Here is a 57,671-nt window from a genome sequence, read left to right as displayed (position 1 = left end):
ACGACGTCCTCGAAGCTGAACCCGGCGTCGGCCAGGACGCCCCCGAGCTTCTGGAGAATGAACTGGGTCTGGGTGTAGAAGTCCTCACCCACGATGCCGTCTTCACCGCTTGCGGCAGTGGCTGAAATGTAAAGCGTGTTGTCCACCTGGACGGCCCGGGAGTAGCCGAGGGTCTGTTCCCAGACGGAGCCGGTGCCGAATGTTTTGCGCATGGTGGGCCTTTCAGTGCTGAAAATGAGTCGGCACCACTTTAGGGCGGCTAGACATCGAGCCGGTAAACCAGCAGTTTTATGTCGGTGCCGGGAATCAGCCAGTCGCGTGCCGGGACGCGGCGGAATCCTGTCTTCCGGTACAGGCCATGGGCGCTCTCCCAGGTCCTGCCGGTGGTCAGCGCCACTCCGTTGATCCCATCCAGCGACTTCGCATGCTCGATGATGGCCTTCACCATGGCCTGCCCTGCACCGCTGCGCTGCACCGCGGGATCGACCACGAGCATCCGGAACTCCAGCTCATCCGCCAGTGCGATGTCGGCGTACGGTTCGCCTGCGAGCGCCAACGTCACAGAACCCACCACCTGCCCGTCCCGCTCGGCAACCCAAATGGTGGCTTTCGCCGCACGCGCCGCGACCTCCTGGATCTGCTGCATGTAGGGGTGGTCGGCGCTGTCAAAATATCCCGCTGCGAGGTAGGAGGCTGCGGTGATCCTGGCGATGGCGTCGAAGTCTGCCTCAACGGCGGGTCGGATGCTAATTTGCGGCTGCACCTGACAATGCTAGTGCCGGAACGGGGTCAGAGCGGAAACTTCCCGGCCAGCTCCAAGGTTCCGGCGCAGGTCCAGGCAGCAAGTCTGTCCGCGTCAGTGGGCCCGCCGTCGAGGGGGCTGTCCAGGCGGGGACGCCGCACCCAGCAGCCCGCTTCCTCCGCGATCAGCGCCCCGGCTGAGTAGTCATGTTCGTTGAGGCCGCGTTCCCCGTAGGCGTCGTGGGTTCCGTCCGCCACGAGGCAAAGGTCCAACGCCGCCGAGCCCAGCCGCCTGACGTCGGCGAACCCGTCCATAAGGTCACCCAGCATCGCAGCCTGCTCAACACGTATTGCGGGATCGTAGCTGAAGCCAGTGGCCAGGATCTGGCCGGCGCGGCCCGTCACCGGACCCTGCAGCGGGGTCAGCCGGCCGCCCTCTTCCAGCCACGCGCCGTGGCCGCGGGCAGCATGATACACGCGGCCCAAGGCAGGTGCGCTGACGACGCCGGCCAGCCAGACGCCGTCGGAATCGGCGACTGCTACGGAGGTGGCGTAGTAGACGATATTCCGGATGAAGTTGGTGGTTCCGTCCAGCGGGTCGATGGACCAGCGATAGCCGCTGGGGGACGCGGGCCGCGTGGTCCCGTGTTCCTCCCCCGTGATGATGTCCCGCGGCCGGGCGGCCGTGATGACGTTCCGGACCGCGTTTTCCGCGGCGACATCGAAGGCGGTGACCCAGTCGCCGGCATCACCTTTGTTGCTAACCCCCAAGGCGTCGCCGTTGCGTGCAGCCAGCACGGCGGCGCCCGCGGCGGCCGCCTGCTTAGCCACCTCAAGGAGTTCAAGAGTGAGGTCTGGCCGGTTCATTCTGATACCTCTTGGGATTCGGAAGTGTTGCCGGGTGCGTCTGTCTCGTCGGATTTGGCAGCGTTTTCCGGTTCGGAAGCGTTACCGGATTCAGCAGTACCGTCCGGCGCCGCGGCAGGACCGTTCGCCAGGAGCTCCCGGAAGCCGTCCTCATCCAGCACGGGTATTCCCAGCTGCTCCGCTTTGTCCAGCTTGGTGCCGGCGTTCTCCCCGGCCACCACATAACTGGTGTTCTTGGAGACGGAACCTGCTGCCTTGCCGCCCCGGGTGAGGATCGCTTCCTTCGCCTCGTCCCGGCTGAAATCAGGCAGGGAGCCGGTGACAACAATGGTCAGCCCTTCCAAGGTCCGGGGTGTTGACTCGTCCCGTTCGTCCTCCATCCGGACGCCGGCGGCAGCCCAACGGTCGAGGATCTCGAGATGCCAGTCCTCGGCAAACCATTCCTTGAGCGCCGCCGCGATGGTGGGCCCCACCCCGTCCACGTGCGCAAGGTCTTCTTCAGAGGCATTCCGGATGCTGTTCATGCTGCCAAACGCTGTAGCCAGGGCGCGGGAAGCCCGGGGACCCACATGACGGATGGACAACGCCACGAGCACACGCCACAGCGGCTGGCTCTTGGCCTTCTCAAGCTCCTTGAACAGCTTCTCCGTGGTGGCCGTGGGCTTCGACGGAGACTTCGCCGTGGCCTTTGTCCAGAAGTACGGGACCAGATCCCAGGTTCCCGTACCTACACCCTTGACGCGCTTCTCCCGCCAGACAGCCACGTCGGCCAGCTTGTTCCGCAGCTCGTCCAGTCCGGAGTCCGCGGCCAGCTCAAACAGTTGGGACTCACTGCTCAGGATGCCATCGCCGGCCGGCTCCACCCTGCCACCGTTGGTGGCGGGATCCGGGCCTGGTCCGGAGGTCAGCGCGATGGCGGCTTCCCCGCCGAGGGCCTCGATATCGAAGCCGCCGCGGCCGGCCAGGTGGAAGACCCGTTCGCGGAGCTGCGCCGGGCAGGACCTGGCGTTGGGGCAGCGGATATCCACGTCCCCTTCTTTGCCGGGCGCGAGGGTGGTTCCGCACGAGGGACATTCGGTGGGCATCACGAAGTCGCGCACCGGCGGCTCCTGCTGATCGCGCAGAGCCAGCACGGGGCCAACAATCTCCGGGATGACATCACCGGCCTTCCGCAGCACAACAATGTCGCCGATTTTCACACCCTTGGCCTTCACGACGTCCTGGTTGTGCAGGGTGGCCATGCCTACCGTTGACCCGGCAACCTTCACCGGCTCCATCACACCGAACGGGGTCACACGGCCGGTGCGTCCCACGTTGACTGCTATATCAAGGAGTTTTGTGTGGACTTCCTCCGGCGGGTACTTGTAGGCCACGGCCCACCGCGGCACCCGGGTGGTGTACCCAAGGGCGCGCTGGGTGGCGAGGTCGTCGACTTTGACCACAATGCCGTCGATTTCGTGCATCAGGCTGTGCCGTTTGTCGCCGTAGCGTTTGATGAACGCAAGCACTTCCTGCAGGCTCCCGAGAACCTCAAAGTACGGGCTGACGGGCAGGCCCCACGTCTCCAGCAGGCCATACGTCCGGGACTGACTGAGGGTCTCCAACCCTTCGCGGGCACCGATTCCGTGAACGAACATCCGCAGCGGCCGCTTGGCCGTTTCCGCAGGATCCTTTTGGCGGAGGGAACCGGCCGCGGCGTTCCTGGGGTTGGCCAGGGGTGCCTTGCCCGCTTCAATCAGCGCCTCATTGAATTCCGCAAATGCCTTGGACGGGATAAAGACCTCGCCGCGTACTTCCATCTCGGACGGGAATCCGCTTCCGGTCAGTTCCTGCGGGATTTCCTTGATGGTCAGCACGTTGTGGGTAATGTCCTCGCCCGTGGTTCCATCACCCCGGGTTGCGGCCCGGACCAGCTTGCCGTCCCGGTACAACAGGTTGACGGCCAGGCCGTCGATCTTGAGTTCTGTCAACCAGGCGGGCCCGGCTGTGTCCCCGAGTTTGGTGATGCTGGCCTCGGCTTTGGTGATCCAGGCCTCCAGTTCCTCGAGGGAAAAGACGTCCTCGAGGCTGTACATGCGTTGCAGATGTTCGACGGCGGCGAACGCGGCTGAGACTTCACCGCCCACTTCCTGCGTCGGGGAATCGTTGGCAATGAGCTCGGGGTGCAGCGCCTCGATCTCCTCCAGCCGCCGGAACAGTTCGTCGAATTCGGCGTCCGAGACCAGGGGTTCGTCCTCCTGGTAATACGCGAAGCGGTACTTCCTGACCGAATCAGCCAGGTTCTCGTATTCTTCGCGGACCGATTCGGAAGGGACGGCTTCCTGTTCGGTCGTGGTCTCATTGCTGGCGGCTGTAGCCTCTGCGGGGCCCGTTGCTGTGCTCACAGACCTATCTTGCCTTACCCCTCTGACACTTAACGCCCGAGGGCCCGGACAATATGTCCGGGCCCTCGGTCAATCAAGGCTGGCCTAGCGTGAAGCCTGGTCCTGCTCGCTGGCGTTCCGCGTGGCCTTCTGGCCGGCATCCTTCAGCGCCTGGATGACCTGGTTCAGGGCACTGGTGTGGGTGCCGGACCATTCGCTGCGGAAGTGCTTCGCGTCCGGGCCCTCCCAGACTGTGCTGTCCAGCAGGCGGCTGAGGTTGCTCCGCTGCTGCTCGATCTCCGAAGCACCGGCCTGCAGCTTCGTGCCAAGAGTCCTGAGCTGCTCTACATCTGCGCCCCAAATAGCCATCAGTTTCTCCTCATAAGTAGTTGGATCCGATCCAGATCGACATCCCCAGCGGCCCCCGGCTCATCCGGAAGATCCATTGCCCCAAACCTATCCCGGCCCCGGAAACCCGTCGATGGGCACCGCTGCCCATGCACCACTGCCCATCAGTCGCCAGTGCGAAAAACGGAAAGAAAAAACGTAGTCAGTGCGAGGAGAGCCGGTTCCTGCCCCACCAGGCGAACGCCAGGCCGGCGACTCCCACCAGCAGCACGCCCGCCATGACGGGCAGCAGCCCGGGGCCGCCAAACAGCCCTGAGCCATCGTTCCGGGACACTGCGCCCGCCTGCGTGGGCTTCGCCGCCCTCGTGACCGGGGTGTTCCAGTTAGATGCAGCCGACGGGCTCGCGGAAGTCGCGGAAGGTGACGCGGCGCTGGTGGTGGGCTCCGGCGTCGGCGTTTCCTCAGCTGCAGAAACCGTGGGGTCAGGGGCCACGGTAGGAACCGGAGCGGGAGCCGGTTCGTCCGGAACGGGCGGGCCTGTGGGCGCCGGAGCGGGCTCCGGCGGAGGTGGTGCAGGAGTAGGAGTGGCCGACGGCGGCTCGGTCGGCTTCCCTGTGCCGGGACCAGTCGGCGGGTTCTTCTGCTCCCCGGGGAGCAGCCCGCAGACAACTCCGCAGCCCGGACCCGTGCCGCCGTCGTCGGCCTGCGCGGGAGCAGCAGCTGAGACGCCGACCGTGAGCGCCAGCACCGCCATGGCAGCCGCGGCGACGCCGCGGGGCGCGGAAGAGGATCGGATCATGGTTACCTTTGCGGAACGGCGCGCGGCACCCCTCCGCGGCGAACTAGTGTTGCCGGTAGTCTTCTACAACGCACCGGGGCCCGCAAATCCTTGGATTTGCGGGCCCCGGTGCTGGCTGGACTCAGTCCCTGTTTTCAGGCGGCAGTGCGATCTGCAGCTTGCGCGCCTTTCCGCGTCCCACAATGTACCCGCGGCCCGGGATGAACTGCGGGCTCACGCGGCCCAGCGACGTGCTCAGCAGGCTGTCCCCTTCGATGTCGCCCGGGTTCATCAGCAGTCCCCGGCGGCCGGACTTGAACGGCTGCGCAAGGGACCAGGCGGAGGACCAGGTTGACGTCTCGGATTCGCCGATCACCCACTGGTCAGCCTTGATGGATGCCGTCACGAGCTGCGAAACGCCCGATTCCGCCACCGTGTCCGTGAACTCGGTCAGGCCTTCGATGAAGATCGCCACCCTGCCCGGGTTTCCGCTGGAATGCTCCATCAGGTCTTCCACAATCTCGGACAGGTCGTCGGCGCCCACCACTGAACGGTTCCAGAGCGGCAGTGACGCCACCGCGGACCGGCGCGAGCCGATGTAGACCAGTTCCGTATCCGGGTTGGACCGGCGCAGCGCATAGGCGAGGCTGACCAGCGCCACGGTACGACCGGCTCCGGGAGGCCCGGCCAGGAGCAGGGGGCCTTTGGCCATGATCTCGGCCGGCTGCAGCGTTTCGTCATCGACGCCGATGACCGGGAGGTCCGGACTGCCGGCGGGCAGCAGGTCCAGGTCCACCTGTTCCGGCAGCCGTTGGATCTTTGGTGCCTGCTCCAGTCCCTGGCGCAGCATCGCCTGGCTGAGTTTGTGGACCTCGCGTGCCTGGAGGGCGAGGTTGGAGTTCCCGCCGAGGACGGCCAACTGCACCTCGAGGCCGCCCAGCAGTCCCCGTCCTGGCGGTGAGGCGGAGCTGAGCACATCCTTCGGGACATCCATGGACAGGTAGTCGTCCTCCGAGGACAGGCGCAGCACCAGGCGTCGCTGGATGGAGGCAAGCAGCGACGCGGGTACGGAGTTGGGCCGGTCGCCGGTAATGACGAGGTGGATTCCGAGGGGGCGGCCGTCAGTAGCCAGTTGAAGGAAGATGTCCCACAGCGCGGACAGTTTGCTGTACTCGTAGGTCTCGCGGAACGCTGACATGCCATCGAGCAGGACGAAGATGCGCTTCTCGTCCGGGCGGTCTGCCAACGACCGGTACTCGACGATGGTGGAGGCCCGGACGTCGGCGTAGCGCGCAGACCGTTCGTCCGCGATGTCGCGCAGCAGTCGCAGCAGCCGGCCAACACGTTCCACGTCGTCGCCGTCGATGATCTCGCCCACGTGCGGAAGTTCGTCGAGCATCTTGAGCCCGGAGGAGCCGCAGTCAATCCCGTAAATGTGCACGGGACCGCCGCGGGGCGTGACGGCGGCCGCGATCGCGATCCCGCGCAGGGCCGCGGACTTACCGGAGCCGCCGGTGCCGAAGATGGCCATGTTGCCGTCTTTGTCCGGTTCGTAGAACACGGTGGGCTGGTCCTGGCGGGTGGGATCGTCCGCCACTCCCAGCAGCAGCCGCTCGTCCGTCCGCGGGTTGGGCAGCTTGGAGAAGTCGTAGGTGGTGGCGAGCTCGTCCAGCCACGGCTTGCGGGGCGGCCGGATGGCCAGCGACTCTGCCGCACGGACGATGTTGGTGGTCATCCTGGCAATGTCGTTGGGACCTGCAGGGGCTTCCTTGACGGGCTTCTCGGGGGCGGGCGCTTCCCAGCTCTGCCCTGACCCGAACGCCATTTCCACGATGTCGATCTGCGGGCGTTGTGGCTTTTCGGTCGTCCAGCCGCCGGCGTAGCCCGTCTGGAAGCCCTGGATGCGGCCGGGCCCGGTTTTAGCCGCGCCACGTCCCGGGATGGAGGGATCGAAGTAGGCTGCATCCGGCACCCCGAGGATGTCTGACGCATCGTCTTCGTCAGCCATGCGCAAGGCCACGCGGAGGTTGGTGTTGGCGCGCAGGCTGTCCTTGATGACGCCCGCGGGACGCTGCGTGGCCAGGATGAGATGCAGGCCCAGCGACCGGCCACGGGCGGCCACATCCACCACGCCGTCCACAAACTCCGGCACTTCGGTGGCCAGCGCAGCGAACTCGTCAACGATGATGATCAGGTACGGCGGGGCCTCGGGATCGGCCTCGCGCTGAAGGGCCAGCAAATCCTTGGCCTTCTTCCGGTTCAGCAGGTGCTCCCGGTAATGCAGCTCGGCCCGCAGCGACGTCAGCGCGCGGCGGACCAGGTGCTGGGAGAGGTCGGTCACCAGGCCCACCGTGTGGGGAAGGTTGAGGCAGTCAGCGAACGCGGCCCCGCCTTTGTAGTCCACAAAGAGGAAGCTCACCCGGTCCGGGCTGTAGGCCGCGGCCATGCCCATGACCCAGGACTGCAGGAATTCGGATTTGCCGGCACCGGTGGTGCCTCCTACCAGGGCGTGCGGGCCCTCGTTCTTCAGGTCCAGGTACAGGGGTTCGATGCCCTTGGAACCCACCAGGGCACGGAGGGTTCCGTTGTCCTTCCGGTTGGGCACGGCCGAAGCATGGACGGAGTTGTTTTCCTCCCAGCGCTCCGCGACGGCCTGCGGGTTGTCCAGGAAGTCCTTGCCGATCAGCGTGGCATAAGAGACCGCGCGCGGCAGGTCGGAATCGTCCGTCACCGGCTTGCCGACGTCGACCACGGGGGCCAGCATCCGGGCCAGCTGGGCGGCCAGTTCGGAGTCGAGGCTTTCGCAGCTGACGGGGTAGGTGTGCCGGCCCAGCCGGACCTGCCCGGTGGTGGTGCCGTTGTCCCCGTCCACCACCATGAAGTCGCGGCAGGCAGCCGGGAGCGCCTGGATGTCGGTGGCCACCCACATGACGTGGACGCCGGAGTCCGGTCCGCGTTCGGCGAGGCGGGTCAGCCTGCCGCGGTCAACCGGGGCGTCGTCTTCAACAATGACCAGGACCGCGGGCAGCACCGGTGCAGGGAGTTCGTGCTTGGCCGGATCGATCACTCCCCTGGCTTCGGGAGCTGAACGCTTGGCCATGGCCTCCCGCGCATCGAGCAGGTCCTCCAGCCGGGCCAGGAGGGAGGAGCCGCTGGCGGAACCAGCGGCCAAGTGGTCACCGGAGAGCGGGCTGTGGCCCGAGCCCACATGGGGCAGCCACTGCAGCCAATCCCAGCGCTGGCGGGACTGGGCGGAGGTGATGGCGGTGACCACCGCTTCAGCAGGCGAGTGCAGCCCCACGAACTGCAGCACCATGCCGCGGGCCACATCGTCGACGAGACCGCGTGCCCCGGCAACACCGAAAGCCCCTGCCGTGCGCAATTGCGAGACCACGGGCACACCTTCGATGTCCCGGAACTGCTTCAGGCAGTCCTGGATCTCGCGCATGTATTCAGCTTCGGTCTCGTTGTTGTTGGGTTCCTCGAACATGATGCGCGACGGACTGGTGCCAAGCCCGAACCGCAGCCCCAGGAAACCGAGGTGCTCCGGGCGGTGGGTCCACAGCAGCGGGCCCAGCTTGTAGATGGAATCCACGGTGTCGCTCACCGAGGGCGCCTCTTGCACACGGACCGCCCGTTCCACACGCTGCAGTTCGGTGATGTCCTGCCGGAAGGCGGCCATGGAACCGCGGAACTGCTTGAGCTGCTCCTTCTGCTGGCGCCTGGTCTGCATCTTGTGGTCCACATAATGGCCCACAATGAACAGCGGCATCATCATCATGAAGATTACCGAGAGCATGTTTTGGGTGACCGCAAACATCACGCCGCCCATCAGGAGCGGCGCCATCAGCATGATGTACGGGAAGGCCTGGTGGTCCGGCCGCTTCGGCCCGGCGGGGGGCACGCGCTTGGGCGCGTCGAAGCGGGGAACAACGCGCGGGGACCGGTTGAAATCGACAAGGGGCGACGTCGGGGCTGCCGCGTGGTTGTGCCCCAGCGGCACCACCGTCACGGTGGTCTCCCCCAGGGTGACGGTGTCCGACGAGTTGAGCGTGGCCCTGGTAACCGGAAGACCGTCCATGAGCAGGCCGTTGGCGGAGTTGGTGTCCACGATCTCCACGCTTTCGCCCACCGTGATGCGGGCGTGGCGTTTGGAGGTCAGCGGGTCCGTGAGCCGGATGTCAACGTCCCGGTCCCGGCCGATGTAGCTGGTGCCGGAGGGCAGCGAAAACTCCTGCCCGACGTCGGGCCCTGAGAGGATCCGCAACGTCGCGGCGGCGGGACCGCGGTTGGCGCCGGGAGCGTTGAAGTGTTCGCTGACTTCAGCCAGCGAGACCACGGAGCCCGGGCGCAGCCCCGACTCCAGCAGGTTGTCCGTGCGCGTCAGCACGTTGCCGCGGATTCCACCGCCCACAAAGGCCTCGTCGATGCGCAGGGAAAGATTGTCCGGCGCCGGGGAGCCCTTCCTGTCGGGGTCCGCGACCCACAACTGGGTGGCGATGTCCGCCACGGTGGCCAGGCCGTCCACCGTGACGGCCAGGTCCTTGGTTTCCGCCGGGTTCCGGCGGAGTGTTAGCCGGATCCTCATACGTCGTCCACGCCCCTCATCTTTTCCAGAAGATGCAAATCTTCGACGGTCACCAGGTGGGTGGTGACCGCATGTTCAACGAGCCGGGCACGCCGGTTGGTGGCCAGCTTTCCGCCGCCGCCGCGGAGGCCCACGACGCCTACGCGGTCAAGTTTGTCGCAGACGTTGTCCAGCTTCCGGTTGAACCGTGTGAGGGCCCAGCCCAGGGTTTTGGCGGCTGCGGCCGACGACGGGATGGCACTGAACCCGGTCCCTTCGCGACGCAGCATGGGTTCGGCCAGCGCCACGATGAGGGCCTTCTGGGAATCGGTGAAGACGACCGGGCCGATGGTGGTGTCGCCGTTGCTGTCGTCTTCACGTGATTGCTGGCGGAAGGACGGCGTTTTGAGATGCACTGCGAACTCATACGTGGTGGGGCCTGCTGTGAAAATGATGTTTGTGTGGCTGAACACCAGCGGTATGCGGGCGCCCGGGGACAGCCACGCCTGCATGCCGCCGGAACCGTCGGCCACAGTGGCGGACAGCATCCTGCCCACGTTACTGAGCCACCAGATCCCGTCATAGCGGGCCACCTGCAGGAACTGGCGGTGAAGGTACGGGTTGTCGTCCACCTCGAGATCGCCTTCCCGGCCGATGTTGAAGATCTCCTCATCGGACGGTTCGTACCATTCACCACAGAAATCTATTGCCAGATCCCCCATGTTTCCGTGCCTCTCCTCGTTGGGCAAAACGCATGTTCTTAGGTCGGGTGCCTGTCTATTTCGTGTAGCAGGTTCCAGAGGGTCCCTCCATTGGGGACGCGGCTCCGTCCGACCTGACGATCATGACGTCAATGCAGGTGATGTTCCTGTCCGGCGGCGGTGCTACCTCGACGCGGGTCTCCTTTGCCACCTGGTAGGGCCCTGGTTCGCGGGTCACGAAATCAGTGAGGCGCCACTTGTAGGTGTCGCCGTCCTTCGGCTGGGGATTCGTCCACGTGAAGACAATCCTGCCGTTGGCGCCCATCACACCATCGAGGCCCGCAACATCCGGGACGGTCCCGTTGTCCAGGGCATCCGCCGGGGGCTTGCTGATCTGGGCGGTCTCGGCCACCTTCGGCCCCGGTGCTGATGACGCCAGCACGATCCCCACAATCATGGCCAGCACCAGCACCGTCCCGCCCGCGAGGGCGAGCCACAGGTTCCGTTTGCCCTGGTCAGGAGCGGTCTCCGGTGCCGTTTCCGGCGCGGCCGCGGGACGGCTGATGGTCGCATCGATTTCCGGTTCCGCGCGGCCAGTCCGGCCGCCGGCATGCTGCGCCGCCTGCTGCGCCGCCTGCTGTCCGGTCTGGTGTGCCGCCTGGCCGGGGAGCAAGCCAGGGCGCTGGACAGTTGCGTCGGGTACCGTGCCATAGTCGGCGGCCGGCGCGCTGCCGCGGAGCATCGTGGCATGGGCCCACTCCCCCGCCGGATCTCCAACCGCCTGGCCGGCCGGGCTGCTGCCTGCCGGGCCGCCCACCCGAGTGCCGGCACCCTGGCCGTCCTGCGGGCCGGTGAAAAGACTGCCCGGAACCTGTGGCCGGGGCACTGACGCGGCCGCAGGTGCCGGGGCAAATCCTCCTGCGGAAAAGCCCGACGGCGGGGCGCCGGCGCCGGGGCCCTGAGGCCGGGTGCGGGCCGGGAAAGTGGGGGCGCTGCCGGTCCGCTCGGGATCGATCGCCGCAATGCTCCGGACGCGGGTCTCCTCGAATCCGTCGTCGGGGTGACTGTCATCGTGGTTGGCCTCTTCGAGCACTTCAAAGGGCGTGACCGAGAGGTTCAGTTCGGCCTGGATCCGCTGCAGGGCGAGGGCAAAGGCGTGGGCCGAGGAGTACCTGGAGGCAGCAGGCTTGGCCATGGCGGTGGCAAGCGCGCGTTCCAACGACTCGGGCACGTCAGCCCGGCCCAGACGGGGCAGCGGCGAGTTGGTGATACGGGAGATCAGCTCACGCTGGGAATTGTCGGTGCCCGGCATCACGAACGGCGACCTGCCGGCAAGCAGGGTGTAGAGGGTGGCGCCCAGCGCCCAAACGTCCACCATCACTCCGTCAACGGGGCCGTCGGTGAACTGTTCCGGCGGCGACCACGGGATGGACATCCCCGCGTCTTCATCGGCGTCGCCACCCAGGGTGCCCGAGATTCCGAAGTCCGTCAGGGCGGGCCGGTTGTAGTCCGTGACCAGGATGTTGGCGGGTTTGATGTCCCGGTGGGCGATGCCGGCGCGGTGGGCTGTCTCGACGGCGGAGGCCACCTGGATGCCGACGGCAAGGACTTCGTCAACGCTGAAACGCTGGCGGCGGTAGCGGACATCCAGGCTGGGCCTGGAACAGTACTCCATGGCCAGGTAGGAGTGCCCGGCCTCGGTCACCTCTGCCTCGTAAATCGTCACGATGTACGGGTGGGACGAGAGCTGGGCCATCAGGTTGGCCTCGGACTCGAACCGGCGCCGGGCACCCTCGGTCTTCAGGTCCGAGAGGAGTACCTTGACGGCCACCTTGCGCCGGGGTCGGTCCTGTTCATAAAGGTAGACGTCGGAGAACCCGCCGGAGCCGAGCAGGCTGATGTAAGTGAACCCCGGAATAGGGGGCGGCGGCGCAATCGGCCGTTTGGAACTCAAAGAATCTCCTCAAAACGCAATGAGATATCGTCACCCAGTTCCGCGATATCGCCGTCGAGCAGGATGGCCATCTCGTTCTGTGCCAGGCGGCGCGGCTGCTGACCCTCACGGACCAGGACCGTGCCGTTGGTGGCTTTCAGATCGCACAGCATCACATGCCAGCCCTCGAGCCGGACCTCAACGTGCGAACGTGAAATGTCGCCGCCGGGGCTGGATACCTGGACGAGCCGGGGCATCACGCCGCCCTGGACCCGGGAAACGGAAGGCTGACGACCGATGACCAGCGACTGGTCAAGGTCCACCAGTTCACCGGTAGAGACACGCATCCTACCGAGCCGCGGCCGGGCAACCTGGACGGCGTCCGGTGGAAGCGGCGAACCGCATGTGGCGCACTGGGCGTGGGTGGGCGGGTTGGCGTGGCCGCTGCCGCAGACCAGGGCCAGGACCAGGGGCCCGGTGCCGGATGCCGGTTCGTGTACGGGTTCCGGGTGTGCGCCCAGGCCGGCAAGGTCGCTCTTCATGATGGTTTGGCCGTCATGGTCTCCGTCAAACTCCTCGGGATCCACAATTGGGCCGCTGGCGGGAACGGGCACCTGGGGCGGGTTGAACGACGGCGGAACCTGTGCGGCCGGAACGGTGCTCCCACCGGTCCGCCACGGGACCGAGTCAATGAGGCCGCCGCCGGGGCCTGTCGCCGGCACGGAGAGTGGAAGGGGTGTGGCCGGAGCGGGTGTGGCCGGAACGGGTGCGTCCGGCGCTGGTGTGCCCGGAGATGGCGCGTCCGGCGTGGCGTCAGTGTCAGGTGCTGCTGCGTCAGGCGCTGCGTCAGCGTCGGAATCTTCAGGCTCGTCGCGCACGGCCGCGTCCTCGATGCGGCGCATCACAGTCTTTTCCCACAGATGGTCGTACGTGCCGGTCAGCTCGTGTGCGGGCATCTGGTCGGCAGGGGCCGCGGACTCAACCTCCGAGGAAGGTTCGGCCCGGGCCTCCTGCTCAGTCTCAGCTGTCTCCGCGGCATAGTGGGCGTCATCGTCCATGAGCCCCATCACCGTCTCAACCGAGGCCTCGCGGTCCGTGGTTCCTGTGCTGCCGGTGCTTCCGCTGAGCGAACTGTCGGCGTCGGCCTCTGGCGGAACGTCAGCTTCCTGCGCCGCGTCAGTTTCCCGTACGACGGCGGGCTCCGGTGCTGCGTCCGGCTGCGGTTTAGCTTCGGGCTGTGGTGCAACTTCCCGCTGAGGTGCAACCTCGGGCTCGGCTGCGGCGGCGAATTCAGGCGCGTCCGACGGGTCCGGTGCCCCTGCCGGTTCAGGTACCACAGGCGGTCCCGGTGCAACGATTTCCCGTGTCTCAGCCGGGGCACTCGTCACCGCCACGGTCAGCGACTGCAGCAGAACCACGCCCTCGGTGAGCGGCAGGACTGTCCCGGGCCGGGTCCCGCCCGCGACAGTCAGGCGGTACCACTCGGGCAGGTCGAAGCGCCGCTCAGTCCACGTGGTGACGTCCCGTCCATTCAGTTCCACGGGGCCGCCGGGCAGCTGTACGGTCAGGTCCAGGTCACCGCGGAGGAAGACCCGCAGCCCGTCACGGAAATCCACGATGCCGAACGACGGGATCTTTGCCAGCGAAACACCGAAGCTGCTGGTGACCGCATGCAGGACCTCGTGCACTTCAGGAGCGTCCTCGAGCAGGTCCCAGAGCGACTGGACGAGGGCCGGCGAGGTGCCGGGGCCCAGGAACACGGCAGTGCGCGAGCGGAGGACGCCCAGCCAGGCGCCCGCTGTGTAGTTGGCGGTGGCCATCTCAGTGTTTCCCGCTTTCGTCTTCATCCGCAACCGCCCGGCTGGCGTCAACAATTTCTGCTCTGGGCAGCGTGACCTCCACTGCCGCATCCACGGTGGGCCGGGGGGCGGTGGTGGCAATGCCGGCGTCGTTCATCACGTTCTTGGCGTCAACCACAATGACGGTGACGTTGTCGCGGCCCCCGTTGCGGAGGGCGGCCTGGATCAGGGCATCCACGGCGTCCTGGGGATGGGCAACGGTGCTGAGGATGCGGAACAAGTGCTCGTCCGTCAGCTCACCGGTGAGGCCATCCGAGCAGATCAGGATCCGGTCGCCCTCCTCAACGGGCAGCAGCCAGTAATCCGCTTCCGTCTCGTCGCCGGTGCCCAGAGCCCGGGTGACCACGTGGCGGCGGGGGTGGACAGTGGCCTGCTCGGGCGTGATTTCGCCCGCGTCCACGAGTTCCTGGACCTCCGAGTGGTCCACGCTGACCTGGGCAAAATGCCCCTGGCTCAGCCGATACGTCCGGGAATCGCCGATGTTCAGGACCAGCCAGTACGGCATTCCCATCTGCTCCACCACAACAGCGCCTGTCAGCGTGGTTCCGGCCCGGGCGCCGGTGGCTTCGCGGATGGAGCTGTCGGCGCGGAGCAGGTACTGCTGGAGTACGGCGGCGGTGACGCTGCGCTCGCCGGTGGCCAGTTGCGGCATGGCCGCCAACGCACGGACGCACATGCCGCTGGCGATCTCCCCGGCTTCGTGCCCGCCCATGCCGTCGGCCACGGCAAAGACCGGGTCCGAGGCGATGAAGGAGTCTTCATTGAGCTCGCGGCGCAGTCCGCGGTCCGTGCCGTAGCCATAGCTCAGGCTGAGGCCGGGCACGTTTTCTGCGTCGGGGGAAACACTGGCGGGCTGAGGGTTCATGCCTGTCCTAGGTGGAAGGAGCGGTCACCAAAGTGGACGGTGGATCCCGGGCTGACAAAGGCGGGCACGGCCGGCTGAAGGGGCGTCCGGCGGCCATCCGGCGTGGTGACGGCGCTGCCGTTGGTGGAGTTGCGGTCCGTCACCCAGACGCCTGCACCGTCGGTCAGCAGGTGGAGGTGTGTCTTGGAAATAGAGCGGCCGGGATCCGTAACGGGCAGGAGCTGGGCCTGCTGCTCACCCGCTTGGGCCACGGGGTTCCGCCCCACCAGGACGCTGCGGTCCAGCTGGAAGTCCCGGCCGTCGTCGAGCTTGATCCGCAGCACGGCGACTGGGGCGGCAGAGGCCGCACCGCCGCGCATCTGCGTGCGGTCCAGGTCATCGTCGGGGTGTGCTGCGCCCGAGGCGGGAACCGGAAGGGTCGCCGCCGGGGCTATTGGCGGGTGGAACGAATTGGCTGCCGGCGGGGAGAACGACGGCGGCGCATACGTCTGTGCCGCGGCGTAAGGCTGAGCGGGGGCGGACTGCGCGGTTTCCGGCTGAACGGCTGTGGGCTGCGGCGCAGGCTGCGGGGCGTATGGCTGGACCTGCGCAGGCTGCGCGGGTGCGGGCTGCGCGGGTGCAGGGGGTGCAGCATACGACTGGACGGGGGCGTGCTGGACGGAGGCACGCTGGGCGGGGGCGGCCTGCTGGGCCACCGGCGAAGCCACCGGCTGCACGGGCGGCAGGTCCAGGGGCGCGAAACTGTAGGGACCTTGGATCCCGCCCGTGGTGATGGGGTTGCGGCCCGCGTTGACATCGAAAACCAGGGTTTTGGCCGCTGCATCGTGCCAGCCACGGAGCCTGCCATCGGCGTCCCACGTATTGGACACAACCACCAGGACGGCCCACACGGCACCGACCAGAACCAACGGCCCGAGGATGAACAGCGCGATGTCGAACCATTTGAAGATGACGATCAGCACCGCGGCCAAGACTGCCAGGATGATCCCGGCACCGGTGACCAGGCCACGCACGAAAACTCCGCCGGTGCCGGGGGCGTAACCGTCCTTGTCAGCACTGCGGATACCCATGACCCGGCCGCCAATGGTGGCACCGGAACGGCCCTCCATGCCGGCGAGGACCACCAGATACACCAGGGTCAGGCCCAGTCCGATGCTGCCGAACAGGACCAGGGAGGCGGTGTCGTAGATGATAAAACCGCCGCTTTGGGTGCGGGTGATGCCGGCAAAGCCGATGGCAAAGGTCACCACCAACACCGCGACGGGTGCCAGCCAGTCCAGTACTGCGGCGCCTAGCCTTTTGCCGGCCGTGGCTGGAACCAGCTCAAGATTGGCTGCCATTCCCGTTCCTCCCCCTGGAGCCGTTTGTACTACCGGGATAGTACCGGGAATCTGACCCGCGTGCGCCGCAGCGTTTTCCATCAGGGCCCGCTGTGCATGGTCCACGTTGCGTCCGCTGCGGGCAGATCTGTTGGGCAGCGGGGCACCGCAGGCCGTGCAGAACGTGGCGCCGCCGCGGATCAGTTGCTGGCACCGTTGGCAGCGCTCGGGCTCGGTCATCATGATTTAGTGTGGTTCTTCCTGCCAGGGTTCCGCAGAACGGTGGTCTCATCAGCCTCGGACGCAGCCGCCGTGCCGCCGGAGCTGTTGCCCTGCACCGCAGGATCCGTGCTGCCGGGAACGTCCGGACCGGTCTCCACCCTACCGGTGGCGGGCGGTTGTGCCGCTGCAGTCCTGGCGGAACGCGTCGGCAGCAGCAGCCCGAGCCGTGTACTGCGGGATGTCAGGGCAGTGCGGCCATCGGCCAGCAGGGACCGTGGCGAGAACCTGGCCCGCTGGCGCCGCCAGAATCCGACGGTGCCGGTGATCTCCTTCAGTGAACCGTCCACGATGGCCCAGTACTCCCGGACCTCGTCCTCGGTGGGCTGGCCCGCCCCGAAGATGGAGGCGTCCGCGCGGTTCGCCAGCAGAGTGGTGGTCTGTCCCGTGGCCGGGAAGGCCTCGGCGACCACTGCCGCACTTTCGCGCCGCGTTGAACGGGTGTTAATCCCGGCGCCCATGTCCGTAGCCAGGCTCAGGACCTCATTCCATCCCCCGCCGACCCGCTGCGCAGGATGGCCGTCGGTGAAACGCGCCTTCCGGCGTCGTGATTTGAGGAACGCGATCAGCAGCAGCGGCAACGCAAGGATGGCCAGCGGGATCAGCGCCACGCCCAGAGCACCGAGCAGGGCACCCCAGAACAGCCACGGGTTGTTCTTCTTCTCATCCGCGTCAAGCGCGTCGGGCGAGGAATCCGTCGGCAGGTCCACCGGCTCCTGCGGCGGGGGCGGCGGCTGCAGCACCTGCGGCTTCGGCTTGGACTTGTTTTCCGGGTCTGGCGGGATGGGGATGTTGTCCTTGGGCGGCGTGGGGTCGAAGCTGACCCAGCCCACCCGGTCGAAGGCAACTTCCACCCAGGCATGGACGTCCTTGCCCGTAATTTTGACCTCTCCGGCGCCGTTCTCCGGGCTGGTCGGATCAGGGTAGAAACCCATAACGACGCGCGACGGGATGCCAAGGTGGCGCAGCATCAGGGACATGGACACGGCGTACTGTTCGTCGTCGCCGAGCATCTGCTTGGCGGTCAGCAGGTTCCTGATGCGGGACGAACTATGGCCGGACACGCTGGGCAGTTGGCCCTCAGTGACCAGCCCGTTGCTGAAAGCACCGGTCTTCTGGAAATGCGCTTCGATCTGGCGCACGCGGTCGATGGGGGTGGGCGCATCGGACGACAGGTCATTGGCCTGGGAACCAACCACCGGCGGGACCTCAAGCGCATCGGGAAGGGTGATCTTCGCGAAGTCGTACTGGGTCAGCTGGCCGTGCTCAAGCTTGACCGGATCCGAGACCTGGACGCTGTAGGAATCGCCCTGGGACAGGCCCTGGGTGGTGACAGCGGTGTCCGTGCCCGCGTTGAAGTACAGGCCCGAGGCCGCAACGGACGCACTCCGGTCAAAGCTCAGGCCGGTTGTCTTCCGGCCGCCCGGGACAAAATATCCCTGGTAGTCCTCGATGATGATGTCCAGGGAGTAATCGTTGGTGGCCACCACGCTGGCCGTGTCCGCCAAGGTGTTGATGGACGCAGTGTCTCCCACCTTGCTGAAGCTGCCGGAACCGTTGGGGTCCATGTTGTAGTTGGTGCCGTTGAAGGCATCCAGGGCGCCCAGCCGGACCCTGCCGTCCCGGGGAAGTCCCTTGACCACAAAGAGGGTGTCGTCCTTCTGGTCTTTGACGAACGTCCGGAAACTTGCCAGGGGCGTGATGTAGTCCTTGGGGTCGAAGGGCGGGACCACAACGTTGCGCAGGACCTTGCGGTCGCTGCTGGCGGTGACCAGTGGCGCGGCCACGGCCGTGATGGCCACGCTGGCCGCGATGACGGCGGCGGCGGTACCGAGCCTGCGGAGCTTTGCCCGCTTAGCCGTGGCGGCGTCTGCCTGCGGCCGGTTGACCGAGACCTTCCGGGTATCACTGCGCCGCAGCACGTCCCGGCGGAAGGTCGCCCAGGCAATCGCGACCACGGTCAGGCCAATGCCACGCTCAACGGTCAGGAAGGCCGCATTGGTGCTGAACGCAATACCGGTGACAAAGAGCACCAGCACCGGAAGCAGCGGCCAGTACGGGCTCTTCAGACGCCAGATCAGCAGGCCGGCAACCAGGGCTGTGAGCAGCGAACTCAGGAACGGGACAATCAGGACACCGCCGGCGGATCCCACCGGAACGCCCACCGTGAGCATGTCCTTCCAGGCAAACACCACGCCCAGCAGCAGCGTACGCAGGGAGTCGAGGCTCGGGACGAAGCCTGCAATCGCAGCATCCGGCACCGCGAGGAACGTTCCGAAAACCAGATAGGCGCCCAGGGCGAGTGCCGTGGTGATCAGCAGGCCAAGGCGCAGGTGGGCATTGAGGGCGGCGATGCCGAGGCCCAGGATGATGCCGCCGAATCCGGCGATCAGGTAATAGGGGTCGCCGCCGAAGCTGAGGCTGAATCCCAGCACGCCGAGCCCGAGCAATACGGTGAGCGCGCCGGCGTCGAGAATGAAGTGCCAGGCGGGCTGGCCGTCGGCGAAGGCTGACTCACCCTGCCGCCGCGAGGACGCCCGGGGCCGGAGGTCGGATGCGGAGCTCATGCTGCTGCCTTTCTGAGGACGATGGCGAGGTCGGCGAGGTCGCCGAGCGTCAGCACTGTCAGGTCTGCAATGTTGGCGCGGCCGGGGGCTGCCCCGATCTGGAGCCGGACCGCCAGGCTCCGCACACCGGGCGGGACGGACGCCGCCGCCGAACGGAGCTGCGAGGGCGTCACATTGCTGCCCACCACGAAAAACACCACCGAAGCATTAGGGACGGTGTCGGCCAGGGTCCGGGCGAGGTCGACGGCGTTGCGCCGCATGGGTGCCCCGGCGATCCGGGTCATGTCGTCCAGCAGGTTGCGGCCGGTTTCGCAGCGAAGCGGCCCCTTCTGCGTGAGGACATTGAGCTCGCGCTGCTCGCGGATGGCCTGCCGTCCGATCGATGCGGCCGCCGAAATGGCCATTTCGAATTCCTGCTCAGAGGCGTATTCGTCGGTATTGATGGAAAGCGAGATGGCCAGGTGGGCGCGTCTCGTCTCCTCGAACTGGCGCACCATGAGCTTGTTGGTCCGCGCCGTGGTCTTCCAGTGGATATGCCGCCGGTCATCGCCCGGGACATAGTCGCGCAGCGCATGGAAGGAGACGTCGGCACTGGACAGATCCGTGGTGGGCATGCCTTCAAGGTCGCGGATGAAGCCAGCCGCGGAACCGGCCAGGGCCACCGTTTTGGGGTGGACGAAGAGGTCCTCCGGTTCGGTCCACATCACCTGGCGGCGGAGCAGGTGCAGCGGGTCTGCCCTGACAGACCGGACGGGCCCCACCACGATCACAGCGCGGCGGGCCGTCGGGATGGTGAAAAGGTCCTCGTGCACCTGCTGGGGTTTCATCCTGGGCAGGTGGAAGACGGCCGTAGCGTTGCCCACCGGCAGTTCCAGGGCGGCCGGCAGCAGCGGGCGCGTGGAGGTGTTTGAGACGGCGATGCTACCTACCGCACTGTCCCCCACTGCCACCCGCGTCCGGGCGAGGTCCAGGATCACGCCGTACGAGGACCGGCCCAGGATGAACCCGATAGCGATCAGGAAGAGGACGAACGCCGCGATGGCTGCAGCTTTTGCCTCCTGCCAGCCGAAGGCCTGCCCCGCGGTCCACAGCAGGATCGAGGCGGCAAGAACCGACCAGCCCAGGATGCTGACCACCGACAGAACCGGCCACGCGTAGTGCAGCCACAAGCCACGGGCCTTCTCCCACGCCGGGGTGAGGGCAAGGCCTGCCGTGCTGGTGGCCTCGGCCCAAACAGAGGACGGGTGCAGCCTGGTGGGTTTGCCGTTCCGGTGGAAGGGTTGCCGGAGGCGTTCAGCGAGCCGGTTCAGCGGAGTGCTGCTGGACATAGAGGTACCTTTGTTCGCGCTGAAGGGTGATCGTCCGGGGCTTTGGAGAGCGTCAGACGGTGGCGCGCTGCTGCGGTGCGGCGACGTCGGACAGCACCCGGGCCAGGATGGCCTCGGGTGTGGCGCCGGAGAACTCCGCTTCCGGGTCCATCACGAAGCGGTGGGTCCAGACCATGGGGGCCAGTTCCTTGACGTCGTCCGGCAGGACGAAGTTGCGCCCCTGGCTCGCAGCCCAGACCTTCGCAGCCCGGACCATGGCGATGGCACCGCGCACGGAGACGCCCAACCGGCTCTCGGGCGCGTTGCGGGTCTCCTCACAGAGCCGGGAAATGTATTCCAGGACAGCCGTATCAACGTGCACGGTGGCTGCCAGATCGGCCATGTCCGCGACAGCCTGCGTGGTGATGACTGCAGTGAGTTCCTTGGAACGGTCCTTGAGATTGGAGCCACCCAGCAGTTGCACGGTGGAGGCGTGGTCCGGGTAGCCGATGGAGGTCTTGATCAGGAAGCGGTCCAGTTGCGCCTCGGGAAGTCGGTAGGTACCGGCCTGCTCGATGGGGTTCTGGGTGGCCATCACCATAAACGGCCGGCCTGCTTCATAGGTCACGCCGTCCACGGTGACGCGGGATTCCTCCATGACTTCCAGCAGTGCCGACTGGGTCTTGGGTGAGGCACGGTTGATTTCGTCGGCCAGGACGATGTTGTTGAAGATCGGGCCTTTGTGGAACTCGAACTTCTGCGTCTTCTGGTCGTAGATGGTCACACCGGTGACGTCCGAGGGCAGGAGGTCGGGGGTGAACTGGATGCGGTTGTTGGAGCCCTGGACCGTTGCGGCCATCGCCCTGGCCAGCATGGTCTTGCCGGTGCCGGGCGCATCCTCGAACAACACGTGCCCCTCGGCCAGCATCGCCGTGAAGGTCAGCCGGATGACGTGCTCCTTGCCCAGCACCGCCTGGCCCACGTTGGAAACGAGCTTGTCGAAAGTGCCTGCAAACCATTCGGCCTGCTCGGTGGTCATGGTCATGAAAGGGGTTCCTTTGCTTGTGGTGCTGGAGTTGTAGCGGGCGTACCCGGGTGGGGCGTCAGGGTGTCTGGCTTAGCGCTTGGGCATTCCGTTGGGCGGGTTGCCGGGGTGGTTGGTGGTATCGCTGCGGACGTAGTTTCCTGCCGCGGCACCACTGGTCAGGTGGTACCAGATGCCGGAGGGGTTTTCGTTTGTCTTGTACCAGACCACGTAGAAGTCCGAGTCAGCAGGCTGGTTCGCGGGCATCCACTTGCCGCCGCCGACACAGGAGGACGGGTTGCCTTGCCGGAAGCTGTCCGTGCCGTATCCCGGTTCGGTGCAACTGCGAACCGGCGTGGCCGTGATGCTCCACGACGTCGGGACCGGCGGCGGCGGTGCGGCACCGCTGCGTGAGGTGTCACTGCCAATCCTGCCAGGCTGGTTTGCGCTGACCGCGCGGACTTCCAGCTTGTGCGTCTCGCTGAAGCCGACGCTCTTGGAGAACGACCTCTGCCCGGTGTCCTGCCACGTCCCGTTGTCCAGGCTGTACTGGTATCCGGTCACCGCGCGGCCATTGCCGCTGGGCGCGCTCCAGCTCCAGGAAACTGTCTTATCCCCGACGCCGCTGCTGTTGCTGCCCGTCACGGTGGGAGCGAAGGCCAGCCCATAAGGATTGACGCTGTTCGATGCGGGGCTCGCGTCACCCGCCGTTGAACTGCGGGATGAAACAGCCCAGACTACGACGGAAGTGTCGGTGCCGTTGGCGGCCGCCACGGTTCCTCCGCCAGCGACGATATTTCCGGTTCCACCGCCTGACGTCAGCCGGTACCGGTAGGAGATCTCACTTGCCGTCGATCCGTTGCGCTGCGCATCGGTCAGCTGGGTGAACCGGACATCGATCTTCCCGCCGTCACCGTTGGTGCCGACAAGGGTGGCCGACGGAGTTCCCACCATGGCCGGTTTGCCCACCGCACGCACGGCTGCGGATTGCGCGCTCGTCCCGGAGGTGCCCGCCTTGTTGGTGGCTGACACGGTGAAGGTGTAACCCGATTCGGAGTTGTCCACCGTGACGTTCTGCGAAGTGCCCGCGACTTGCTGGGATGACACCGCGGCCCCTCCCCTCAGGGTGGTCAGGGTGTACGAGGACACTGCGTCACCGTTGTTGTTCGGCGCAGTCCAGGACACCTTGAGCTGGCTCTGGGTACCCACCGAAGGGGCCGCCGTCGCCGATGGCGCAGCCGGCGTCGCCGGCACGCCTGCAGGCACCTCAGCCGCCGAGTAGGTGCTCCACTCGGACGGTTCCTTGGCGTCATTCCGTGCCAGGACACGCACCTTGTAGGACACCCCGTTCTGGAGTCCCTTCCACACGTAGCTGACAGCCGTCAGGCCCTGGACCTGGGCGTTCTGGCCTGCCGGTGCCGGTGAAATCTCCAGGTCGTATGACTTGACCGGGGATCCCTTGCTGGCCGGAGCCACCCAGTTCACCGCGAGCTGCCTGTCACCGAACTTGAGGTTGGGCGCCAGCGGAGTGTCCGGCTTGACGTCGGGCCTGACCTCCGCCGAGGCGGGTGAACGGTCGGATTCACCGAACTCGTTGGTGGCCGTGACCTCGAAGGTGTATTTGGTGTTGTTGACCAGTCCGGTCAGTGTGCAGGTGTTCGCCGGGCAGTCCTGCCTGAAACCGGCACCGTACACCGTGTATTTGGTGATCGGTGAGCCGCGGTCGGCCGGCGCGCTCCAGGACAGCAGTGCCGTCTGGTCCCCGACACTCTGCGCCTGCGGTGTGGTGGGTGCCAGTGGCTTGTCCTTGACTGTCAGCCGGATCCGGGCAGTGGCCTGCCTTGAGGCTTCGCCCGTCTTGTCGGCCACCGTGTAGGAGACCACCATTGATCCGCTGAACCCCGGGGCCGGCGTCACGGTGACTGCATCTCCTGAGACCTCCACGTTGCCGCTGCCGGTTTCGGCGGTGGCGGCAATGATCTTCAGGGCCTCTTCGGGGAAGGGGTTGGCGTCGTTGGCGAGGACCTTGACGGTGACAGGCTTTCCGGCGGCGGCGTTGGGTTCGAGATCATCATTGGCTACCGGCTTCGGCCGGTTGGAGGCGATGACGGACAGCTGGTAGGTGGCGGTCGCTTCCAGTCCGCGCGAATCCGTCGCCTTGACCTGAACAGCCCCCGAGGTGCCGGTGGCGGTTGATCCGTCCACCGAGGTCTTGAGGATTTTGCCGTCCATGCGGACGTTGAAGCCGGTAGGGCTGCCGCCCACCAGTTCGTACTTCATGGTGTCCACGTCGTTACGGTCCGGGTCAGAGGTCAGCCGGCTCAGGTCCAGGTCGGCAGACTCCCCCTTTGGCACCTCAATTTTGGCGCCCAGGAGTTCGGGCGGGTTGTTGCGGTTGGGGTCCGGCAACACCTTGGTGCGGATGCTGAGGGTGGACTTCAGGCCTGAAGGATCGTCAACGGCGGTGCCGTCGGTCACTTCAAAGCTCAGCGAGCCGGGCCCCACATAGTCCACGCCGGCGGTGTACTTCAGCGAGGTTCCGTCGCCGGACACGGGATTGCCGCCGTCCGAGCCGATGAGCTTGATGCGGTCTGTCTGGGTCAGCCGGGGTGACCGTCCTTCACGGACCTTCACCCAGTCCTTGAGGTCAACGTTCACGGATTGGCCCGAGATCACCTCGATGACCTCGTCCTTGGCGAGGGTGGGGACCTGCTGCCCCAGACCCGGCACCCAAATGATCGCGGTGGATTTTTGGCCGTCCACGTCTTCGACGTAGTACGGGATCAGCTGCGGCTGTTCGGTGAGTTCCACGATCATGTTGCCCTCGGCCCCGGGGCGTGCCGTGACGGCCTCGGTGCTGATCTTGAGGTTCTCACCCACGCCGTCGGGATCTTCGTCGTTCTTGAGGACGGGCACGTCCACGGCGGTCTTTCCCATGGCCTGGGCGGAGGTCACCCGGTCATCCCGGGCAATGGGAGCCTTCAGGGGAACCTCGTTGTCCACGACCACGCGGATGGTGGCCTGGGCGGATGCGCCCCGGTCGTCGGCGATGGTGTAGCGGACGTTGACCGTCCCGGCAGCGTTGGGGGCAAGCAGGATGATGCGTCCGCTGGTTTTGCTCACGGTGGCCTGGAGGGCAGCGTCAGCCTCGATGCCGTCCGTGAGGATGCGGATGAGGTCACCGTCGGGATCGGTGTCGTTCCCGGTGGCATCGACGGCGATCTGACGTCCGGGACGGACCTTCACCCCGTCATCCACCGGGGTGGGGTTCTGGTTTGTCTCGCCCCGGGGGGCGATGCCCACCGTCACGGTGCCGGTGTTGACGGCGCCCTGGCGGTCCACCACTTTGTAGCGGAAAGTATCTGTTCCGGCGCCGTCGCCGGCCGCGGTGAAGTCGATGAAGTTGCTGCCCACGGTGGCGGTTCCCATGGCAGGGGTGCTGTCGATACCGGTCAGCTGCACGGAGTCACCATCGGGATCGATCCCATCCAGGGGGACCGGAATCCGCACTGTTCCGGCGGCCACCACGCGGGCGGTGAGGTTCCGCGGCTGCGGCCGGGAGTTTTCGGCGCCTTCCAGCGGAAGGATGTGGATGGTGACAGCAGCGGCGCTCTTCTGCCCCTGCGGGTCCACGGCGTTGTAGATGGCCCGGACCGTTTTGGGCTGGGCGCCGGCGATGAACCGGACGGTGTTCTCGGAGATGAAGCTCTTGCCGTCCACTTCGTCGACGGTCTGCGGCAGGACGGGGTCAACGGTCAGTTGCTGGCCCTGCGGGTGGGTGTCGTTTTCGAGGACGGGGATGGTGACGACGTCGTTGATGCGGACGTTCACTTCGTCAGGTTTGGGCTGGGGTGCTTCGACGACGGCGGGAGCCGGGACCGGGACCACGGCGACACTGCCGGTGGCTGACTTCCTGCCGTTGGACATGGTGTATTCGAAGCGGAAGGGCTCCTTGCTGCCCAGCACGTCGGTGATGCGCAGGACGCTGTGGTCGATCACGCTCACCGAGGCCGTGGTGTTCTCCGGAAGCTTCACGGATTGCAGGACCAGCACGCCGCCGGACGGGTCCGAGTCGTTCGCCAGCGGGTCCAGGAGGACGCTGCCGCCGGTTGGCATCAGTGCCACATCGTGGACGGCGACGGGATCGCCGGCGTCGTTGCCGGATTCCACGTCAACGCGGATCAGGCCCTGGCTGCTTTGCGGCCCGTTGCTGGCGATGTAGGTCAGGTAGACCGGGCCCGGGGTGGTGCTGCGGAACGTGAAGGTGCCGCCGTCGGTAACGGGACCCAGTTCGGCGGGACCGTTGGCCTCAACCTGCGCCAGGCGGAGGGCACCGCCGTTGGGATCGACATCGTTTTTCAGGGGTGCGATCACCAGGTCCTGGCCCACCACCGCCGTGACGTGATCGGCGTTGACAACAGGCGCCAAGGCACCGGGGGGCTGGACATTCACCACAACCTTGCCGGTGACGGTGGCGCGGCCGTCCCAGATGGTGACTTCGACGTTTTTCTTGCCGGCGGTGGCGCCGGAGTCCTGGAACGTCAGCAGGCCGTCGCGGCGGACTTTGACCTGGTCTTGGTCGTTGTCGGCCTTCGCGTCCATGAGCACGAGGTCGTCGCCGTCGGGATCTGTCCAGTCGGTGAGGATGTTCTGGCTGACGGACTTGCCCTGTTCCACGAGCATGGTGGTGGAATCGCTGCCGCGTTTGAAGGCGGGCGGACGGTTTTCGTCGTCTCCCACCACGTTGAGCGTGACCTGTCCGCCGGCGGAAAGCCCCCGGCCGTCCGCGGCGTTGTAGCTGAACGTTTCGGTGCCGGGCCGGGCGTCTGCAGGCACGGAGATCTGGAAGGCCGTGCCGCCGTAAATGCTCTGGAGCGTTCCGGCCTTGGGTCCGGAGTCACCGACTGCGGCGGTCAGGACGTCGCCATCGGGATCGGAGTCGTTATCCAAGACGCTGAGGATGGTGGTGCGGCCGGGACGGACACCGACGGCGTCCGGTTTGGTTTCCGGCGGCCGGTTGGGTTTGGTGCGGTCCGGAAGGACGTTAATGGTGTTGTTGTCCGCCGATTCCTGGTCCTGCTCATCGGATTCGTTCTTCGGCGGCACAACGTCGTCCCAGTTGTTCACCAGCTGCATGTTCTGGTTCACCAGCCACACGTTCCCTGAGTTCACATCGTTCAGGACCACCAGGTCCCGGTTCACCCGGAACGCATACGACGGCGACGCACTCGCCTTGGGCACGGCCACGTTCTTATCGTCAGCGTCGTTGGCGCAGTCACGCACGTACTTGTTCGCCCCCGACCACGCCGCGTGCACGCACCCGCCCAACTGAACGGGCGCAGCGGGCACACCCTCGCCGTCGAACGTCACCGTCTTGGCTGTGGAACCGTCGAGGGGCTGCTTCAACAACGCCTTCCGGGTGGAAATAGCCACAAAATCACTCGCAGGACCGCCCTGCTGCAGCTTCGCATCCCGCGCATTGTCCAACTGCAGCCGCTTGCCGCCGGGCAGGAACAGATTCCCCGCCGCAGCGTCCAACACCACCGGCTTATCCCCCACCACCGTGATCTGCAGATCACCCGCACCCTTAAGCTCACCCCAGGTGCTGGTATCCGAGGCCACCACTGCACCGTTGGCGTCCACGGCGGTCACGGTGACCACGCCGGATTTCGGATCCGCCGAGTACACCCGGTCATCGGCACCGACCGCGGACACCAGGCCCTCGGAACCGACCATCACCGGCTCGGACGCCTCTTGGTCGAAACCATTGACCGTGGACGGCGAGAGGGCCCAGACCTTGCCGGCGGCCGGATCCGTCACCGAGATCACGCCGGCACCAAAGCTTACGTCCGCGGAGCCAGGCAGCTGCTTGTCCCCACCCAGGCGCATGTTCGCAGGAGAAACCTGGTTCAACGTTGAACCCGTCTCATCATCAACAAACACATCCCCCGCGTTCTGCAGGATGTCAAAAGTAGTGCTCGCCGGCGTCACCGCACCGTCAAGCACCCGCGACGGATAATTCAGCCGGCCCACGGCGTTATTGGACTTACTGACAACCCACACCCCGCCGTCGTTCAATTCCACCTCAGTGGTCTTAAACCCCGGATAGATGATCGCACCGGCAACCAACACGGCACCGGCGGCAGCAAAAGCCGACCCGGTAACCATCTTGTTGTGGCGTCTCTTGAGACCAAGCTTCCCCAGCAGAGTTCTCACAGCTTTTCTATTCCCCTGAAATTTGTGGCGGCCCCCCGGCCGTACCGTCCAGAGACCCGGTACCGGGCTCTCTGTTCCCGCGTTAGCCTACCGAAGCGCGGCTGGGGCCGCGATGGGTAGCGCTCCCCCATGGCCTGACCCGCGGTAATGTTCGTCATCAGCATTGCGGGATCCCATGGCCCTCAGGCTCACCCAGGGTGGTGTTGCCCACCTGGATGGTGCGGCCCACAAAACGGCCGTCGGGATGGGAGTTGATGCGGTACCACTTGTAAGTGCCGCGGGCGTCAGGGACTGTCCGCCACATGAAGCAATTGACGGTGAAGGACGGACCGGAGCCGTAAATCCAGGGATAGTCGCGGATGACACCGTCACAGGTATGTTCCGCACCCGCCGGCGACCGCCACGACGTTTGGCCCGACGCAGGCGCATCGGTGCACGTGCGGAAGCCAACGATTGAGTTGTCCCAATTTGTCTTGGCAGGCCCGGACCTGGCCGTCGCCGTGGCTACGGATCCGGCGGTCCCGACGGAATTCACGGTCTGCACCTGGATCGAGTGCGGTTCGTCGAACCCGCCGGTGTTCACCGTACGGCTTCCCGCCGCTGCGACCCGTTCCCAACCACGCCCGTCGATGTTGATCTGTGTGTAGGCGACGTCGTTCGTCGTTGGGGACGGTGAGGTCCAGCTGAAGCTGAGCGACTTCTGGTTCTGCCCGCCGTTCTGGCCGGACGCCGAGGGCGTGCCGGGCGCACCGTGTGGCGTAGTGTTTGCTGCTGTGCTGGCGTCCGAACTCGGGGCCACACTGGAGTTGGCCACCACGGTGATGGAGGTGGGCGTACCGTTCGTGAAGCCACTTACAGTCTGCCCGGGCTGGATGGAACCGCTCTGGCCGGTGCTGGCGTTGTAGCTGTAGCTGACCTCGCCATACGCCGAACCGTTGCGTTCGGCCGCAGTCAGCTCCTTGAAGTTGATGGTCACCTGGCGCCCCGCGCCCCCGGTGTCTGCGGCTGCCGCACTCACCCCTGAAACCTGCCCCAGCTTGCCGGTGGCGCGCCGGGGTGCCGAAGCCGGGCTGACGGCCCCTTTGCCTGCCTTGTTTTCGGCCTGGACCGTGAACGTGTAACCGGCTTCGGAGTTGTTCGCCGTGAAGTTCGCCGTACGCACCGTGCCCGCGATGGTCTGGGTTTGCGGCGCCCCGCCGCCACCGGTCATCGTGACGTAGTAGTTCTTAATTGCATCCCCGTTGGTATCGGGTTCAGTCCAGTTCACCCGCAGCTGGTTGGTGGTCCCGACGGATGAGGCCACGGCTGAGGTCGGTGCCGCAGGTGCCGCCGGCACCCCGGCCGGGTTGTCTTCGGAAGAGTAGATCCCCCATTCTGAGGGCCCCTGTTCGTTAACTGCCTGGGCGCGGACCTTGTAGCGGACACCGTTTGTCAGGCCGGGCCAGGTGTAGGTCAGTCCGGTTACGCCGTTTTTCACCGCGATGCCGTTTGCCGGTGGCGGTGAGATCTCCAGGTTGTAGCTCTTGACGGGCGAGCCCTCAGTCTTGGCAGGCGGCCAGTTGATGACCATGTTCTTATCGCCGGCTTTGACCGTGGGTGCCTCGGGCGGGGACGGCTTTTCGTCCGGTCGGATTTCGTTCGACTGCACGGAGGCCTGGGAGTCGCCCACCTCGTTGGTGGCCATGACGGTGAAGACGTACTTCACATCATTGGTCAGCCCGCTCAGCGTGCAGGTGGTGGTGATGCACTTTTGTTCGAAGCCGTTGTTGGACCGGACGGTGTACCCCGTGATCGTTGCGCCATTGTCCGACGGCGGCGCCCACTTGAGCACTGCCGTCCGGCTGCGCACGTCAGTGGCGGTGGGAGCCGAGGGCGCGTCCGGCTTGTCCCGGACAGTGATCCTGACGCGGCCGTTCGCATGGCGGGAGGGGTCGTCGGTTTTGTCGGAGACGGTATAGCGGAGCACCATAACGCCCTTGAATCCCTCCGCGGGCGTCACCGTGACGGAATCCCCGCTGCTGACCGGCTGGCCGGCTGCGGAGCCAGTTTCAAGACTGACCGAGACGATCTTCAGCGGGGTGTCGCTGAAGGGGTTGAAGTCATTGGCGAGGACGTTGATGGTTTCGGCCCGGCCGGCGTTGGCCTTCTCGATGACGTCCTCACTGGCTGTGGGAAGGGGCCTGTTGGAGGCCACTACGGTGGCCGTTACCGACGCCTTCACCGGTTCCGAGCGGCCGTCCGTGGCCTTCAGCGGGATGCTTCCCTTGCGGCCCGCGGACAAGCCTGCTGCGGCGCTGACTCTGAGCGTCTGGCCCTCAATGGTTGCCGTAAAGCCTTCCGGCATGGTGCCGTCGAACTCAAACTTGAGCTTCTCCTGGTCCCCGGAGTCCACGTCCTTGGCCAGGTTGCCCAACTCCAGGCTGGCGGTTTCGGCTTTCGGCACCTCAAGGTCCGTTCCGCTGAAAGTGGGCTCATGGTTTGCGGACGGGTCCGGGATGACCCGGGTGATGATGGTCAGGGTGGATTTCAGGCCCCGCGGATCTTCCGGACCGGACCCATCCGTCACTTCGAACGTCACGGAGCCCGGGCCCACATAATCCTCGAGCGCCGCATAGCGCAGGGCGTCCCCGCTTCCTGCGATGACGTTCCGGGTGTCAGCGCCCTGGACGCGGACCTTGTCCGCCTGGGTGATCTGCGGTGAGCGGCCTTCCCGGACCCGGACGTATTCACTGAGGTCGAGGGTGATTTCCTTGCCGGCCATCACTTCCACAACGTCGGTTCGGGCCAGGCTGGGGTGCTGTTCACCTTGGCCGGGCACCCAGATGACAGCGGTGGCGCTCTGGCCGTCAACGTCGGTGACGGTGTACGGGACCAGTTGGTCGCCCGGCGCGAGGCTGACCACCACATTGCCGTCGCCGCCCACGCGCGCGTTCGGGTTGCCGTCCGGAAGGCTGACCTTCAGCTCCGCAGCCACGCCATCGGGGTCCGAGTCGTTCTTCAGGACCGGCACATCAACGGCGGACTTGCCCAGCGTTTCAGCAGGAGTGATGACATCGTCCTTCGCCAGCGGCGCCTTGAGGGCGGCGTCGGGACTGACCCTGACCCGGATCACTGCACCGCCCTGGGCTTTTTTGTCATCCTGGATCTTGTAGCTGACGTTCTCATTGCCGGCGGTGCTGGGAGCGGTGAGCACAACCCTGCCGTCAGTGGTCTCGAGGCCGAGTTCGGATGGAGCTTCAAAAGCGTTGGAGACGAGCCCGATGGGGTCGCCGTCAGGGTCCGAATCGTTGCTGAGTGCGTCGACGGCGATCTTGCGTCCGGGGCGGACGTCCACGGAATCGTCCACGGCGATGGGTTTCTGGTTGTTGGCTTCGGGCGGTGCGATGCCCACAATAACGGTGCCGGTGTTCTCGGCGCCGATCCGGTCCCGGACGCGGTAGGTGAACGTATCCGTCCCGGCAGCCGTGCCCGTGGCGGTGAATTCGAGGTAGCCATCCTTGGCCACGGCCGTTCCCATGGCGGGGGCTTTGTCCACCCCGATCAGCTGCACGGAGTCGCCGTCCGAGTCGATGCCATCCAGCGGCACCGGGATCCGGACCACCATTCCGGAGACCACACGGGCGGTAAGGTTTTTCGGTTCCGGCCGGGTGTTCCGCTCGTCGTCGCGGGCGCGGATGCGGATGGTGACCTGCTGGGAGTCCGACTGGCCGGATTCGTTGGTGACTTTGTAAATTGCGTAAACCGTCTTGGGCACGTCTCCGGCGATAAAGCGCAAGGTGTCCCCAGCGTGGAACATCCGCCCGTCGGCGTCGTCGGGTTGCTGGGCCAGCACCGGCTCCAGCATGAGCTTGCCGCCGTTGGGGTCGGTGTCGTTCGCCAGGACAGGTATGGTCACCACGTCGCCCACCCGGACCGACACTTCGTCCGGTTTGGCTTGCGGGGCCTGGAGCTTGGCCGGAGCAGGCACCACCAGCACGGCGATGTCGCCGCTTGCCGAGGACTTGCCGTTCGAAATCGTGTACTTGACGTTGAGCTCACCCTGCGCCCGGATATCGGTGATCCGGATCACCGAGTGGTCCAGCACTGAGACGCTGACCGGCAACCCGTCGGCAGCTGTGACGGACTGGACCACCAGCACGCCACCGGACGGGTCCGAGTCGTTGCCCAGGACGTCCACCAGGACGGCTCCGCCGCTGGGCAGCAGGGCTATGTCGCGCACCGCAACGGGTGAGCCGTCCCCGTCGCCGGAAACCACATCCACCCGGACCAACTGCTGCGCGCTGGCTGGCCCGTTGGTTACCAGGTACGACACATAGTGGGAGCCCTCGGATGCGGAGTTGAAGGTGAAGGTCTGCTGATCCGCTCCCATCGTGGCTGTGGAGTTACCGTCCGGGGTGACCTGGGCGAGGCGAAGGGCACCCCCTTGCGGGTCAGAGTCGTTTTTCAGCGGTGCGATCACGGTGTCAACACCGGCGACCGCCACCACGTGGTCCGCATTGGCGATCGGCGGCAGGGCGCCGGAGGCGCGAACATCCACCGTGACCTTGCCTTCGGCGGTCGACTGGCCGTCGGAAACTGTCAGGGTTACCGCCTTCCGGCCGGGCTCGGTGCCGGCGTCCTGGAAGGTGAGGAGTCCGTCAGGCCGGATCTTGACCTGGTCACGGGGATCGCTGCCTGTAGCGCTGACTACGTACAGATCGTCGCCGTCGGGATCGATCCAGTCGATGAGGACGTTCTGGCTGACGGACTTGCCGGCCTGCACAACGAGCGTGGTATTTCGGTTCGGCTTCTGCCGCGGGGCGGAGTTCTGTCCGGGCGGAACGACATTGAGCGTGACATCGGAGGAGGCGCTGAGGCCCCGGCCATCGTCCACAGTGTATTTGAAGGTCTCGGACCCGGTTTTGTCCGCAGGGACGCTGACCTGGAAGCCGGTGGAACCGTAGATCGGGGCAAGTATGCCGGACCTGATCGGATCGGGGGCACGCACGGTGAGGATGTCGCCGTCGGGGTCGGTGTCATTGTCCAGGACCGGCAGGACCACGGTCCTGCCGGCACGCACCCCGAACGTATCCGGCTTGGCCACTGGAGCGCTGTTGGGTTTGGTGCGGTCCGGGAGGACGGTCTGCTGGACTTCGTCGGCGGAATCCTTGTCCGCATCATCGGACGTCTCCTTGGGCGGGATAACGTCGTCCCAGTTGTTCACCAGCTGCATGTTCTGGTTCACCAGCCACACGTTCCCCGAGTTCACATCGTTCAGGACCACCAGGTCCCGGTTCACCCGGAACGCATACGACGGCGACGCACTCGCCTTGGGCACGGCCACGTTCTTATCATCAGCATCATTCACACAGTCACGGACATACTTGTTCGCCCCCGACCACGCCGCGTGCACGCACCCGCCCAACTGAACGGGCGCAGCGGGCACACCCTCGCCGTCGAACGTCACCGTCTTGGCTGTGGAACCGTCGAGGGGCTGCTTCAACAACGCCTTCCGGGTGGAAATAGCCACAAAATCACTCGCAGGACCGCCCTGCTGCAGCTTCGCATCCCGCGCATTGTCCAACTGCAGCCGCTTGCCGCCGGGCAGGAACAGATTCCCCGCCGCAGCGTCCAACACCACCGGCTTATCCCCCACCACCGTGATCTGCAGATCACCCGCACCCTTAAGCTCACCCCAGGTGCTGGTATCCGAGGCCACCACTGCACCGTTGGCGTCCACGGCGGTCACGGTGACCACGCCGGATTTCGGATCCGCCGAGTACACCCGGTCATCGGCACCGACCGCGGACACCAGGCCCTCGGAACCGACCATCACCGGCTCGGACGCCTCTTGGTCGAAACCATTGACCGTGGACGGCGAGAGGGCCCAGACCTTGCCGGCGGCCGGATCCGTCACCGAGATCACGCCGGCACCAAAGCTTACGTCCGCGGAGCCAGGCAGCTGCTTGTCCCCACCCAGGCGCATGTTCGCAGGAGAAACCTGGTTCAACGTTGAACCCGTCTCATCATCAACAAACACATCCCCCGCGTTCTGCAGGATGTCAAAAGTAGTGCTCGCCGGCGTCACCGCACCGTCAAGCACCCGCGACGGATAATTCAGCCGGCCCACAGCGTTATTGGACTTACTGACAACCCACACCCCGCCGTCGTTCAATTCCACCTCAGTGGTCTTAAACCCCGGATAGATGATCGCACCAGCAACCAACACGGCACCGGCGGCAGCAAAAGCCGACCCGGTAACCATCTTGTTGTGGCTTCTCTTGAGACCAAGCTTCCCCAGCAGCGTTCTCACAGCTTTTCTATTCCCCTGAAATTATTACTGCCGTCCGGCAGCAGAATTGCCCGTGGTAGCCACCACGGGCCCACTCCGCCACTCCCCCGTAGAGACGCCGGAATAATGCTGATGCAGCCTGACGAACCGCCGCGCGGCCCGCTGTTGCTACTGCGGGGCCCTCCAGCGGCCAGAAATGACTATAGCTTGATTGACCAACAACTGGATAAATCCGCGGGTCATCGAATGGGACCGAAGCCGCCGGAAAGAAAGACTAGTCGACTACCAGGCCCCGGCCTTCACCGCGCGCCAGCAGCACCGGGTGGATTTCGCCGAACCCGCGCACGTTTTCGGCGGGCTGCGGAACCAGGACAAAGCGTTCATCATGATCCAGGGCCGAAGCCGTCATGGAGTCGATCAGGACAGTTCCCGGATCGGCAAGGGTGGTCAGCCGGGCAGCCAGGTTGACCGTGGGCCCGTAAATGTCCCCCAGCCGGGAGAGGATCCTGCCCCAGACCATCGCAACCCTCGCTTCGGGGAGGATCTCATCCTCGGTGAAGGCCCGGGCCAGTGCCAATGAGATCTCGGCCCCCGCTGCAGGCGTCTCGGCGATGTAGAGGACTTCGTCGCCCACGGTCTTGACCAGACGGCCGCCGCCCACGGAGATGATCTCGGCGCATTTGTTCTCAAAGCGCTGGACCAGTCGGGCAAGGGTCTTTTCGTTCATGCGGCGCGAGAGGCTTGTATAGGACACGAGGTCGGCGAACCCGACGGCACGTGCCAGCGGCAGCGGCGCATCGTCTTCGTCGCCTTCCCGGCCCTCTTCACTGGCCTGCAGGCCCGCTTCGGCGCGGACGGCCAGCCGCTGGATGCCGGCGTTGAGCTGCCGCCGCCACGAGTAGACAAGCATGTGCTCCAGCGCGTCGAGCAGCGACGGCATTTCGTTGACCAGGCGTTTGCGGGCCACAGCGTCCGTGACGCCCTGCTCGTGGACCATGTCCTCAACCAGGGCTTCGATCTGCCACACCACCATCCGGTCAGTCATCTGACCGATGGCCCGGGTTACCGAGATTGCGGCCTCTTCGGTCAGGACTCCGGAGCGGACCAGGTCCACCACCGTGGACAGCGCGGCCTGGTCACGTTCGGTGAACGCAACGTCCTCGTCACCGAAATTCGGGAAGCCCAGCGCGCGCCACAGCTTCCGCGCAGACAGGAGCGACAACCCTGCGCCGGCAGCCACCTCACGGCGCCGCAGCCTGCGTTCGCCGCCCAGCAGCTTGGCCTCGAGCGCTTTGGCGGCCAGCCGTTCAGCAGACAGTGTGCCCGTTGGGGGGTGGGCACTTTCGGCTGCGCGGGCCGGCAGGTCGTGCTGGTCCTGCGGGTCCTCATCGTTCATCGTGTCCACCTTCTCTCAACTCCCACGGCAGTACGTCATCGGCATATTCCGGCAGTTCATCGGCCTCCGGATCCCTGCCCGCGGGCAGTTCGGCCATGGCATCCAGCACAAAATCCCGAAACCGTGCCGCTTCCGGGACATCCTGGATGGTCACCACGCTTTGGTATCCGGTTTCCAAGGATATATTCCCGGAGTGCAATATGCGCTGCCACACCGATTGGTGGACCGTCACGTTGCGTACCGAGCCGAGATTGACCTGTTCATCCCGGCGCCGCACCATGCCATAGCGGGCAACAATCCTCCGGCTGGTGAGTATGTAACGGGTCCCCTGCCAGCGCAGCAGAGGCGGCAGGCAATATGCCAACCATATCCACGCGGCAGTCAGGACGCATGCGAGTGCAATCCACGGCGCCCAATCCGCGGAGATGGCCGGCACCACCCGAGCGGCCTCGCCCCGCAGGGTCCAGGCGCTGGCGAAGGCGGCAGCGGCCGGTGCCGCGATGAAGGCTGCGGCCGGGCCTGCCAGTTTCCTCGGCTGCGGACGTGTGATCGTAATGACCTGTTCGCCCGGCACGAGGCCTTTACGCATAACCGCCTTCGGTGTCGTGGCCGGGCGGGGTCCAGGGACGCAGGTGCACAACATCACCGGCGGTCACCACGTGTTCCCGGGCGTCCTGATCCACCACGAGCAGGGAGCCGTATTCGTCCAGCCTGGTTGCATGCCCGATGATTTCGTGGTCTCCCGGCAGCTGCGCGCGTACTTGCCTGCCCAGCGTGACCATCACCGACTCCACCCGCTTGTGGAGGGAAGGTCCGCCTGCCAACCCGGCGGTGGGGTCGCCGTCGGCATTGCAGAAACTGCGGTAGAGCCGGGCAAAGTGTGCCAGGTAGCTCTTGAGCAGTTGGGTCCGGTCATCGGTCAGCGGCTGCTCAAGCGCGACGGAGGTGGCGGTGGGCACCGGCAGTTCTGCCGCCGTCAAGGACACGTTAAGGCCGGTCCCGAGGACAACAGCCGGCACTGAACCGTCACCCATGGGGCCCATCTGGGCCAGGATTCCGGCGATCTTGCGGCCGCGGACCAGGACATCGTTGGGCCACTTAAGCTCGGCGGGGATACCGGCCGTCTCCAACAGCGTCTCGCGGAGGGCCAGCGCGGCAAGCAACGACAGCCACGAATAGGTGTGGGTGGGCAAGGGCCTGCCCTCAGCGTTCATGGGCCGCAGGACGATGGAAACGGACACCGCACTCAGCGGCGGCGCCTCCCAGCTCCGGTCCAGCCTGCCCCGGGCCGCGGTCTGGTACTCGGCCGTCAGCACAGACAAGTCAGGCCACTCTTTTGGTTCAACGGTCACTGCCCGCAGGAGGTCCGCGTTGGTGGATCCGGTGGAGTCCACCACAACCATTTTCGCGATGCCGGTGGCGGCCAGGAAATCCGGGTCCGCCAGGGCCCCGCGGTTCAACGGAATTCCCGGGATTTGTGAGTCAGCCATGATTGAATCCTATCGACTCACGCGCCTCCGGCGGCTGTTCCGGCGAACACCCCCACGCACCTGACTCCGAGCAGCTGACGGGAAGGTGCTTTAGAGGAAGATGTCCGGCACGAGCTGATCCTCGGCTGCTCCGAGGCTGTAGGGCCGGAAGTCAGTGACTCCTGCCGCCGCCAGCACCTGCTCATCCGTGTAGAAGTTCCCGCTGGGGCCCGTTCCGCTGGCGGGCGCAGTGCCGGGCGAAGATCCGGCGCCGGATGTGCCGGCGGGATTGCCGCCGGTCAGGATCGCGTGGGCGGCATCAGCCATGATCTGCGGTCCACGGGCAGCCTGCACCATGGCCCGGCCGCCGGGCATATTCCGAATAGCGGCGGTGTCGATCAGCGTGCACGGCCAGAGGGAGTTGACCCTGATCCCGTCTGCCTTGAGTTCCTCAGCCAAGCCCAGGGTGGTCAGGCTCATGCCGTACTTGGCCATTGTGTAGGCAAGGTGCCTGCCGGCCCATTTCGGGTCCAGGTTCAGGGGCGGCGAGAGGGTCAGGATGTGGGCGTTGTCCGATTTACGCAGTGCCGGCAGGGCCAGCTTGGACAGCAGAAACGTCCCGCGGACGTTGATGTCCTGCATCAGGTCGTAGCGCTTCATCTCAACGTCGTCCGTAGTGGACAGATCGATTGCGGACGCGTTGTTCAGGACCACATCGATACCGCCGAAACGCTCGACGGCGGCAGCCACTGCGCCTGCCACGTCCTCGTCGCGGCGCACGTCCCCCACGATGGCAAGTGCCTGGCCGCCGGCGGCCTCTACCTGTTCCGCCGCACTGTGGACAGTGCCGGCGAGTGTGGCATGGGGCTCGCCGGTCTTGGCCAACAGGACCACGTTGGCGCCGTCCCGGGCAGCACGGGTGGCAATGGCCAGGCCGATGCCGCGGCTGCCACCGGACATCAATATGGTGCGGCCCCGAAGGGAGCCAGTGGGCTGGTACGGCGTGATGGCGGCGGACCTTGCGTCATTGCTGGAAGTCATGGGTTCCACTGTAGTCCAGAGATATTACCGGCCAGTAACATACGGCTTGATGGGCGGATGTGCCACAAAATTGTAGGGTTTCTACAGCCGTCCCCCGCAAAAGCGTCATTAGACTAGCCAGCAGGGTTCGTCCTTTGTGCGGAAGCTACTTAAATCCCAGCATTCGACCTGCCTGCCAGCACCGAGACGCAGCACCTTTTTGTTACAGCACCAATCTGCTACAGAGCCGGAGACACTTGATGAGCCACGACTTGACCACGACTGCGGGAAAAATCGCCGACTTCCGCGACCGCCAGGCCCGTGCAGAGCAGCCATCCGGCCCCGAAGCCATCGAGAAGCAGCATGCCCGCGGCAAGAACACCGCCCGCGAGCGCATCGACCTCCTCCTCGATGAGGGGTCTTTCGTGGAGCTTGATGCGCTGGCAGTGCACCGCTCCACCGCCTTCGGGATGGACAAGAAGAAGCCCCTCGGAGACGGCCTGGTTTCCGGGTACGGCACGGTGGACGGGCGCCCGGTAGCTGTCTACAGCCAGGATTTCTCCGTCTACGGCGGGTCCCTCAGCCAGGTCAACGGCGAAAAGATCGTCAAGGTCCAGGAATTCGCCCTGCGTAACGGCTGCCCGGTGGTGGGCATCCTCGACGGCGGCGGCGCCCGGATCCAGGAAGGCGTGGCCTCCCTGGCCATGTTCGCGGACATCTTCCGCAACAACGTCCACGCCTCCGGTGTGGTCCCCCAGATCTCCCTCATCATGGGACCGTCCGCCGGCGGTGCCGCATACTCCCCCGCGCTCACGGACTATGTGGTGATGGTGGACAAGACCTCGCACATGTTCATCACCGGCCCCGACGTCATCAAGACCGTCACGGGCGAAGACGTGGACATGGAAACGCTCGGCGGCGCACGGCAGCACAATGCCAACACAGGCACATCCACCTACCTTGCCTCCGACGAGGCCGACGCGATCGGGTTTGTCCGCGAACTGCTGGACTTCCTGCCGTCCAACAACCTTGCAGAGGCCCCGGTGCTGGAGCACCAGCAGGAACTGGAGCCCGACGACGACGACCTCGCCTTGGATGCCCTCGTGCCGGACTCCGCGAACCAGCCCTACGACATGCGGACCGTCATCGAGCAGATCGTGGATGACGCGCATTTCCTGGAGATGCAGTCCCTCTATGCCCCCAACGTGATCATCGGCTACGGCCGGGTAGAAGGACACACTGTGGGCATCGTCGCCAACCAGCCGCTGCAGTTCGCCGGCACGCTGGACATCGCCGCCTCCGAGAAGGCTGCCCGGTTCGTGCGGAACTGCGACGCGTTCAACATCCCCATCATCACCCTGGTGGACGTGCCGGGCTTCCTGCCCGGCAAGGACCAGGAGTTCCAGGGCATCATCCGCCGCGGCGCCAAGCTGCTTTACGCCTACGCGGAAGCCACCGTCCCCAAGCTGACCGTCATCACACGCAAGGCCTACGGCGGGGCGTACATCGTGATGGGCTCCAAGAAGCTCGGCGCGGACCTTAACCTCGCCTGGCCCACTGCCCAGATTGGCGTGATGGGCGCTCAGGGTGCGGTCAACATCCTCTACCGCCGGGAACTGGTGGCTGTTGCCGAGAGCGGCGGGGATGTTGAAGCCCGCCGCGCCGAGGTCATCCGGCAGTACGAAGAAGAGCTGTTGAACCCCTACCAGGCTGCGGAGCTTGGCTACGTGGACGCGGTCATTGCCCCGTCCGAAACCAGGATCCAGATCATCAGGGGGCTGCGCGCCCTGCGTGACAAGCGGGCCAGCCTGCCCGCCAAGAAGCACGGGAACATCCCGCTGTGACCCCCAACGATGGCCCCGGCGAAAACCCCGCCGCCGAAGCTGCCTCGCCACTGTTCTCCGTGGTCAAGGGCGAACCGTCCGCCGAGGAGCTCGCGGCGCTGACCGCCGTCGTGCTTTCCCTCGGTGTCACGGACGCGCCGGGCACCGGGAAGCCCAACCTCCGGCACTGGGTGCGCCGGCAACAGTTGCGACTCGCGCCTACGCCGGGTCCCGGCGAGTGGAGGCGAAGCCGGGGCTAAGCTCGTGGGGTGACTACCGAAGCCCTGTCTGCTGTCCGTCCGCCTTCCGCCATCGATGCTGTGGCGGATGCCTATACCGACACGCTCATCCGGTTAAATCCGTCCTTTGCCACGGAGCTCGGGCTGCCCGGCCACGAGACCGAGTACCCTGACTACTCCCCTGCCGGCATCGCCGTATTCGCGGCGGAGGCCACCAAGGCGCTGGCTGCGTTGGACGGTCTGGAACCCCAGGACGATGTGGACGCCGTCACGCTGGACGCCATGCGGGAGCGCCTGGGACTGCAGCTCGAAATCCACGAGTCCGGCTGGGACGAAGCAAACCTGAACAATATTTCCTCGCCCTCGCAGGACATCCGGTCCATTTTTGACCTGATGCCCACTGACACGGCCGGGCAATGGGAGCACATCGCCGGCCGTGCCCTGAATGTTCCGGGCGCTATCACGGGCTACATCGCTTCCCTGCGCCACGCCAAGGACTCGGGGAAAGTGTCGGCCGTACGCCAGGTCTCCGCCGTCATCGAACAGGCCACCAAGTATGCCGCTGAGGACGGCTTCTTCGCGAAGCTGGCCGCCGGCGCCCGGATTGCTGACGGTCCGCTTGAAACCGCAGCGCAGGAGAAGCTCGACGCCGGTGCTGCCGCCGCGCGCGGCGCCTACCAACAGCTCGCCGACTTCCTCCGCGGTGAGCTGCTGCCCGTGGCACCGGAGAAGGACGCCGTAGGCCGCGAGCGCTACGCACTGGCATCGCGTTCCTTCCTGGGTGCCGCCGTCGACCTCGAAGAGACCTACGCGTGGGGCGTCCAGGAACTGGACCGGCTCATCACCGAGCAGGAAAAGGTGGCGTCCATCATCAAGCCGGGGGCCGGCATCGAGGAGGCGAAGGACGTCCTCAACAACGATCCCGCGCGCCAGCTCAAGGGCACTGAAGCCCTCAAGGCCTGGATGCAGCAACTCTCCGACAAAGCCGTTGCCGACCTTGCCGGGGTGCACTTCGAGATCCCCGACGTCATGAAGAAGCTCGAATGCCTGATCGCCCCCACCGACGAGGGCGGCATCTATTACACCGGCCCCTCCGACGACTTCAGCCGGCCAGGCAGGATGTGGTGGTCCGTCCCCGCCGGTGAAGACACATTCACCACCTGGGCTGAAACCACCACCGTCTTCCACGAGGGCGTCCCCGGCCACCACCTCCAGGTAGCCACCGCCACCTACCGGCGGGAACTGCTCAACAAGTGGCGGCGGAACGTCTGCTGGACCTCCGGGCATGGCGAAGGCTGGGCCCTGTACGCCGAAAAGCTCATGCAGGAACTCGGCTACCTGTCCGACCCGGGCGACAACATGGGCATGCTGGACATGCAGCGGATGCGCGCGGCACGGGTGGTGTTCGACATTGGTGTCCACCTAGAACTTGACGTCCCTGAACGCTGGGGCACCGGCGCGTGGACGCCGGACAAGGGCTACAGCTTCCTCAAGGAAAACCTGGCCATCAGCGAAGGCCAGCTCAACTTCGAATTCACCCGCTACCTCGGCTGGCCCGGCCAGGCCCCGTCCTACAAGGTGGGGCAGCGCCTTTGGGAACAGATCCGCGCCGACCTCGAAGCCAGGCCAGGCTTCGATCTCAAGGCCTTCCACACCAAGGCCCTGAACATCGGCTCGGTTGGCCTGGACACGCTCCGCCGGGCACTGCTGGACTAGAGATCCTCGCCACATCCGGCGCGGGAATAACTTCACAATTGGCTTGTCGTATGCCGGTTTTGCGCGGATCTGTGCCTGTGGTGGGAATTGTAGCCACGTAACATTTCTCAACATCCGTTGGGCGTGGTAATTCATGCGGACCTAGCGTGTTCGGGTGAGCACTCAAACCCGCATCCCCGAATCCTCAGGAAAGACCGGCTTCCAGCTGCCCAAGTGGGCTGGCTCGTTCGGTTTCCAGATCATCGCCGCCCTCATCCTGGGCCTTGGCCTCGGCCTGCTGGCCAAGTACACGGGCAGCACGAAGACAGAGCCCAACGGCCTCGGCGCCACGCTGCAGACCATCGGCTCCAGCTACATCTCGCTGCTGCAGACCGCCGTGGTCCCGTTGATTTTCACGGCGGTGGTCAGCTCCATCTCGAACCTGCGCCAGGTCTCCAACGCCGCCAAGCTGGCTTGGAACACCCTGCTTTGGTTCGCCATCACGTCGCTGATCGCGGTCCTGATCGGCATCGGGCTTGGGGTGCTCCTGCAGCCCGGCGCCAACACCGGCATCACTCAGGAAGCCAAGTACGCCGGCAAAACCGGCGACTGGTGGTCTTTCCTGATTGGCCTGTTCCCCAAGAACTTCCTCGGCCTCGGCGCCAGCTCCACCGTGACCGAGAGCGCCAACGCCGCTACGACCGTCAGCACCTCCGTCAGCTTCAACGTGCTCCAGATCCTGGTCATTGCCATCGCCGTGGGCGTCGCCGCCCTCAAGGTCGGCAAGGCCGCTGAGCCCTTCCTGAACCTCAACGCCTCCGCTCTGGCCGTTATCCAGAAGGTCCTGTGGTGGATCATCCGGATCGCGCCCATCGGCACCGTCGGTCTGATCGGCAACGCCGTGGCCGTCTACGGCTGGGACACCATCGGCGCGCTCGGCAAGTTCACGGTCGCCATCTACGTTGGCCTGGCCCTGGTGATGTTTGTTGTCTACCCGGTTCTGATCCGCACCCACGGGCTCTCCGTCAAGCAGTACTTCTCCGGCGTTTGGCCGGCAGTGCAGCTGGCCTTTGTGTCCCGCTCGTCCATCGGAACCCTGCCGCTGACCCAGCGGGTCACCGAACGCAACCTGGGCGTTCCGCGTGCGTACGCCTCCTTCGCCGTACCCTTGGGCGCCACCACTAAGATGGACGGCTGCGCCGCGATCTACCCGGCCATCTCGGCAATCTTCGTAGCCCAGTTCTTCGGCGTCCAACTGGACTTCAGCCACTACGTGCTGATCGCGCTCGTGTCTGTCCTGGGCTCCGCAGCGACCGCGGGCACCACCGGCGCCGTGGTGATGCTCACCCTGACGCTCTCCACGCTGGGACTGCCGCTTGCCGGCGTCGGCCTCCTGCTGGCCGTCGATCCCATCCTGGACATGGGCCGCACCGCGCTCAACGTGGCTGGCCAGGCGCTCGTCCCGGCCATCGTGTCCAAGCGCCAGGGGATCCTTGACGAGACGCTCTACAACGCACCTCGCAACGGCAACCCCTTCGCTGACGACACCGAGTCCGACGCCGGCTCCGCCACCGCGGATCCTTCCACTGCCGCCCGGGGTACTGACCCGGCTGGCGCCGGACGGGAACTGGCCGACTCAAAGGCCTGACGCAGCCGCCTCAAGAGTGCATAACGAAGAAGTCCCCGGGAACTTGACTGTTCCGGGGACTTCTTCTTTTTGTGGCTCCTTTGCTCCGTGGCCTGCGGGTTAGCGGCCGCCGCCGCCGATCACTCCGTTCTGCACCGCCTTGGTGACAGCGTCCGCCTCAGCCTGGGTCAGCTTGCCGTCAGTAACGGCCTTGTTCAGGCGGGTCTTCAGTTCCGCGGCATGTTCCGCCTGCTCAGCGGTACGCAGCTCCTCCAGCGCCGCCGTCACCTTAGCCTCATCGATACCCAGCGATGCTGCGAGTGACTTGGCGAGCTCCGCCTGCATGGCTGCCGGGTCAGGCCGGGTTCCGTCAGCCGGCGTGCCTTTCTCCGTACCTGCCGCGGGCTTGTTGGCGTCGCGGAAGGCCTTCAAGGCATCGGTCAGCTTGGTCTGGTCCACGCCCAGTTTCGTGGCCAGTTCAGTTGCGTCGTCGCCGCCGAAACCGAAGCCGCCGTGGCCGCCGTGGCCGCCCCGGCCGCCCTTGCCTTCGGTCGGAGCGGTGCTGGTGCTGCCGTCCGCGGAGGTGCTTGAGCTGGCGCTGGGGGTGGGGGCCGGCGTCGTGGTTGCAGAGGCCATCCCGGCCACCCCGATTCCGGCTCCCAGGGCGAGGGCCGTAGCCGTCAGGCCCAGCGTAATTTTCCTAGTGCGTGCCATTTGTTTCTCCTGAATCTGCCGTCCCTGACGGCTGGTCATCTTCTCCCTGTCGGGACTCTTCCAGTCTTGGGCCGCAGGATCAGTTCCAGCTGTTGGGAACCTTTCATCTTCCTGTGAATGAATTTGCGCGGCGTGCAAACTTGCACGTAGTGTAATTTCGTGACAGAAACCCTTTCGCGGCGTGAACTCAACAAGGCCGTCACGCGCCAGGCAATCACCGATGCTGCCTTGATGCTGCTGCGCAGCAACGGCCCGGGGAACTTCACGGTGGAGGACATTGCCGAGCTGGCAGGCATCTCGCGGCGGACCTTCTTTAACTACTTCGGCAGCATCGAAGCGGCCCTGGCCGCGGTAACGAACGGATTCCTGGACAGCGCCCTGCAGCAGTTCAGGCAGCGCCCGGCCAACGAGCCCATCCTCGAATCCGCGCGCGCGGCCCTGATGCAACTGGCGGACCCCATGACCGTGGCCCCGCTGGCTGAGCTCTTCACCCTGACCCAGGAGAACGCGCTCCTTTCCCGCTCCGAACTCGAAGCCTGGGACCACTGCACAGAGCAGATCATCAATGCGGCGCGGCAACGCTTCGCCGGAACCCCCGGCGCCGCCGTCGATGAGCTCTACCTGCGTGCCCTCGCCGGATCCGTCATCTCCTGCGGCAAGGCGGCCATGGATGTGTGGTTTGCCCGTTGCGGCGCCGACCTTTCCCCCGACTCGCTCGCCGTCCTGCGCCAACTGCTGATTGATGCCATGGGCCACCTCGGCTCCGGCTTCGGCAGTCCGGGCACCCCTGCTCCCGTTACTGCACCCACCCTCCTCAAAGAACGGCTCTGACATGGCCCCGCTGCTCTACCGCCTCGGCAAGTTCTCCTACCGCCACAGATGGCTGGTCATCTCACTCTGGCTCGCCGTTTTGGTGGCGGTCGGCGGCTCAGCTGCCGCCTTCCACGGCACGCTCTCCAATAATTTCCAGATTCCGGGCACGGAGACCCAGCGCATCGCGGACAAGTTGAAGCAGGAACTGCCGGCGGCCTCAGGCGGCTCCGCAACGATCGTGTTCGAAGCCCCCGCCGGCGGCTTCACCAACGAGAGCCGAGCGGCCGTCACAGCCGCCCTCACCAAACTCGGCGAACTCCCGGACGTCAAGGCCACCACCGATCCTTTCGCCACCCAGGCGCAGCTGGACCAGGCCGGACAGGCCATCACCGACGGCGGCCAGCAGCTTGCTGCAGGCCAAGCCAAGCTGGACGCCTCACGGACCCAGCTCGACGCCGGTGCAGCGCAGCTGAGTGCCGCAGAGGAGCAGCTAACGGCCGCGGGTGCGCCCGCCGCCGTCGTCGAGGCACGGCTGGGACAGCAGAAGGCTGCCCTGGCCCAAGGGCAGGAACAGCTTGCTGCGGGCACGCAGGAACTCGAAGCCGCCAAGGCGAAACTGGAGCTCGGCAAGCGGCAGGCCGAGGCCTCAACCGGGATCCGTTTCGTTTCCTCGGACGGCCAGGCCGCGGTGGCGCAGGTTCAATTCACCACCTCCATCAACGCCCTTACCCCTGCTGTGCGGCAGCAGGTCCAGGACATCGCGCATGAAACGGCGGCCGCCGGCGTCACAGCACTGGCCAGCAAGGAAATCACCGAAGACATCTCCGAGCTCTTCGGCACGGCAGAAATCATCGGCATCGCAGTGGCCGCCCTCGTCCTGATCCTGATGCTCGGCACACTGGTCGCCGCCGGGCTGCCGCTGCTGATGGCCGTGATCGGTGTCGGCGTGGGCGTGGGCATCACGTTTGCCCTGTCCGGTGCGTTCGACATGAGCTCCATCTCCCCCATGCTGGCCCTGATGCTTGGCCTGGCCGTGGGCATCGACTACTCCCTCTTCATCGTCAACCGGCACCGGACCCAACTGCTCACCGGCATGGATCCTGAGGAATCCGTGGCGCGCGCCACGGGAACATCCGGCAACGCCGTGCTTTTTGCCGGCCTGACCGTCATCATCGCCCTGGCCGCCCTGGTGGTGCCGGGCCTGCCCTTCCTGAGCGTCATGGGCCTGGCCGCCGCCGGCACCGTGGCGGTGGCCGTCCTGGTTGCCCTCTCACTCACGCCGGCAATGCTGTCCCTGATCGGGCGGCGCATCATTTCCCGGCGGGCCTGGGCCAAAGCCGAGGCCCACAATGCGGAGTCCGGCCACGAGGCAGCTGACCAGGCCAAGGACGAAGCCAAGAGCACCCGCGGCTGGGGAGGCCTGGTCACGAGGCACCCCATCGTGGCCCTCGTCGCGGGTGTACTCCTGCTGGGCAGCCTGGCCCTGCCGGCCGCGCAGCTTCAGCTCGCCCTGCCCGACGGCGGCGCCGAGCCGGTGGACTCCGAGGCCTACCAGGCCTATGACGTAACGGCCCGCAGCTTCGGCGAAGGCGTCACCGGCCCCATCGTGGTGGTGGGCGAGTTCCCTGCCAACCTGGACGTAACCCAGGCCCAGAAACTGCAGTACGACGTCGCCGACCTGATCCGGGGCGTGGACAATGTGGTGGCCGCCGTTCCGGTGGCACTCAGTGAGGACCGCCGCACCGCCGTTTTCCAGGTCATCCCAGAGGAAGGCCCGGCCAAGGCCGGTACCGTGCAGGTGGTCAGTGAGCTCCGCGAACGCGGTGCGCAGATCCAGGCCGAAACGGGAGTCACCATCGGGCTAACCGGTCAGACCGCCGGCAACATCGATGTCTCCACGAAGCTCGGTGACGCCCTGCCGCCCTACCTGGCGATCGTCGTCGGACTTTCCCTGCTCCTCCTCTTGCTTGTTTTCCGCTCGATCGTGGTTCCCCTGCTGGCAACCGGCGGCTTCCTGCTGTCATTGGCGGCCGCATTCGGCCTCGTGGTGGCCGTCTACCAGTGGGGCTGGCTGGGAGCCGTGTTCGACGTCGCCAACCCCGGCGCGGTGCTGAGCTTCCTGCCGATCATCCTGATCGGCGTGCTATTCGGCCTGGCGATGGACTACCAGGTGTTCATCGCCAGCGGCATGCGGGAGGCGTACATGCATGGCGCACCAGCGAAAAAGGCTGTGCGGATCGGCTTCAGCCATGCCGCCGCTGTGGTGACCGCCGCCGCCATCATCATGGTCAGTGTGTTCGCCGGGTTTATCTTCAGCCACCTGACCATGGTCCGGCCCCTGGGCTTCGCCATGGCATTCGGGGTGCTGCTGGACGCCTTTGTGGTCCGGATGACCATTGTGCCGGCCGTGATGTACCTGCTCGGTGAAAAGACCTGGTGGCTGCCGACGTGGCTGGACCGGATCCTGCCGGATGTGGACGTCGAGGGCGCCAAGCTCGAACGCCGCGAAAACACGCCGCAGGAGCTCGCCCAGCCGGTCCACTAGGCTGAATCCGTGACCCGCTTAATCCTGGCCTCCCAGTCCCCCGCCCGCACCAAACTCCTCGCCGACGCCGGCATTCAGCACTCGGTGCTCGTCTCCGATGTTGACGAGGACGCAGTCCAGGCCCGCTACGGGGTCACGGATCCGCACGATACCGCCCTGCTGCTGGCGCGGGCCAAGGCTGAGGCCGTGGCCGCGCTGCCGGAGGCGGAGGGTGCGCTGGTCATCGGCTGCGACTCGGTGTTTGAGTTCGACGGCGAGGCGCACGGGAAGCCGTACACCGCCGAGGTCGCCCGCGAACGGATGCTCCGGATGAGCGGCAACAGCGGGGTGCTGCACACCGGACATTGGCTGGTGGACTGCCGCGCGGTGGCGGCGGACAGCACGGGCGAAGCGTCCGACGACGGCGCAGCGTCCGACGGCGGCATAACGGCGCCGGGATCCGGCGCCACCCTCGGGGCGGTCACCTCCGCCGAGGTCCACTTCACGGACATGGAACTGGAGGAGATCGACGCCTACATCGCCACCGGGGAACCGCTCCACTGCGCCGGCTCGTTCACTATCGACGGCTTCGGCGGGGCGTTCATCCGGAAGGTGGACGGGGACCCGCACACCGTCGTCGGCCTTTCCATTTCGACGCTCCGGGCCCTTCTGGGCCAGGCCAACGTCCGCATCACGGAGCTTTGGCCCGCGCCATAATCGCCTCGATTGCTCGGACGTTTGTAGGTTCCCTACAAAGCAATGCCGGTTTACACGCGGAATCCGCAAGTAATATCGGCGGAACCCTCAAAATCGCGCTAGGCTCCCTGAAGGAAAGAAGGAGACGCCTTGTCAGCAATTTTGGAGCAGTCCGCAAGTCCCGTGCAGTCGAACCTCACCAAGGTGCTGATCGCCAACCGCGGCGAAATCGCAGTGCGGATCATCCGCGCGGCACGTGATGAAGGCATTGCCTCCGTGGCCGTCTACGCCGATCCTGACCGGGACGCGCTGCATGTCCGGCTCGCAGACGAGGCCTACTCCCTGGGTGGCAACACCGCCGCTGAGTCCTACCTGGTGATGGACAAAATCATCGACGCTGCCCGCCAGTCCGGTGCCGACGCCATCCACCCGGGCTACGGATTCCTCGCCGAAAACGCTGAGTTCGCAGCCAAGGTCATTGAAGCGGGCATCACCTGGATCGGCCCCTCCCCCGATGCCATCTCCGCCCTCGGCGACAAGGTCCAGGCCCGCCACATCGCCGAAAAGGTGGGTGCACCCCAGGTTCCCGGCACCGCCGACCCGGTGCAGTCAGCCGAGGAAATCCTTGAATTCGTGGACAAGTTCGGACTGCCGGTGGCCATCAAGGCTGCCTTCGGCGGCGGCGGCCGCGGCATCAAGGTGGCCCGCACCCGCGAGGAAATTCCGGAACTGTTTGAATCTGCCGTCCGGGAAGCCACAGCCGCCTTCGGCCGCGGCGAATGCTTCATCGAGCGTTTCCTGGACGCCCCCCGCCATGTGGAAACCCAGTGCCTCGCGGACGCCCATGGCAACGTGGTGGTGGTCTCCACCCGCGACTGCTCCCTGCAGCGCCGCAACCAGAAGCTCGTGGAAGAGGCCCCTGCCCCCTTCCTCACCGAAGAGCAGAACCGCCGACTGTACGAATCCTCCAAGGCCATCCTGAAGGAAGCCGGGTACCTCGGCGCAGGCACCTGCGAATTCCTGGTGGGCCAGGACGGCACCATCTCCTTCCTGGAGGTCAACACCCGGCTCCAGGTGGAGCACTGTGTTTCCGAAGAGGTCACCGGCATCGACCTGGTCCGCGAGCAGTTCCGCCTGGCCCGCGGTGAAGAACTGGGCTACGGCGACCCCGAAGTACGCGGCCACTCCATCGAGTTCCGCATCACCGGCGAGGACCCGGGCCGGAACTTCATGCCGGCCCCGGGAACCATCACCACCCTGAAGAACCCCACAGGCCCCGGAATCCGGGTTGACTCCGGCGTGGAGCAGGGCGACATCATCAGCGGCAACTTCGACTCCATGCTCTCCAAGCTGATCGTCACCGGCGCCACCCGCACCCAGGCCCTGCAGCGCTCACGCCGGGCCCTGGAGGAGATGGTGGTGGAAGGCATCCCCACGGTCATCCCCTTCGACCTGGCCGTGGTCACCAACCCCGATTTCGCCCCCGCCGACGGCCCCTTCAAGGTCCACACCCGCTGGATCGAGACCGAATTCGTCAACAACCTTCCCGCCTGGTCCCCCGACGGAACAGGGGCGTCCGCTGAAGACGCCGGTGAGCGCCAGCGCGTCGTGGTCGAGGTAGGCGGCAAACGCCTCGAAGTGGTCCTGCCGGCCTCCCTTGGATCCATCGGCACGGGTTCCGGCGGCGGCGCGAAGGCCGGCAAGTCCAAGAAACGCATCCGCTCAGGCGGCGCGGCGGCAGCCGCCACCGGCGACTCACTGACGTCCCCGATGCAGGGCACCATCGTCAAGGTGGCCGTGGCCAACGGCGACGTTGTGGTCGAAGGCGACCTGATCGTGGTGCTCGAAGCCATGAAGATGGAACAGCCCCTGACCGCGCACCGTTCCGGAACCATTAGCGGCCTGGGTGCCGCAGCCGGTGAAACGATCGCGGCCGGCGCCGTCATCGCCAGCATCGAAGACTAGAAGCGCCGGAGGCACCCCATGCTCGCACCCAGTTTTGAAGAAGAAGTTGCCCGTTACCACCTGGCCGTTCCGGAGATCACCCGCGGCAACCCCGGCCCGGTCAAGGACCTGTATTCAAGGCTCGACGACGTCACCCTGGCTAATCCTTTCGGCGGCATTGCCCGTGGCTGGGCCCAGGTGGAAGCACGCCTGGACCAGGCCTCCAGACAGTTCCAGGACGGCGAGATGCTGGGGTTCGATACCATCACGTCCTACACCGCACGGGACACCGCCTACCTGGTGGAGACCGAACATTTCCGGGCCCGGCTGGAGGGTGCATCGCTCACGGAGGAGTTCGCGCTCCGGGTGACCAGTGTTTTCCGCCGTGAGGAAGGCTACTGGAAGCTGATCCACCGGCACGCCGACCCCGCCGCCCGTCCGCAGTCCCGGCGGTCCCTGGCCCAGTCCGCGGGTGAACCTGCCGGGCACTGAGGCGCTGCCCTGTCGTTGGTGCTCTGGCGTTCATCAGGGCGCCGCGGGCAGACTTAGCGTGTGAAACCTTTCCTGCTCCTCGCCTCCCGGGCCGAAGATGCGGCCGCCGAGGACGAGTACGCCGCCTACTTGAGGTACGGCGGGCTGGCACCGGAACAGGTCCATCGCATCCGGCTGGAGGCCGCTCCCCTGCCGGAGCTGGACCTGGCGGAGTACGCCGGCGTGATTGTGGGTGGCAGCCCCTTCACGTCCAGCGATCCCGGGGACCAGAAAAGTCCCACCCAGCATCGCGTGGAGCGGGAGCTTGCCGGGCTGCTTGACCGGATCGTGGACCAGGACTTCCCCTTCCTTGGCGCCTGCTACGGGGTGGGGACGCTGGGAACGCATCAGGGTGCGGTGATTGACAGGACGTTCGGCGAACCCCTGGGCGGCGTGGAGATCGAACTGACCGACGCCGGCATCGCAGACCCGGTGTTGCGCGGGATGCCGCGCCGGTTCACTGCCTTCACCGGCCACAAGGAGGCCTGCACCACGCTGCCTTCCCACGCCGTGCTGCTCGCATCCTCACAGGCCTGCCCGGTCCAGATGTTCCGGATCAAGCAGAACCTGTATGCCACCCAGTTCCATCCCGAACTGGATGTTGAAGGCCTGGTCACACGGATCGACATCTACCGCCATGCCGGTTACTTTCCGCCGGAGTCCGCGGAGGAGCTGATGGCATCCGCCCGCGGATTCACCGTGACCGAACCCATGACCATCCTGAAGAATTTCGTGGCCCGCTACGCAGGGTGAGCCTTCGGACGGGCGGCGGGCGCCGCCGTCGTGCGTTCCCACTTGATTGGCCCCGGAGACAGGAATGCCCGGCACGCTCCCTGGAAACCAGGGAACACGCCGGGCAGATCTGTCAGCAACCGGGCCGGACAGAACGACGCCGGAGCGTCAGGCCACGTTGTTCTCGTAGTCCACGTCGCGGGTTTCCTTACTCACAAAGAGGGCGAACAGCGTCAGGACCGACATCACGGTGAGGTAAACGCCCACCAGCACGGGGCTGCCCTTCGCCATTTCCCACAGCCAGACGGCCACGAACGGTGCCACCGCTGCGCCCAGGATGCTGGAGAAGTTGTAGGCGATGGCCGAACCGGTGTACCGGACGTTGGTGGGAAAGAGCTCCGGCAGGATAGCTCCCATGGGTCCGAAGGTCAGCCCCATCAGTGAGAAACCGATGATCAGCAGGGCCATGGTGCCCGCGAAGCCGCCGCTGAAGAGCGGGACCCACAGCAGACCGAAGACGAAGATGCCGGCTGTCACTGCAAGCAGCATTTTGCGGCGGCCATACTTCTCGGCAAGCGGTCCGGAGACCAGGGTGAAGATGCCGAAGAAGACGACGCCGGCAATCAGCATCCAGAGGAAGTCGTTGCGGGTGAAGCCCAGTCCGGGAACGAACGCTGCGGCTGCGGCCTCAGACATGGGCTTGCCGGCCTTTTCTGCGGCTGCCTTGGCGGTGTCCAGGCTCGAGGCACGGGTGCCGTAGGTCAGCGTGAACGTGGTCATCAGGTAGAAGAGCACGTAGGTGGCGAGCATGATGAACGTGCCCAGGATGAGCTGGCGCCAGCTGGTTTTGAAGACGCGGGCCAGGGGCAGCTTGGCAACCTCTTTGGATTCGAGGACCTTGGTGAAGGCAGGCGTCTCGATCAGCTTCAGACGGACGTACAGGCCGATGATTACCATGACGGCGCTGACCAGGAACGGCACACGCCAGCCCCATGCCATGAAGGCGGCCGGTGACAGGGCATAGCTGAAGACCAGGAAGATGACGTTGGCGATGATGAAGCCAATGGGTGCGCCGAGCTGCGGGAACGTGCCGTAGATGGCGCGCTTGTTGGCGGGGGCGTTTTCGGTGGCCAGCAGGGCCGCGCCGCTCCACTCGCCGCCGAGGGCCAGGCCCTGGGCGAAGCGCATCACCACGAGGAGGGCCGGAGCCCAGAACTCCCAGCCCGGAACGAGCGCCGTGGGCAGGCAGCCGATGAGGAAGGTGGCAATACCCATGGTCAGCAGTGAGGCCACCAGGGTGCCCTTGCGGCCAAACTTGTCACCGAAGTGGCCAAAGACGATGGATCCCAGCGGGCGGGCGACGAACGCCACGCCGAACACAGCGAAGGAGCTCAGCAGCTGGGTTGTCTCGTTCTGGTTGGGGAAGAACAGCGCCGGAAAGACCAGCACAGCGGCGGTCGCGTACACGTAGAAGTCGTAGAACTCCACGGTAGTGCCGATCAGGCTGGCCACGATCACGCGCCCGCGCGAGTTCACCGCCTTGGGCGAACCTGGCTCCGCGGTGGTTTGTTTGGATGACATTTGAACACTTTCCTGAGAACCGGCCTGGCGTGGTGCGGCCAGGCTTGAGTAGTTAGAGTTCAATATTAGTTCCCACCGTCCAGTCAATGGACAAGAGTCCCAGAATATGGACATGTGGGCTTCGTCTCACTGAGTGGTCCTCACGCCGCCTCACACGGCTTTGGGGACGCAGATAGGCAAATGTCACAGCGCGTTAACACAGCGCGACCGTCCGCGAAACGCGCCGTCCTTAGCGTGGAGGAACAACATTCCCCCAAGGAGGCACGCCGTGACTGCTGACCGCACCACAGACATTCGCTCCACCCGAACAACAGCCGCCCCGGCCCTGGAATTCCTCCCCGGCCGCTGGATCGCCAACTGGGACGCCGAAAACAAAGAGCAGTGGGAAGCCACGGGCCGCACCATCGCCCGGCGCAACCTGAACTGGTCCATCTTCGCCGAGTTCCTCGGTTTCGTGGTCTGGCAGCTCTGGTCCATCGTGGTGGTCCAGCTGCCGGCAGCCGGCTTCACCTTCACCACATCGGAAATCTTCTGGCTGATCTCGATGCCCAGCCTGGTGGGCGCCACGCTCCGGATCCCCTACACCTTCATGGTTCCCCGCTTCGGCGGCCGGAACTGGACCATCGTGTCCGCCCTGCTGCTCCTGATCCCCGCCGTCGGGTTGGGACTCTGCGTCTCCAACCCCGAAACCCCGTTCGGCGTCATGCTCCTGGTGGCAGCCCTGGCCGGCTTCGGCGGTGGAAACTTCGCCAGCTCCATGGCCAACATCACCTTCTTCTATCCGGCCCGCGAAAAGGGCTGGGCACTGGGCCTGAACGCCGCCGGCGGCAACATGGGTGCCGCCGTCGCACAGCTCGCCGTGCCCATTGTCATCACCCTGCTGGCCGCAGGCACCGTCAACCTGCCGCTGGCAGGCTGGATGTGGGTTCCGTTCATCCTTCTGGCCGCCTACGGCGCCTTCAAGTACATGAACAACCTCACCAGCGCCAAGGGTGACGTGGCCGGTTCGGTCGCGGCGCTGAAGGAACCCCACCTGTGGGTCATGGCGCTGCTGTACATCGGCACCTTCGGTTCGTTCATCGGCTTCGCCGGCGTCTTCCCGAAACTCATCAAGGACTACTTCCCGGCATTCTCCTCCATCGGAGTCGGCACCGTGGCTCTTTCGCTGGCCTTCCTCGGCCCGCTGGTCGGTTCCCTGGCCCGCCCCTACGGCGGCCGGATGGCTGACCGGATGGGCGGCGCCCGGATGACCGTGGCCGCGTTCGCCTCCATGGCCGTCATTACCCTGACCATGATCTGGACCCTGCCGCTGAAGAACTTCTGGCTCTTCCTGATCCTGTTCCTGATGCTCTTCACCGCCAGCGGCTTCGGAAACGGCGCAACCTACCGCATGATCCCGGTCATCTTCGCCACCTCCAGCCGGGCTGCCCGGAACGGTGCCGACTCGGTGGCCACCCAGCGGCTCGCCTCCTCCGCCCTCGGCCTCATCTCGGCCATCGGCGCCTACGGCGGGTTCGTGATCCCGCAGGTGCTGAACGCGTCCAACACGGCCAGCGGCTCCTACACCCCGGCTTTCTACGGATTCGTCGGCGCCTACGTCCTGATGCTGGCGGTCTGCTGGTTCTGCTACATCCGCAACGCCAACCGAAACGCGATGGGACACGTCTAACATGACCAAAAGCGCCGACACGCACTGCCCCTACTGCGCCCTGCAGTGCGCCATGACGCTCACGTCTCCAGCGGGACTGGCCCCGGCTTCCGAGCCGGGGCCAGCGCCCGTGGCCGCCGAAACGGCTGCGCCGGAAACCTTCGAGTCACCGCTCCTCGAAGTAAGCGGCCGCGACTTTCCCACCAACCGCGGCGGCCTGTGCCGGAAGGGCTGGACCTCGGCCACGCTCCTGAACCACCCGGGACGCGTCACCGAGCCCCTCCTGAAGGGCGCAGACGGCGTCCACCGGCCCATCGGCTGGGACCAGGCCCTGGCCGTGGTGACCACCGCCGTCAAGGACACGCAGGCACGCCACGGGAGGGACGCCGTCGGCGTTTTCGGCGGCGGCGGCCTCACCAACGAGAAGGCCTACATGCTGGGCAAGTTCGCCCGGCTGGCCCTCGGCACCTCCCGCATCGACTACAACGGCCGGTTTTGCATGTCCTCCGCCGCGGCCGCCGGGATGCGGGCCTTCGGCGTTGACCGTGGCCTGCCGTTCCCGCTCACGGACCTGGACACCGCCAGCACCATCCTGATGCTGGGCTCCAACGTTGCCGAAACCATGCCGCCGTTTGTCCAGCATCTCAAGGGCGCCCGCGACGCCGGCGGGCTGATCGTCGTCGATCCCCGCCGCTCCGCAACGGCAAACTTCACGGCCGACGGCGGCGGACTCCACCTCCAGCCCCTGCCGGGCACCGACCTCACCCTCCTGCTGGGCCTCTCGCACGTGCTCATCCACGAAGGCCTGGCAGACGAAGACTTCATCGCGGCACGCACCACCGGCTACGCGGCTGTGGCCCGCAGCGTCAGCGCCTTCTGGCCCGAGCGCGTCCAGTCCATCACCGGCGTCCCGGCGGAGCTCATCCGGGAGACTGCCCGACGGCTGGCCGACGGCGCCCGCAAGGGCGGCAGCTACATCCTCACCGGCCGCGGCGTGGAACAGCACGTGGACGGCACCGACACGGCCACCGCAGCCATCAACCTGAGCCTGCTCCTGGGCCTGCCGGGCTCCAACCGCAGCGGCTACGGCACCCTCACCGGCCAGGGCAACGGACAGGGCGGGCGTGAGCACGGCCAGAAGGCGGACCAGCTCCCCGGCTACCGCAAGATCACCGACCCCGCCGCCCGCGCCCACGTGGCCGGGGTCTGGGGCGTTCCGGAGGAAACCATCCCCGGCCCCGGCCTTCCCGCCGTCCAGCTGCTGAAGTCACTGGGACAGCCCGACGGCGTCCGGTGCCTTTTTGTGCACGCCTCCAACATCGCGGTGGCCTCCCCCGACGCGAACGCCGTCATTGCCGGGCTCCGCAGCCTGGACTTCCTGGTGGTCTGCGACTTCTTTATGTCCGAGACCGCGGCCGAGGCCGACCTCATCCTCCCCGTACTGCAGTGGGCCGAAGAAGAGGGCACACTCACCAATCTCGAGGGACGCGTCCTGCGCCGCCGCCGGGCCATCCAGCCGCCCGCAGGGGCCCGCAGCGAACTGTGGATCATGGCCCGGCTGGCCGAGTCCCTCAATGCTCCCTCCACCTACAGCGAGGACCCGGAAACTGTCTTCGAAGAGCTGCGGCTCGCTTCCGCCGGCGGGTTGGCCGACTACTCGGGCATCGACTACGCCATGCTGGACCGTGGCGAGGCAGCCTACTGGCCGTACCCCGCAGGTAGTACCGGTACGCCGCGGCTCTTCCTGGACACTTTTGCGCACCCCGGCGGGAAGGCGGTCATGACCCCGGTGACGCCGCGCCGCCGTCGTACGCCTGCTGCTAACCCTGATCTGGCCGCCAAAACCATGACCCTCATCACCGGCCGCCTGCTGGAGCACTACCAGTCCGGCGCCCAGACCCGGCGGGTCGCCGAGCTCCTGGCCACACAGCCCGAGGCGAAGGTGCAGATGCATCCGGCCGCCGCAGCCGCCATGGGCATCACCGAGGGCGCCTTTGTGTCGGTGGCGAACGAGCGAGGCGAAGTGGTCTGCCGGGCCGAGCTCAGCACCGCGATCCGCCCGGAAACGGTGTTCCTGCCGTTCCATTTCCCGGAACTCGAGAGCGCCAACCGGCTCACGGAAGCCGCCACGGACCCCGTCTCCGGGATGCCCGAATTCAAGTTCAACAAGGTCTGGGTGCGGGCGGCCGCACCCGCCGGACGTCAGCACAGCGTTCTTCAAACAGCGGAGGCCTCATGAGTGAGCAGATTGTCATAGTAGGTTTTGGCCCGGTCGCCGCCCGCCTGGTCGATGAACTGATGCCTGCGGTCCGCGACGGGCATGTGCGCCTGACCGTGGTGGGCGAGGAAGCAGAGGCCGCCTATAACCGCGTCCTGGTCGCCGACCTGGGCGTGGGGCGCACCACCGCGGATGCCCTGGCGCTTTCGGATGCGGCCGCCCTGATCGCCGACGGCGTGGACGTGCGCCTGGGCGTACGGGTCCGTCGGGTGGACCGGGCCCGCCAGCAGGTGCTGCTCACCGACGGCTCGTCGGCCCACTACGAGCGCCTTGTCTTTGCCACGGGTTCGCGTCCGGTCATTCCCAACCTCACCGGCATCAACCCGGACCCGGCCTCCCCCGTCCTGCCGGCCGGCGTGACGGCGCTCCGCGACTTGCGCGACGCTTCGGTTTTGCGAGCAGCGGTCGACGGCGGCAAGCGCGTGGTGGTGCTCGGCGGCGGTGTCCTGGGCCTGGAGACGGCCCTCGCCGCAGCGGAGGAAGGCGCCACCGTCACGGTGGTCCACAACGGCCCGCACCCCCTGGGCCGCAACATCGACCGCGGCGGCGGTGCGGTCCTCGCGGCCAGCCTGCGCCGGTGCGGCGTCCGGATGGCAGGCAACGCCCGCTCCACCGGAGTGGAGCACAACGCGCCCGACGGCGGCTTCTCGGCACTCCTGCTCGCTGACGGTTCCGCGATCGACGGGGACCTCCTGGTCCTGTCGTGCGGCGTCCGGCCGCGGACCGAGCTCGCCGAGGGCTGCGGCCTGTCCACCGGCACCGGCATCCTGGTGGACCACCGGCTCCGTGCGCACCACGAGCCGCACATCTTCGCCATCGGCGACTGCGCCGAGGTGCGCTGCCCGGACCCTGGCTGCAACGAGTGCCGCACCGCTAGGGGCCCCTCCGGGCTGGTGGGCCCGGGCTGGCGGCAGGCAGAATGGCTGGCCGAATACC

The 57,671-nt window shown here is 66.1% G+C and carries 36 protein-coding genes (2 of these 36 running past the window's edge); 13 read left to right on the top strand and 23 right to left on the bottom strand.

Features of this window, described 5'->3' with window-relative positions:
* The 21 genes from AC1MCD_RS06640 to AC1MCD_RS06540 all read right to left on the bottom strand — a co-directional run.
* Positions 1–212, bottom strand: partial view of a RidA family protein gene (locus AC1MCD_RS06640; protein WP_498677004.1) — the 5' portion only. It extends 172 nt beyond the left edge of the window; only the first 212 of its 384 coding nucleotides appear in the window; the start codon lies at positions 210–212; its stop codon lies off the left edge, out of view.
* A 47-nt stretch (positions 213–259) separates the two neighbouring features.
* Positions 260–763, bottom strand: coding sequence for a GNAT family N-acetyltransferase (locus tag AC1MCD_RS06635; protein WP_498677002.1), 504 nt, complete (start codon positions 761–763; stop codon positions 260–262).
* Positions 764–789: 26 nt separating this feature from the next.
* Complete coding sequence (locus AC1MCD_RS06630; protein ID WP_498677000.1) at positions 790–1,608, bottom strand: inositol monophosphatase family protein; 819 nt, start codon at positions 1,606–1,608, stop codon at positions 790–792.
* Positions 1,605–3,992 (bottom strand): NAD-dependent DNA ligase LigA, encoded by a 2,388-nt coding sequence (gene ligA, locus AC1MCD_RS06625; protein ID WP_498676998.1) that lies wholly within the window; start codon positions 3,990–3,992, stop codon positions 1,605–1,607. The genes AC1MCD_RS06630 and ligA overlap by 4 nt, the downstream gene beginning before the upstream one ends.
* Before the next feature lie 84 nt (positions 3,993–4,076).
* Positions 4,077–4,340, bottom strand: a complete 264-nt coding sequence (locus AC1MCD_RS06620) for a WXG100 family type VII secretion target (RefSeq protein ID WP_498676997.1) — start codon at positions 4,338–4,340, stop codon at positions 4,077–4,079.
* 181 nt (positions 4,341–4,521) lie between these two features.
* On the bottom strand, positions 4,522–5,118 hold the full coding sequence (locus AC1MCD_RS06615; protein WP_498676995.1) for a hypothetical protein: 597 nt from the start codon (positions 5,116–5,118) through the stop codon (positions 4,522–4,524).
* Positions 5,119–5,239: 121 nt separating this feature from the next.
* The gene (locus AC1MCD_RS06610) at positions 5,240–9,685 is read right to left on the bottom strand and encodes a type VII secretion EssC family protein (protein WP_498676994.1); all 4,446 of its coding nucleotides are present in this window, start codon (positions 9,683–9,685) and stop codon (positions 5,240–5,242) included.
* Positions 9,682–10,386, bottom strand: a complete 705-nt coding sequence (locus AC1MCD_RS06605; RefSeq protein ID WP_498676992.1) for a hypothetical protein — start codon at positions 10,384–10,386, stop codon at positions 9,682–9,684. The genes AC1MCD_RS06610 and AC1MCD_RS06605 overlap by 4 nt, the downstream gene beginning before the upstream one ends.
* Before the next feature lie 55 nt (positions 10,387–10,441).
* Positions 10,442–12,319, bottom strand: coding sequence for a serine/threonine-protein kinase (locus AC1MCD_RS06600; protein ID WP_498676990.1), 1,878 nt, complete (start codon positions 12,317–12,319; stop codon positions 10,442–10,444).
* Positions 12,316–14,118 (bottom strand): FHA domain-containing protein, encoded by a 1,803-nt coding sequence (locus AC1MCD_RS06595; protein ID WP_498676986.1) that lies wholly within the window; start codon positions 14,116–14,118, stop codon positions 12,316–12,318. Before AC1MCD_RS06595 ends, AC1MCD_RS06600 begins: the two co-directional genes overlap by 4 nt.
* Before the next feature lies 1 nt (position 14,119).
* The gene (locus AC1MCD_RS06590; RefSeq protein WP_498676984.1) at positions 14,120–15,022 is read right to left on the bottom strand and encodes a PP2C family protein-serine/threonine phosphatase; all 903 of its coding nucleotides are present in this window, start codon (positions 15,020–15,022) and stop codon (positions 14,120–14,122) included.
* Positions 15,019–16,362, bottom strand: a complete 1,344-nt coding sequence (locus AC1MCD_RS06585; RefSeq protein WP_498676982.1) for an RDD family protein — start codon at positions 16,360–16,362, stop codon at positions 15,019–15,021. The genes AC1MCD_RS06590 and AC1MCD_RS06585 overlap by 4 nt, the downstream gene beginning before the upstream one ends.
* 218 nt (positions 16,363–16,580) lie before the next feature.
* Positions 16,581–19,187: a transglutaminase TgpA family protein gene (locus AC1MCD_RS06580; protein ID WP_498676980.1), complete on the bottom strand. Its 2,607-nt coding sequence runs from the start codon at positions 19,185–19,187 to the stop codon at positions 16,581–16,583.
* Positions 19,184–20,515, bottom strand: coding sequence for a DUF58 domain-containing protein (locus AC1MCD_RS06575; RefSeq protein ID WP_498676978.1), 1,332 nt, complete (start codon positions 20,513–20,515; stop codon positions 19,184–19,186). The genes AC1MCD_RS06580 and AC1MCD_RS06575 overlap by 4 nt, the downstream gene beginning before the upstream one ends.
* A gap of 52 nt (positions 20,516–20,567) precedes the next feature.
* Positions 20,568–21,539, bottom strand: a complete 972-nt coding sequence (locus tag AC1MCD_RS06570) for an AAA family ATPase (protein ID WP_498676975.1) — start codon at positions 21,537–21,539, stop codon at positions 20,568–20,570.
* 72 nt (positions 21,540–21,611) lie between these two features.
* Positions 21,612–27,734 carry an Ig-like domain-containing protein gene (locus tag AC1MCD_RS06565; protein WP_498676973.1) on the bottom strand — a complete coding sequence of 2,041 codons (6,123 nt, stop codon included), beginning with the start codon at positions 27,732–27,734 and terminating at the stop codon, positions 21,612–21,614.
* 157 nt (positions 27,735–27,891) lie between these two features.
* Positions 27,892–33,978 (bottom strand): Ig-like domain-containing protein, encoded by a 6,087-nt coding sequence (locus AC1MCD_RS06560; RefSeq protein ID WP_498678217.1) that lies wholly within the window; start codon positions 33,976–33,978, stop codon positions 27,892–27,894.
* A 301-nt stretch (positions 33,979–34,279) separates the two neighbouring features.
* Positions 34,280–35,401, bottom strand: coding sequence for an adenylate/guanylate cyclase domain-containing protein (locus AC1MCD_RS06555; protein ID WP_498676971.1), 1,122 nt, complete (start codon positions 35,399–35,401; stop codon positions 34,280–34,282).
* A complete protein-coding gene (locus tag AC1MCD_RS06550; RefSeq protein WP_498676969.1) occupies positions 35,391–35,990 on the bottom strand; it encodes a PH domain-containing protein in 600 nt (199 codons plus the stop codon). Before AC1MCD_RS06550 ends, AC1MCD_RS06555 begins: the two co-directional genes overlap by 11 nt.
* A complete protein-coding gene (locus tag AC1MCD_RS06545) occupies positions 35,983–36,891 on the bottom strand; it encodes a biotin--[acetyl-CoA-carboxylase] ligase (protein ID WP_498676967.1) in 909 nt (302 codons plus the stop codon). Before AC1MCD_RS06545 ends, AC1MCD_RS06550 begins: the two co-directional genes overlap by 8 nt.
* A gap of 90 nt (positions 36,892–36,981) precedes the next feature.
* A complete protein-coding gene (locus tag AC1MCD_RS06540; RefSeq protein ID WP_498676965.1) occupies positions 36,982–37,911 on the bottom strand; it encodes an SDR family oxidoreductase in 930 nt (309 codons plus the stop codon).
* 239 nt (positions 37,912–38,150) lie between these two features.
* Here AC1MCD_RS06540 and AC1MCD_RS06535 point away from each other — a divergent pair, with 239 nt between their 5' ends.
* The 4 genes from AC1MCD_RS06535 to AC1MCD_RS06520 all read left to right on the top strand — a co-directional run bounded on the left by AC1MCD_RS06535 (position 38,151) and on the right by AC1MCD_RS06520 (position 43,295).
* On the top strand, positions 38,151–39,734 hold the full coding sequence (locus tag AC1MCD_RS06535; protein WP_498676963.1) for an acyl-CoA carboxylase subunit beta: 1,584 nt from the start codon (positions 38,151–38,153) through the stop codon (positions 39,732–39,734).
* Positions 39,731–39,973 (top strand): acyl-CoA carboxylase subunit epsilon, encoded by a 243-nt coding sequence (locus AC1MCD_RS06530; RefSeq protein ID WP_498676961.1) that lies wholly within the window; start codon positions 39,731–39,733, stop codon positions 39,971–39,973. Before AC1MCD_RS06535 ends, AC1MCD_RS06530 begins: the two co-directional genes overlap by 4 nt.
* A gap of 9 nt (positions 39,974–39,982) precedes the next feature.
* A complete protein-coding gene (locus tag AC1MCD_RS06525; RefSeq protein ID WP_498676960.1) occupies positions 39,983–41,668 on the top strand; it encodes a DUF885 domain-containing protein in 1,686 nt (561 codons plus the stop codon).
* A gap of 154 nt (positions 41,669–41,822) precedes the next feature.
* Positions 41,823–43,295 carry a dicarboxylate/amino acid:cation symporter gene (locus AC1MCD_RS06520; protein WP_498676958.1) on the top strand — a complete coding sequence of 491 codons (1,473 nt, stop codon included), beginning with the start codon at positions 41,823–41,825 and terminating at the stop codon, positions 43,293–43,295.
* 99 nt (positions 43,296–43,394) lie between these two features.
* Here the strand turns inward: AC1MCD_RS06520 and AC1MCD_RS06515 are convergent, their stop codons facing one another.
* Positions 43,395–43,988 (bottom strand): hypothetical protein, encoded by a 594-nt coding sequence (locus AC1MCD_RS06515; protein WP_498676956.1) that lies wholly within the window; start codon positions 43,986–43,988, stop codon positions 43,395–43,397.
* Between the two features lie 231 nt (positions 43,989–44,219).
* On the opposite strand from AC1MCD_RS06515, the gene AC1MCD_RS06510 reads away from it, so the two are divergent.
* The 6 genes from AC1MCD_RS06510 to AC1MCD_RS06485 all read left to right on the top strand — a co-directional run bounded on the left by AC1MCD_RS06510 (position 44,220) and on the right by AC1MCD_RS06485 (position 51,249).
* On the top strand, positions 44,220–44,819 hold the full coding sequence (locus AC1MCD_RS06510) for a TetR/AcrR family transcriptional regulator (RefSeq protein WP_498678215.1): 600 nt from the start codon (positions 44,220–44,222) through the stop codon (positions 44,817–44,819).
* Position 44,820: 1 nt separating this feature from the next.
* The gene (locus AC1MCD_RS06505; RefSeq protein ID WP_498676954.1) at positions 44,821–47,346 is read left to right on the top strand and encodes an MMPL family transporter; all 2,526 of its coding nucleotides are present in this window, start codon (positions 44,821–44,823) and stop codon (positions 47,344–47,346) included.
* A gap of 9 nt (positions 47,347–47,355) precedes the next feature.
* On the top strand, positions 47,356–48,042 hold the full coding sequence (locus AC1MCD_RS06500) for a Maf family protein (protein WP_498676952.1): 687 nt from the start codon (positions 47,356–47,358) through the stop codon (positions 48,040–48,042).
* A 129-nt stretch (positions 48,043–48,171) separates the two neighbouring features.
* The gene (locus AC1MCD_RS06495) at positions 48,172–49,986 is read left to right on the top strand and encodes an acetyl/propionyl/methylcrotonyl-CoA carboxylase subunit alpha (protein WP_498676950.1); all 1,815 of its coding nucleotides are present in this window, start codon (positions 48,172–48,174) and stop codon (positions 49,984–49,986) included.
* 18 nt (positions 49,987–50,004) lie between these two features.
* Entirely contained in the window at positions 50,005–50,457 is a 453-nt protein-coding gene (locus AC1MCD_RS06490) for a YybH family protein (protein ID WP_498676948.1), read from the top strand.
* 60 nt (positions 50,458–50,517) lie between these two features.
* The gene (locus AC1MCD_RS06485; protein ID WP_498676944.1) at positions 50,518–51,249 is read left to right on the top strand and encodes a glutamine amidotransferase; all 732 of its coding nucleotides are present in this window, start codon (positions 50,518–50,520) and stop codon (positions 51,247–51,249) included.
* A 147-nt stretch (positions 51,250–51,396) separates the two neighbouring features.
* On the opposite strand, the gene AC1MCD_RS06480 is transcribed toward AC1MCD_RS06485, so the two are convergent.
* On the bottom strand, positions 51,397–52,809 hold the full coding sequence (locus tag AC1MCD_RS06480) for an MFS transporter (protein WP_498676942.1): 1,413 nt from the start codon (positions 52,807–52,809) through the stop codon (positions 51,397–51,399).
* A gap of 268 nt (positions 52,810–53,077) precedes the next feature.
* On the opposite strand from AC1MCD_RS06480, the gene AC1MCD_RS06475 reads away from it, so the two are divergent.
* The 3 genes in view from AC1MCD_RS06475 to AC1MCD_RS06465 are tightly spaced (at most 1 nt apart) and all read left to right on the top strand, a layout consistent with a single transcriptional unit that may run on beyond the window.
* The gene (locus AC1MCD_RS06475) at positions 53,078–54,478 is read left to right on the top strand and encodes an MFS transporter (protein ID WP_498676941.1); all 1,401 of its coding nucleotides are present in this window, start codon (positions 53,078–53,080) and stop codon (positions 54,476–54,478) included.
* A gap of 1 nt (position 54,479) precedes the next feature.
* Positions 54,480–56,696 carry a molybdopterin oxidoreductase family protein gene (locus AC1MCD_RS06470; protein WP_498676939.1) on the top strand — a complete coding sequence of 739 codons (2,217 nt, stop codon included), beginning with the start codon at positions 54,480–54,482 and terminating at the stop codon, positions 56,694–56,696.
* Positions 56,693–57,671, top strand: the 5' portion of a protein-coding gene (locus tag AC1MCD_RS06465; RefSeq protein WP_498676936.1) for an FAD-dependent oxidoreductase. It continues 584 nt past the right edge of the window; the window shows 979 of its 1,563 coding nt (coding positions 1–979); its start codon is at positions 56,693–56,695; the stop codon falls past the right edge of the window. The genes AC1MCD_RS06470 and AC1MCD_RS06465 overlap by 4 nt, the downstream gene beginning before the upstream one ends.

Source organism: Arthrobacter sp. BF1 (assembly GCF_056680215.1).
The sequence above is the reverse complement of the archived record's forward strand: the minus strand, read 5'-3'. Positions and strand labels throughout refer to the sequence as shown.

Coding starts and splice junctions, on each gene's coding strand:
- AC1MCD_RS06630 (WP_498677000.1), bottom strand. CDS start 1,608: ATGAACCGGCCAGACCTCACTCTTGAACTCCTTGAGGTGGCTAAGCAG.
- AC1MCD_RS06620 (WP_498676997.1), bottom strand. CDS start 4,340: ATGGCTATTTGGGGCGCAGATGTAGAGCAGCTCAGGACTCTTGGCACG.
- AC1MCD_RS06615 (WP_498676995.1), bottom strand. CDS start 5,118: ATGATCCGATCCTCTTCCGCGCCCCGCGGCGTCGCCGCGGCTGCCATG.
- AC1MCD_RS06610 (WP_498676994.1), bottom strand. CDS start 9,685: ATGAGGATCCGGCTAACACTCCGCCGGAACCCGGCGGAAACCAAGGAC.
- AC1MCD_RS06605 (WP_498676992.1), bottom strand. CDS start 10,386: ATGGGGGATCTGGCAATAGATTTCTGTGGTGAATGGTACGAACCGTCC.
- AC1MCD_RS06595 (WP_498676986.1), bottom strand. CDS start 14,118: ATGGCCACCGCCAACTACACAGCGGGCGCCTGGCTGGGCGTCCTCCGC.
- AC1MCD_RS06590 (WP_498676984.1), bottom strand. CDS start 15,022: ATGAACCCTCAGCCCGCCAGTGTTTCCCCCGACGCAGAAAACGTGCCC.
- AC1MCD_RS06585 (WP_498676982.1), bottom strand. CDS start 16,362: ATGGCAGCCAATCTTGAGCTGGTTCCAGCCACGGCCGGCAAAAGGCTA.
- AC1MCD_RS06580 (WP_498676980.1), bottom strand. CDS start 19,187: ATGAGCTCCGCATCCGACCTCCGGCCCCGGGCGTCCTCGCGGCGGCAG.
- AC1MCD_RS06575 (WP_498676978.1), bottom strand. CDS start 20,515: ATGTCCAGCAGCACTCCGCTGAACCGGCTCGCTGAACGCCTCCGGCAA.
- AC1MCD_RS06570 (WP_498676975.1), bottom strand. CDS start 21,539: ATGACCATGACCACCGAGCAGGCCGAATGGTTTGCAGGCACTTTCGAC.
- AC1MCD_RS06560 (WP_498678217.1), bottom strand. CDS start 33,978: ATGGTTACCGGGTCGGCTTTTGCTGCCGCCGGTGCCGTGTTGGTTGCT.
- AC1MCD_RS06555 (WP_498676971.1), bottom strand. CDS start 35,401: ATGAACGATGAGGACCCGCAGGACCAGCACGACCTGCCGGCCCGCGCA.
- AC1MCD_RS06550 (WP_498676969.1), bottom strand. CDS start 35,990: ATGCGTAAAGGCCTCGTGCCGGGCGAACAGGTCATTACGATCACACGT.
- AC1MCD_RS06545 (WP_498676967.1), bottom strand. CDS start 36,891: ATGGCTGACTCACAAATCCCGGGAATTCCGTTGAACCGCGGGGCCCTG.
- AC1MCD_RS06540 (WP_498676965.1), bottom strand. CDS start 37,911: ATGACTTCCAGCAATGACGCAAGGTCCGCCGCCATCACGCCGTACCAG.
- AC1MCD_RS06535 (WP_498676963.1), top strand. CDS start 38,151: ATGAGCCACGACTTGACCACGACTGCGGGAAAAATCGCCGACTTCCGC.
- AC1MCD_RS06515 (WP_498676956.1), bottom strand. CDS start 43,988: ATGGCACGCACTAGGAAAATTACGCTGGGCCTGACGGCTACGGCCCTC.
- AC1MCD_RS06510 (WP_498678215.1), top strand. CDS start 44,220: ATGCTGCTGCGCAGCAACGGCCCGGGGAACTTCACGGTGGAGGACATT.
- AC1MCD_RS06505 (WP_498676954.1), top strand. CDS start 44,821: ATGGCCCCGCTGCTCTACCGCCTCGGCAAGTTCTCCTACCGCCACAGA.
- AC1MCD_RS06490 (WP_498676948.1), top strand. CDS start 50,005: ATGCTCGCACCCAGTTTTGAAGAAGAAGTTGCCCGTTACCACCTGGCC.
- AC1MCD_RS06480 (WP_498676942.1), bottom strand. CDS start 52,809: ATGTCATCCAAACAAACCACCGCGGAGCCAGGTTCGCCCAAGGCGGTG.
- AC1MCD_RS06470 (WP_498676939.1), top strand. CDS start 54,480: ATGACCAAAAGCGCCGACACGCACTGCCCCTACTGCGCCCTGCAGTGC.